General features: G+C 66.9%; 53 protein-coding genes and 2 tRNA genes (2 of these 55 cut by a window edge). 25 read left to right on the top strand and 30 right to left on the bottom strand.

Translation table 11 applies throughout. The features are described from left to right. The 5 genes from ACXPWS_RS09855 to ACXPWS_RS09835 all read left to right on the top strand — a co-directional run. A protein-coding gene (locus ACXPWS_RS09855) for a phytanoyl-CoA dioxygenase family protein (protein ID WP_458712262.1) crosses the window boundary here: on the top strand, positions 1-1,128 show its 3' portion. The gene continues 36 nt to the left of window position 1, outside the view; the window shows 1,128 of its 1,164 coding nt (coding positions 37-1,164); the start codon falls outside the window, past its left edge; its stop codon occupies positions 1,126-1,128. Continuing rightward, entirely contained in the window at positions 1,125-2,132 is a 1,008-nt protein-coding gene (locus tag ACXPWS_RS09850) for a Gfo/Idh/MocA family protein (RefSeq protein WP_458712261.1), read from the top strand. The genes ACXPWS_RS09855 and ACXPWS_RS09850 overlap by 4 nt, the downstream gene beginning before the upstream one ends. Then, entirely contained in the window at positions 2,129-2,995 is an 867-nt protein-coding gene (locus ACXPWS_RS09845) for a sugar phosphate isomerase/epimerase family protein (protein WP_458712260.1), read from the top strand. Before ACXPWS_RS09850 ends, ACXPWS_RS09845 begins: the two co-directional genes overlap by 4 nt. Continuing rightward, the gene (locus ACXPWS_RS09840) at positions 2,992-3,981 is read left to right on the top strand and encodes a Gfo/Idh/MocA family protein (protein WP_458712259.1); all 990 of its coding nucleotides are present in this window, start codon (positions 2,992-2,994) and stop codon (positions 3,979-3,981) included. The genes ACXPWS_RS09845 and ACXPWS_RS09840 overlap by 4 nt, the downstream gene beginning before the upstream one ends. Before the next feature lie 178 nt (positions 3,982-4,159). Beyond that, positions 4,160-5,191, top strand: coding sequence for an alpha/beta fold hydrolase (locus tag ACXPWS_RS09835; RefSeq protein ID WP_458712258.1), 1,032 nt, complete (start codon positions 4,160-4,162; stop codon positions 5,189-5,191). Between the two features lie 57 nt (positions 5,192-5,248). Here ACXPWS_RS09835 and ACXPWS_RS09830 read toward each other — a convergent pair whose 3' ends face one another. The 4 genes from ACXPWS_RS09830 to ACXPWS_RS09815 all read right to left on the bottom strand — a co-directional run bounded on the left by ACXPWS_RS09830 (position 5,249) and on the right by ACXPWS_RS09815 (position 9,074). Further along, positions 5,249-6,067, bottom strand: a complete 819-nt coding sequence (locus tag ACXPWS_RS09830; protein ID WP_458712257.1) for an ATP-binding cassette domain-containing protein — start codon at positions 6,065-6,067, stop codon at positions 5,249-5,251. Positions 6,068-6,071: 4 nt separating this feature from the next. After that, positions 6,072-7,130 (bottom strand): ABC transporter permease, encoded by a 1,059-nt coding sequence (locus tag ACXPWS_RS09825; protein ID WP_458712256.1) that lies wholly within the window; start codon positions 7,128-7,130, stop codon positions 6,072-6,074. Further along, the gene (locus tag ACXPWS_RS09820; RefSeq protein ID WP_458712255.1) at positions 7,130-8,116 is read right to left on the bottom strand and encodes a sugar ABC transporter substrate-binding protein; all 987 of its coding nucleotides are present in this window, start codon (positions 8,114-8,116) and stop codon (positions 7,130-7,132) included. The genes ACXPWS_RS09825 and ACXPWS_RS09820 overlap by 1 nt, the downstream gene beginning before the upstream one ends. Positions 8,117-8,336: 220 nt before the next feature. Beyond that, positions 8,337-9,074, bottom strand: coding sequence for a GntR family transcriptional regulator (locus tag ACXPWS_RS09815; protein ID WP_458712254.1), 738 nt, complete (start codon positions 9,072-9,074; stop codon positions 8,337-8,339). 195 nt (positions 9,075-9,269) lie between these two features. Here ACXPWS_RS09815 and iolC point away from each other — a divergent pair, with 195 nt between their 5' ends. Genes iolC through iolD form a run of 4 tightly spaced genes read left to right on the top strand, consistent with a single transcriptional unit; the run spans position 9,270 to position 13,949 of the window. Beyond that, complete coding sequence (gene iolC, locus ACXPWS_RS09810; RefSeq protein ID WP_458712253.1) at positions 9,270-10,247, top strand: 5-dehydro-2-deoxygluconokinase; 978 nt, start codon at positions 9,270-9,272, stop codon at positions 10,245-10,247. Further along, positions 10,240-11,127, top strand: a complete 888-nt coding sequence (locus ACXPWS_RS09805) for a Cgl0159 family (beta/alpha)8-fold protein (protein ID WP_458712252.1) — start codon at positions 10,240-10,242, stop codon at positions 11,125-11,127. The genes iolC and ACXPWS_RS09805 overlap by 8 nt, the downstream gene beginning before the upstream one ends. Beyond that, positions 11,124-11,996, top strand: a complete 873-nt coding sequence (iolB, locus tag ACXPWS_RS09800; protein WP_458712251.1) for a 5-deoxy-glucuronate isomerase — start codon at positions 11,124-11,126, stop codon at positions 11,994-11,996. The genes ACXPWS_RS09805 and iolB overlap by 4 nt, the downstream gene beginning before the upstream one ends. Positions 11,997-11,999: 3 nt before the next feature. Beyond that, the gene (gene iolD, locus ACXPWS_RS09795; protein WP_458712250.1) at positions 12,000-13,949 is read left to right on the top strand and encodes a 3D-(3,5/4)-trihydroxycyclohexane-1,2-dione acylhydrolase (decyclizing); all 1,950 of its coding nucleotides are present in this window, start codon (positions 12,000-12,002) and stop codon (positions 13,947-13,949) included. A 25-nt stretch (positions 13,950-13,974) separates the two neighbouring features. On the opposite strand, the gene ACXPWS_RS09790 is transcribed toward iolD, so the two are convergent. The 6 genes from ACXPWS_RS09790 to ACXPWS_RS09765 form a co-directional block, all read right to left on the bottom strand. Further along, positions 13,975-14,757 carry a sulfite exporter TauE/SafE family protein gene (locus ACXPWS_RS09790; RefSeq protein WP_458712249.1) on the bottom strand — a complete coding sequence of 261 codons (783 nt, stop codon included), beginning with the start codon at positions 14,755-14,757 and terminating at the stop codon, positions 13,975-13,977. 117 nt (positions 14,758-14,874) lie between these two features. Further along, positions 14,875-16,077 carry an NAD(P)/FAD-dependent oxidoreductase gene (locus ACXPWS_RS09785; protein WP_458712248.1) on the bottom strand — a complete coding sequence of 401 codons (1,203 nt, stop codon included), beginning with the start codon at positions 16,075-16,077 and terminating at the stop codon, positions 14,875-14,877. Positions 16,078-16,101: 24 nt separating this feature from the next. Further along, positions 16,102-17,481 (bottom strand): MBL fold metallo-hydrolase, encoded by a 1,380-nt coding sequence (locus ACXPWS_RS09780; RefSeq protein ID WP_458712247.1) that lies wholly within the window; start codon positions 17,479-17,481, stop codon positions 16,102-16,104. Between the two features lie 401 nt (positions 17,482-17,882). Next, positions 17,883-18,167 (bottom strand): metal-sensitive transcriptional regulator, encoded by a 285-nt coding sequence (locus tag ACXPWS_RS09775; RefSeq protein ID WP_458712246.1) that lies wholly within the window; start codon positions 18,165-18,167, stop codon positions 17,883-17,885. Positions 18,168-18,372: 205 nt separating this feature from the next. After that, positions 18,373-19,362 carry a Gfo/Idh/MocA family oxidoreductase gene (locus ACXPWS_RS09770; protein WP_458712245.1) on the bottom strand — a complete coding sequence of 330 codons (990 nt, stop codon included), beginning with the start codon at positions 19,360-19,362 and terminating at the stop codon, positions 18,373-18,375. A 129-nt stretch (positions 19,363-19,491) separates the two neighbouring features. Next, positions 19,492-21,666 (bottom strand): glutamine synthetase III family protein, encoded by a 2,175-nt coding sequence (locus ACXPWS_RS09765; RefSeq protein WP_458712244.1) that lies wholly within the window; start codon positions 21,664-21,666, stop codon positions 19,492-19,494. 211 nt (positions 21,667-21,877) lie between these two features. Here ACXPWS_RS09765 and ACXPWS_RS09760 point away from each other — a divergent pair, with 211 nt between their 5' ends. Then, positions 21,878-23,311 (top strand): HNH endonuclease signature motif containing protein, encoded by a 1,434-nt coding sequence (locus tag ACXPWS_RS09760; RefSeq protein ID WP_458712243.1) that lies wholly within the window; start codon positions 21,878-21,880, stop codon positions 23,309-23,311. Here the strand turns inward: ACXPWS_RS09760 and ACXPWS_RS09755 are convergent. Further along, complete coding sequence (locus ACXPWS_RS09755; RefSeq protein ID WP_458712242.1) at positions 23,308-24,225, bottom strand: LysR family transcriptional regulator; 918 nt, start codon at positions 24,223-24,225, stop codon at positions 23,308-23,310. The two genes, ACXPWS_RS09760 and ACXPWS_RS09755, sit on opposite strands and share 4 nt — an antisense overlap. 101 nt (positions 24,226-24,326) lie before the next feature. On the opposite strand from ACXPWS_RS09755, the gene ACXPWS_RS09750 reads away from it, so the two are divergent. Further along, entirely contained in the window at positions 24,327-26,660 is a 2,334-nt protein-coding gene (locus tag ACXPWS_RS09750) for an FdhF/YdeP family oxidoreductase (RefSeq protein ID WP_458712241.1), read from the top strand. Then, positions 26,648-27,469 carry a formate dehydrogenase accessory sulfurtransferase FdhD gene (gene fdhD, locus ACXPWS_RS09745; RefSeq protein WP_458712240.1) on the top strand — a complete coding sequence of 274 codons (822 nt, stop codon included), beginning with the start codon at positions 26,648-26,650 and terminating at the stop codon, positions 27,467-27,469. Before ACXPWS_RS09750 ends, fdhD begins: the two co-directional genes overlap by 13 nt. 70 nt (positions 27,470-27,539) lie before the next feature. Here the strand turns inward: fdhD and clpX are convergent, their stop codons facing one another. After that, positions 27,540-28,820, bottom strand: coding sequence for an ATP-dependent Clp protease ATP-binding subunit ClpX (gene clpX, locus ACXPWS_RS09740; protein ID WP_458712239.1), 1,281 nt, complete (start codon positions 28,818-28,820; stop codon positions 27,540-27,542). Between the two features lie 367 nt (positions 28,821-29,187). On the opposite strand from clpX, the gene ACXPWS_RS09735 reads away from it, so the two are divergent. The 3 genes from ACXPWS_RS09735 to ACXPWS_RS09725 all read left to right on the top strand — a co-directional run bounded on the left by ACXPWS_RS09735 (position 29,188) and on the right by ACXPWS_RS09725 (position 31,923). Beyond that, a complete protein-coding gene (locus ACXPWS_RS09735; protein WP_458712238.1) occupies positions 29,188-29,928 on the top strand; it encodes a hypothetical protein in 741 nt (246 codons plus the stop codon). A gap of 7 nt (positions 29,929-29,935) precedes the next feature. Continuing rightward, entirely contained in the window at positions 29,936-31,489 is a 1,554-nt protein-coding gene (locus ACXPWS_RS09730) for an HD domain-containing phosphohydrolase (protein WP_458712237.1), read from the top strand. A gap of 62 nt (positions 31,490-31,551) precedes the next feature. Continuing rightward, complete coding sequence (locus ACXPWS_RS09725; RefSeq protein ID WP_458712236.1) at positions 31,552-31,923, top strand: DsrE family protein; 372 nt, start codon at positions 31,552-31,554, stop codon at positions 31,921-31,923. An 86-nt stretch (positions 31,924-32,009) separates the two neighbouring features. Here ACXPWS_RS09725 and ACXPWS_RS09720 read toward each other — a convergent pair whose 3' ends face one another. From ACXPWS_RS09720 to tig, 3 genes are all read right to left on the bottom strand, one after another. Continuing rightward, a complete protein-coding gene (locus ACXPWS_RS09720) occupies positions 32,010-32,660 on the bottom strand; it encodes an ATP-dependent Clp protease proteolytic subunit (RefSeq protein ID WP_458712235.1) in 651 nt (216 codons plus the stop codon). A gap of 8 nt (positions 32,661-32,668) precedes the next feature. Next, a complete protein-coding gene (locus tag ACXPWS_RS09715; protein WP_458713477.1) occupies positions 32,669-33,268 on the bottom strand; it encodes an ATP-dependent Clp protease proteolytic subunit in 600 nt (199 codons plus the stop codon). A gap of 109 nt (positions 33,269-33,377) precedes the next feature. Beyond that, positions 33,378-34,880, bottom strand: a complete 1,503-nt coding sequence (gene tig / locus ACXPWS_RS09710; RefSeq protein WP_458712234.1) for a trigger factor — start codon at positions 34,878-34,880, stop codon at positions 33,378-33,380. A 269-nt stretch (positions 34,881-35,149) separates the two neighbouring features. On the opposite strand from tig, the gene ACXPWS_RS09705 reads away from it, so the two are divergent. Both ACXPWS_RS09705 and ACXPWS_RS09700 read left to right on the top strand, forming a co-directional pair. Beyond that, on the top strand, positions 35,150-36,064 hold the full coding sequence (locus ACXPWS_RS09705) for a metal-dependent hydrolase (RefSeq protein WP_458712233.1): 915 nt from the start codon (positions 35,150-35,152) through the stop codon (positions 36,062-36,064). Continuing rightward, entirely contained in the window at positions 36,061-37,197 is a 1,137-nt protein-coding gene (locus ACXPWS_RS09700) for a PDR/VanB family oxidoreductase (RefSeq protein ID WP_458712232.1), read from the top strand. The genes ACXPWS_RS09705 and ACXPWS_RS09700 overlap by 4 nt, the downstream gene beginning before the upstream one ends. A gap of 10 nt (positions 37,198-37,207) precedes the next feature. On the opposite strand, the gene ACXPWS_RS09695 is transcribed toward ACXPWS_RS09700, so the two are convergent. Beyond that, positions 37,208-37,281 (bottom strand) — tRNA-Pro (locus tag ACXPWS_RS09695). A gap of 98 nt (positions 37,282-37,379) precedes the next feature. Here ACXPWS_RS09695 and ACXPWS_RS09690 point away from each other — a divergent pair. Then, positions 37,380-37,453: transfer RNA gene (locus ACXPWS_RS09690), tRNA-Gly, on the top strand. Between the two features lie 91 nt (positions 37,454-37,544). Here the strand turns inward: ACXPWS_RS09690 and ACXPWS_RS09685 are convergent. After that, positions 37,545-37,931, bottom strand: coding sequence for an excalibur calcium-binding domain-containing protein (locus tag ACXPWS_RS09685; protein ID WP_458712231.1), 387 nt, complete (start codon positions 37,929-37,931; stop codon positions 37,545-37,547). A gap of 174 nt (positions 37,932-38,105) precedes the next feature. Between ACXPWS_RS09685 and ACXPWS_RS09680 the strand changes: the two genes are divergently transcribed. After that, the gene (locus ACXPWS_RS09680) at positions 38,106-39,353 is read left to right on the top strand and encodes an alkane 1-monooxygenase (protein WP_458712230.1); all 1,248 of its coding nucleotides are present in this window, start codon (positions 38,106-38,108) and stop codon (positions 39,351-39,353) included. Here the strand turns inward: ACXPWS_RS09680 and ACXPWS_RS09675 are convergent. Both ACXPWS_RS09675 and ACXPWS_RS09670 read right to left on the bottom strand, forming a co-directional pair. Next, positions 39,341-41,005 carry a cellulase family glycosylhydrolase gene (locus ACXPWS_RS09675; RefSeq protein ID WP_458712229.1) on the bottom strand — a complete coding sequence of 555 codons (1,665 nt, stop codon included), beginning with the start codon at positions 41,003-41,005 and terminating at the stop codon, positions 39,341-39,343. The genes ACXPWS_RS09680 and ACXPWS_RS09675 overlap by 13 nt on opposite strands. Before the next feature lie 247 nt (positions 41,006-41,252). After that, a complete protein-coding gene (locus ACXPWS_RS09670) occupies positions 41,253-41,567 on the bottom strand; it encodes a hypothetical protein (protein WP_458712228.1) in 315 nt (104 codons plus the stop codon). 85 nt (positions 41,568-41,652) lie between these two features. Here ACXPWS_RS09670 and ACXPWS_RS09665 point away from each other — a divergent pair, with 85 nt between their 5' ends. From ACXPWS_RS09665 to ACXPWS_RS09655, 3 genes are all read left to right on the top strand, one after another. Continuing rightward, complete coding sequence (locus tag ACXPWS_RS09665; RefSeq protein ID WP_458712227.1) at positions 41,653-42,474, top strand: DUF1542 domain-containing protein; 822 nt, start codon at positions 41,653-41,655, stop codon at positions 42,472-42,474. Positions 42,475-42,567: 93 nt separating this feature from the next. Beyond that, positions 42,568-43,113, top strand: a complete 546-nt coding sequence (locus ACXPWS_RS09660) for a hypothetical protein (protein WP_458712226.1) — start codon at positions 42,568-42,570, stop codon at positions 43,111-43,113. Between the two features lie 41 nt (positions 43,114-43,154). Next, positions 43,155-43,961: a DUF1542 domain-containing protein gene (locus tag ACXPWS_RS09655; RefSeq protein ID WP_458712225.1), complete on the top strand. Its 807-nt coding sequence runs from the start codon at positions 43,155-43,157 to the stop codon at positions 43,959-43,961. A gap of 5 nt (positions 43,962-43,966) precedes the next feature. On the opposite strand, the gene ACXPWS_RS09650 is transcribed toward ACXPWS_RS09655, so the two are convergent. The 4 genes from ACXPWS_RS09650 to ACXPWS_RS09635 are packed head-to-tail and all read right to left on the bottom strand — an operon-like array spanning position 43,967 to position 47,533. Beyond that, entirely contained in the window at positions 43,967-45,649 is a 1,683-nt protein-coding gene (locus tag ACXPWS_RS09650; RefSeq protein WP_458712224.1) for a cation:proton antiporter, read from the bottom strand. 45 nt (positions 45,650-45,694) lie between these two features. Further along, the gene (locus ACXPWS_RS09645; protein WP_458712223.1) at positions 45,695-46,486 is read right to left on the bottom strand and encodes an Fpg/Nei family DNA glycosylase; all 792 of its coding nucleotides are present in this window, start codon (positions 46,484-46,486) and stop codon (positions 45,695-45,697) included. A gap of 3 nt (positions 46,487-46,489) precedes the next feature. Beyond that, complete coding sequence (locus ACXPWS_RS09640) at positions 46,490-46,969, bottom strand: ribose-5-phosphate isomerase (protein WP_458712222.1); 480 nt, start codon at positions 46,967-46,969, stop codon at positions 46,490-46,492. Between the two features lie 18 nt (positions 46,970-46,987). Then, complete coding sequence (locus ACXPWS_RS09635) at positions 46,988-47,533, bottom strand: TetR/AcrR family transcriptional regulator (RefSeq protein WP_458712221.1); 546 nt, start codon at positions 47,531-47,533, stop codon at positions 46,988-46,990. Between the two features lie 83 nt (positions 47,534-47,616). On the opposite strand from ACXPWS_RS09635, the gene ACXPWS_RS09630 reads away from it, so the two are divergent. Then, the gene (locus ACXPWS_RS09630; RefSeq protein ID WP_458712220.1) at positions 47,617-48,543 is read left to right on the top strand and encodes an aldo/keto reductase; all 927 of its coding nucleotides are present in this window, start codon (positions 47,617-47,619) and stop codon (positions 48,541-48,543) included. Here ACXPWS_RS09630 and ACXPWS_RS09625 read toward each other — a convergent pair. From ACXPWS_RS09625 to ACXPWS_RS09610, 4 genes are all read right to left on the bottom strand, one after another. After that, complete coding sequence (locus ACXPWS_RS09625) at positions 48,496-49,455, bottom strand: isopenicillin N synthase family dioxygenase (protein ID WP_458712219.1); 960 nt, start codon at positions 49,453-49,455, stop codon at positions 48,496-48,498. The genes ACXPWS_RS09630 and ACXPWS_RS09625 overlap by 48 nt on opposite strands. Further along, a complete protein-coding gene (locus ACXPWS_RS09620) occupies positions 49,452-49,892 on the bottom strand; it encodes a nucleoside deaminase (RefSeq protein WP_458712218.1) in 441 nt (146 codons plus the stop codon). Before ACXPWS_RS09620 ends, ACXPWS_RS09625 begins: the two co-directional genes overlap by 4 nt. Beyond that, positions 49,889-51,283 (bottom strand): purine-cytosine permease family protein, encoded by a 1,395-nt coding sequence (locus tag ACXPWS_RS09615; protein WP_458712217.1) that lies wholly within the window; start codon positions 51,281-51,283, stop codon positions 49,889-49,891. The genes ACXPWS_RS09620 and ACXPWS_RS09615 overlap by 4 nt, the downstream gene beginning before the upstream one ends. 121 nt (positions 51,284-51,404) lie before the next feature. Then, positions 51,405-52,013, bottom strand: a complete 609-nt coding sequence (locus tag ACXPWS_RS09610; RefSeq protein WP_458712216.1) for a mycothiol-dependent nitroreductase Rv2466c family protein — start codon at positions 52,011-52,013, stop codon at positions 51,405-51,407. Between the two features lie 121 nt (positions 52,014-52,134). Here ACXPWS_RS09610 and pepN point away from each other — a divergent pair, with 121 nt between their 5' ends. Next, entirely contained in the window at positions 52,135-54,708 is a 2,574-nt protein-coding gene (gene pepN, locus ACXPWS_RS09605; protein WP_458712215.1) for an aminopeptidase N, read from the top strand. An 86-nt stretch (positions 54,709-54,794) separates the two neighbouring features. Beyond that, entirely contained in the window at positions 54,795-55,136 is a 342-nt protein-coding gene (locus ACXPWS_RS09600) for an HNH endonuclease (protein WP_458712214.1), read from the top strand. Positions 55,137-55,151: 15 nt separating this feature from the next. Here ACXPWS_RS09600 and ACXPWS_RS09595 read toward each other — a convergent pair whose 3' ends face one another. The 3 genes in view from ACXPWS_RS09595 to ACXPWS_RS09585 are tightly spaced (at most 25 nt apart) and all read right to left on the bottom strand, a layout consistent with a single transcriptional unit that may run on beyond the window. After that, entirely contained in the window at positions 55,152-55,625 is a 474-nt protein-coding gene (locus ACXPWS_RS09595; protein WP_458712213.1) for a DUF5130 domain-containing protein, read from the bottom strand. Further along, the gene (gene ctaJ, locus ACXPWS_RS09590) at positions 55,612-55,842 is read right to left on the bottom strand and encodes an aa3-type cytochrome oxidase subunit CtaJ (RefSeq protein WP_458712212.1); all 231 of its coding nucleotides are present in this window, start codon (positions 55,840-55,842) and stop codon (positions 55,612-55,614) included. Before ctaJ ends, ACXPWS_RS09595 begins: the two co-directional genes overlap by 14 nt. A gap of 25 nt (positions 55,843-55,867) precedes the next feature. Next, positions 55,868-55,878 carry the 3' end of an HNH endonuclease gene (locus ACXPWS_RS09585; RefSeq protein WP_458712211.1) on the bottom strand. 634 nt of this gene lie beyond the right edge of the window, so only the last 11 of its 645 coding nucleotides appear in the window; its start codon lies off the right edge, out of view; the stop codon is at positions 55,868-55,870.

Genomic DNA, 55,878 nt, shown 5'->3' with positions numbered 1-55,878 from the left:
ATCACCGAATCCGACTGCGCACTGCACGATTTCCAGGCTCAGGTGTTGCGCGAAACCGACCCCGGCGACTATCCACACGCGATCGACGTCCGGCGCAACGTACTCATCTACGCCGCGGACGCCATCGCCGGCGCGGACCGCCGGGCGCTGCAGACCGAACTGATCGACGCATTGACCGACGGGCCCGGCGTGGTGGTGTTCGAGGGTGCCTTCGACCATGACGTGCTGGACCGCGCGAGCGCCGCTTTCGCGGATATCATCGCCGCACAGCGCGCGGCGGGAGGTGCGGCCGGTGACCACTTCGGCACGGCCGGGTCCAACGACCGCATCTGGAATGCCGCCCAGAAGCTGGCGCTGTACGCACCCGATGTCTTCGCGCAGTACTACAGCGCAGACGCGCTGGCGCTGGTATCGCAGGCCTGGCTGGGACCCCGCTACCAGGTCACCTCGCAGGTCAACGTCGTCAATCCCGGTGGCGCGGCGCAGGTTCCGCATCGGGACTATCACCTCGGGTTCGTCGACACCGAGCAGCTGACCGACTACCCGGCACATCTGCACCGGCTGTCACCGGCCCTGACGCTGCAGGGCGCCGTGGCTCACTGCGATATGCCGGTACCCAGCGGCCCGACCATGTTGCTGCCGTATTCGCAGCGATTCGAGGCCGGCTATATCGCCTTCTACCGGCCGGAGTTCATCGATTTCTTCGCCGCCCATCAGGTGCAGTTGCCGCTGCGCAAGGGCGACGCGGTGTTCTTCAACCCGGCGCTGTATCACGGTGCGGGCAGCAACGTCTCGGCCGATATCAGCCGGATGGCCAATCTGCTGCAGATCTCGTCACCGTTCGGCCGGGCGATGGAATCCCTGGATCGCACCGCCATGGTGAGGGCGGTGTATCCGGCGCTGCTGGCGATGAAGCGGGCCGGCCACCCCGACCGTGAACTGGCCAACGCGGTCAACGCCACCGCGGAGGGCTACGCCTTCCCCACCAACCTGGACAGCGATCAACCCCTCGGCAGCCTCGCGCCGCCCAGTCAGGTCGACGCCGTGCTGGCCGCGCTGGCCGGCAACCTGAGCCCACAGGACCTCGACATCATCCTCGATCAGCAGCAAGAACGGAGAATTCCATGACCACCCTCGGCGTGATCGGACTGGGCCGAATCGGCGCATTCCATACCGAAACACTTTCTGCCCTAGACGGTTTGGACGGATTAGTAATCACTGACGAACGCACCGACGTGGCCGCCGCGGTGGCCGCCAAGCACGGGGCCAGGGCCGTCGACACCGTCGAGGAGCTGTTGTCCTCGGGCGTGGACGGCGTGGTGGTCGCCGCCGCCACGCCGGCGCACGCCGAGCTGACGCTGGCCGCCGTCGAGCGCGGCATTCCGACCTTCTGCGAAAAGCCGATCGCCTCCACCGCGGTGGAGAGCGCCCGGGTCGCCGAGATCATCGCGCGTTCCGGGGTGCCGGTCCAGGTCGGTTATCAGCGCCGGTTCGACGCCGCCTTCGCCGCCGCCAAGCGGGCCGTCGACGACGGGTCACTGGGCCTGCTGCACACCGTGCGCAGCACCACGATGGATCCCGCTCCCCCGCCGCTGGACTACATCAAAGGATCGGGCGGCATCTTCCGCGACTGCGCCGTCCACGATTTCGACATCATCCGCTGGATCACCGGCCAGAACGCCGTCGAGGTGTATGCAACCGGATCGGTCCAGGGTGACCCACTGTTCGCCGACTACGGCGATGTGGACACCGCTGCGGTGGTGGTTCGTTTCGACGGGGGCGCGCTCGGCGTGATCTCCAACGCCCGGTACAACGCGCGTGGCTACGACTGCCGTCTGGAGGTGCACGGGTTCGACGACAGCGTGGCCGCCGGCTGGGATCAGGGTGCGCCGTTGCGGAATGTCGACCCCGACAACAGTTTCCCGACGGGGCCGGCCCACAACTTCTTCATGGACCGATTCACCGAAGCGTTCCGCACCGAGCTGGCCGGCTTCCTCCAGGTGGCCAAGGGCGGACCGGTGGTGGGCGCCACGGTCGAGGACGCCGTCGAGGTGGCCTGGCTGGCTGAGGCCGCCACCGAATCCCTGCGCCGGGGTGCCCCGGTGCGCATCGAGGAGGTCCGCAACGCATGACCATCAAAATTGCGGGTGCCCCGATCTCCTGGGGTGTGTGTGAGGTACCGGGCTGGGGCTACCAACTCGACCGCGAGCGCGTGCTCACCGAGATGCGCGACACCGGACTGACCGCCACCGAACTCGGGCCGGACGGTTTCCTGCCCACCGACACCGCCGCACTGCAGTCGGTGCTGGCCGGGCACGGGTTGGCCTGCGTGGGCGGATTCGTACCGGTGGTCCTGCACGAGGCCGGTCACGATCCCGCCGACGACCTTGCCGGACCCCTGGACTCACTGGTGGCCGCAGGCGCCGGAGTGGTGGTGCTGGCCGCGGCCACCGGTGCGCAGGGGTATGACTCCCGGCCGGTGCTCGACGAAAACCAATGGGCGGCACTGCTGTCCAACCTGGACCGACTGGCCGCGATCGTCGCTGCGCGCGGCCTGCTCGCGGTGCTGCACCCACACGTCGGCACCATGGTCGAGACACGCGACGATGTGGACCGGGTGCTGGCCGGGTCGTCCATCGCGCTGTGCCTTGACACCGGCCACCTGCTGATCGGCGGCACGGATCCGCTCGAGCTGGCCAAGGCCGTGCCGGACCGCATTGCGCACACTCATCTCAAGGATGTCGACGCCGCGCTGGCCGCCAAGGTGCAGTCCGGTGAACTGAGCTACACCGATGCCGTCAAGGCCGGCATGTACACACCCCTGGGAACCGGTGACATAGATATCGAAGCCATCGTCCGCTTATTGTGCGACAACGGTTTCGACGGCTGGTTCGTGATGGAACAGGACACCATCCTGGACGGCGCACCGGCCGGCGACGGTCCCGTCGCCGATGTGCGGGCCAGCGTCGCGTACCTACGCAGCCTCACGGCGTGACGCTGCGCATCGGGGTACTCGGTGCGTCGCGGATCGCCGAGTCGGCGATCGTCGGGCCGGCGGCCGAACTCGGCCACCGGCTCGTCGCGGTCGCCGCCCGGGACCGCGCCCGCGCCGAGACTTTCGCGGACAAGTACGGGGTGGAGCGCGTCGTCGGGTCCTACCAGGATGTCATCGACGACGCCGAGGTCGACGTCATCTACAACCCACTGGCCAACTCGCTTCATGCCCCGTGGAATATGGCTGCCATCGCCGCGGGCAAGCCGGTGCTCAGCGAGAAACCTTTCGCCCGTGACCGGATCGAGGCGGTCCGGGTCGCGCAGGCGGCCCAAGCGGCCGGGGTCACCGTGCTCGAAGGTTTCCACTACGCGTTCCACCCGGTGACGCGGTGCGCTGTCGGGCTGGCCGCCGATGGCACCCTCGGGGAAATCACCGGCGTCGAGGTACGGATGGCCATGCCCGCACCCGGTCCGGACGACCCGCGCTGGTCGCTGGAACTGGCCGGTGGCGCCCTGATGGACCTGGGCTGCTACGGCCTGCACATCATGCGTGCGCTGGGCGCCCTGGACGTACCGGGTCTGCAGGGCCAACCGTCGGTGCTGCGGGCGCGTGCCGCCGAACGCTCCCCTGGCGTCGACTCCTGGTGCGATGTGGAGCTGGGGTTCCCCGGCGGTGCCACCGGACTGTCGACGAATTCCATGGTGGCCGAAGACTATTCGTTCACGCTGCGGATCGACGGCACCGACGGCTCGGCGCTGGTGCACGACTTCATCCGGCCCGGCAAGGACGACCGGTTGACACTGACCACACCCACCGGCACCACCGTCGAGCATTTCGGCACCACGGCGTCCTACACCTACCAGCTGGAGGCATTCGCCGCGCACGTCGAGCACGGGGCGCCGCTGCCATTCGGCGTCGACGATGCGGTGGCCAATATGGCACTGGTGGACTCGGCCTACCGGGCCGCAGGATTGCCCACCCGCTGAACGCCGGCCCGACCGATCCGACCGTCTGCGGTTGACGCAACCCGGTTTGCGTGTATGTTCCATTTGGAAACATTCATCCGGTCTGGACCACCGACGGTGCAGCATGATGCGCCGCTTGACATTGCGCCGCAATGATACTCGGCCCTGTGCCAGCCCGGGAGACGTGGAAGGATCTGTTTTGCCCGCACCCACGGATGCCGAGTACTACGCACTCGGCGACTTCACCCTGCAGAGTGGCCTCACGTTGCGCAACGCAACGCTTGCCTACCGGACCTACGGCACGCTCAACGCCGAGAAGTCCAATGTGATCGTCTACCCCACTTGGTATTCCGGATGGCACACCGACAACGAATGGCTGATCGGCACCGACAAGACGCTCAACCCCGACGAGTGGTTCATCATTGTGCCCAACATGCTGGGCAACGGGCTGTCGTCATCGCCGTCGAACACCCCGGCGCCATATGACCGGGCCCGCTTTCCCGACGTGACCTTCTACGACCAGGTGCAGGCCCAGCACAAACTCGTCACCGAGAAGTTCGGGATATCGACCATCGCGCTGGTCACCGGATGGTCGATGGGCGCGGGGCAGACCTATCAGTGGGCGGTCAGCCATCCCGAGATGGTGCAGCGGGCGGCACCGTTCTGCGGGTCGAGCATCACCGCGCCGCACAACAAGGTGTTTCTGGAATCGTTGATCGCCGCCCTCACCGCCGATGCCGCATGGGCCGACGGTGACTACGCTGCCGACCGGCTGCCGGTCAAGGGACTTCGGGCATTCGCCCGGGTCTACTCGGGGTGGGGTTACTCGCAGGCGTTCTATTGGCAGGAGACGTGGCGCGAGCTCGGCTTCACATCCTTCGACGACTTTCTCTACGGCTTCTGGGAGAACTTCTTCCGTGACGGCCGCGACCCCAACAACCTCATCGCCATGCTGCGCACCTGGCACAGCGGAAATGTCGGCAACACACCGGGTTTCGACGGTGACGTGCAGAAGGCGCTGGCGTCGATCCGGTGCCCGCTGCTGGCGATGCCCGCCGAGAAGGACCTCTACTTCCCGCCCGAGGACGAGCAGTGGGCCAGCCAGTTCATCCCGCACGGCGAGGTGCGGGTGATCCCCGGCGTCTGGGGCCACTTCGCCGGCGGCGGAGTGAACCCGGTGGACACCGCCTTCATCGACGCCGGCCTCCGGGAACTGCTGTCCACGTCGTGAATGGCAAGACCCCGCCGACCTGTACGGCCGACGGGGTCTTGGGTTCTCGGTGCCGTCCTAGCGACGGCTCAATTCATGGCTGAGTGCCTCGAGCTCATTGCCGCCGGCCATCTCCTGGGTGAGGTGTTCCAGCGTGATCTCGTCGTACGTGCAGTCCAGCTTCTGCCTGCCCCGGTTGAGCAGCACGAAGTGATCGCCCACCATGTGCGCGTGGTGCGGGTTGTGGGTGATGAAGATGACCCCGAAACCCTGCTCCTTGGCCGCGGTGATGTAACGCAGCACCATGCCGGACTGTTTGACACCCAGTGCCGCAGTGGGCTCGTCGAGAATCAACACCCGCGCGCCGAAGAAGATGGCGCGGGCAATCGCCACACATTGGCGCTGACCACCCGACAGTGATCCGATCGGCGCGTCCACGTCGGGCAGGTCGATGCCCATCTTGTGCAACTCGGCGATGGTCGTCGCCCGCATCGCGGAGATGTCGAGTGACTTGAGGATGCCCTTCTTGCGCAACTCGTTGCCCAGGAAGAAGTTGCGCCATACCGGCATCAACGCGACCACGGCCAGATCCTGGTACACCGTCGCGATCCCGGCCTTCAGCGAATCCTTCGGCGAGTCGAACGTCGTCGGCTTGCCGTCGATCAGCAGTTCACCTTCGGTGGGCTTGTGCAGCCCGGCGATGATCTTGATCAGCGTGGACTTGCCCGCGCCGTTGTCACCGAGCACCCCGGTCACCTCGCCGGCGCCCACCCGCAGGTTGATGTCCTTGAGCGCGATGATGTTTCCGTAGCTCTTGCCGACGTGCTTGAGCTCGACCAGTGGCGTCTCGCCGCCCGACGGAACCTCGGCAATCGGAGTTTGCGCTGCTGTGGTCATGTGCCTACCTCTTCGCTGCGTAGTTGCGGACGACGTTGTTGGCGATCACCGCGAACAGCAGCATGGCGCCCAGGAAAAACTTGAACCAGTCCGGGTTCCAGCCCGCGTAGACGATGCCCTGGTTCGTCATGCCGAAGATGAACGCACCGATCAGGGTGCCGATCGCCGTGCCGTAACCACCGGTGAGCAGGCAGCCACCGACCACCGCGGCGATGATGTAGAAGAACTCGTTGCCGATACCCTGGCCGGACTGCACGGTGTTGAACGCGAACAACAGGTGCATGCCGACGAACCAGGCGCAGAAGCTGACGACCATGAACAGGCCGATCTTGACCTTGGTCACCGGCACGCCGACCGCTCGGGCGCTGTCCTGGTTACCGCCGACCGCGAAGATCCAGTTACCCACCCGGGTCTTGAACAGCACGTAAGTGGCGATGGCCGCGAACAGAATCCACCACAGCACGGTGACGCGCACCGACACCCCGAGGATGTTGAAAGTCGAGGCGAAGACGGCCTTGCCGGAATCGAAACCCTGCATATCCGACACGCTGGCGGTGGCGACCTGGCCGGAGAGCAGTTTCGTCACGGCGAGGTTGATACCGGTGAGCATGAAGAAGGAGCTCAACGTGATGAGGAAGGACGGGATCTTCGTCTTCATCACCATGTAGCCGTTGAAGAATCCGACCGCCAGCGCGATGGCCAGCGCCAGAACCGCTCCCACCCAGAGGTTCAGGTGCAGGTTGTAGGACAGCATCGACGCGGCCAGCGACGAGGTGGTGACCGCCACGCCCGAGGACAGGTCGAATTCGCCACCGATCATCAGCACGCCCACGCCGACGGCCATGATGCCGATCGTCGAGCTGGCGTACAGGATGGTGGCCATCGCCTCCGGGGTGCGGAACGGCGGAGCCACCACGAAGAACAGCACGAAGATGCCGACCGCCCCGACGAACGCGCCCACTTCGGGACGGATCAGCAAGCGCTGCAACCGGTTCTGCTCTTTGACCCGTTCATCGCGGACGACGGTGTGGGTCTCCAGGTCGAGATCTGCCTGAGTGCTCACTAGCGAGTCCCCGCTTTCGCATACTCGGCCACCGCGTCGATGTTCGTCTTGTCGATGAACGACGGTCCGGTCAGCGTCGGCTGGCCGCCGCCGAGCACGTTGCCGTTGTTGATGTAGAGCCACAGCGAGTCGACCGCGAGGTAGCCCTGCAGGAAGGGCTGCTGATCGACTGCCCACTGGACATCACCGGACTTGATGGCGTCCACCAGTGCGGCATTGGTGTCGAAGGTGGCGACCTTGGCCTTGCTCGCGGCGTTCTTCACCGATTGCACGGCGGTCATCGCGAAGGGCGCACCGAGGGTCAGGATGTGGTCGACGCTGGGGTCCTGCTGCAGTTTGGCGGTGATGGTCGATTCGACCGAAGGCATGTCCTTGCCGTTGACATTGAGCACCTCGGTGGCCGGGAAGGTGTTCTTCACACCCGCACAGCGTGATTCGAGTCCGACGTGACCTTGTTCCTGGATGACGCAGATGGCCTTCTTGGCGCCGTCGGCCGCCAACCGCTTGCCCGCACCCTGGCCGGCGATGTACTCGTCCTGCCCGAAGAATTCCTTGACGCCCATGGACTGCCAGGCGTCGGCCCCGGCGTTGAAGGCCACCACGGGGATACCCTTGGCGGTCGCGGCCTCGATGGCGCCCTTCATCGCGTCGGGTTTGGCCAGCGTGACCGCGATCCCCTGCACGCCGCTGTCGACGGCGGTCTGCACGAGGTTGGCCTGGTTGGGCGCTTCCGGGTCATTGGAGTAGCGCAGCTCGATGTTGTCCTTCTTGGCGGCCGTCTCGGCGCCCTTGCGGACCAGGTCCCAGAACGAGTCGCCGGGCACCTCGTGGGTGATCATCGCGATCGTCGCGCGGGGGGTGTCGGCCGTTCCTGCACCCATACCGCCGCCGTTGCTGTCGGGCTTGCCACCGGTGCTGGAACAGGCACTGGCACCCAGGACGAGCACGCCCGCCCCGGCCACCGCCATCAGCCGACTGAACCTCATTGTTTCTCCTCGCTATCGACCTCACCGGGCGCTCGTCCAACCTGAGAGTCCAGTGGCGAGCGGCACGGCCTCGGTGTCGATGTAATACCGCTCACATCTGAAAGTCAAGACTTTGTTCTGACATTAGGACCGCATATCAAATCCTCCTCCACACGGCAGCAAACCCGCGGCGGCGTGCTGCCGAATCGCGGGTTTGCGGAATGCTCTGGGCAAGAATGATCTAGCGGTCGACCAAGGTGGTGTCGAAGTAGTACCGCGACGCTCGGTACGCGTGGCTGCCGTACTCGACGATGCGGCCGGAATCGTCAAAGGCGGTGCGCTCCATCACCAGCAAGGGCGCTTTCGGCTTCTCGTCGAGCAACCGTGCCTCGTCGCGGTCCGCGGCCTTGGCGCCGATGCGCTGGCGGGCCAGCCGGATATGCACCCCGCGGGAGCGCAGCGCCTGATACAGCCCGAAGCGCTCCAGCTCCTCGCGGTCCGGCGCAATCGGTGACGGCAGATGGTTGGTCATCAACGCCAGCGGCTGCCCACCCGAGCTGCGCAGCCGGCGCATCATCACCACCTCGGCACCGGGCTCGAGGTTGAGGTGGCCGGCGATGTCCGACGACGCCGGACCCGTCACATAGTCGAGCACCGTGGTAGCCGGCTCCTGGCCGGCCCGGGCCAGATCGTCGTACAGACTCGTCAGCTCGACGGGCCGGTGCACCGGGGTCTGCACCACCTGCGTGCCCACCCCCCGCTTGCGTACCAGCAGGCCCTTGTCGACCAGTTCCTGGATGGCGCGGCGCGTCGTCGGCCGGGACAGGCTCAGCCGGCTGGCCAGTGCCAGCTCGTTCTCGAAACGGTCCCCCGGCTTCAGATCGCCCTCCATGATGGCCTTTTCGAAGACCTGGGCAACCTGGAAATACAGTGGAATCGGACTCGACCGATCGAGTTCGACAGCCAACGTCAGGGTCACTCTCGCTCCGATCCAAAGCAGTTCCGTGCCGGGGTGGCCGGAAGAGATAGCCCAGATTACCCGCAAATGACCGGAAGTAAGAATGTCCGGACAAAGTCTTGACATGACGTGGCGCCAGAGCGCAAAGTCGATGTCAACACCGGGCGCACTCGCGCCACCGGGGGTCAGTACGCACATCGCATTCGGGAGTCAGCCGTGACCGCTACCGTCAACCCAGCTTTCGACGCCATCGCCATCGGGCGCAGCGGCGTCGACGTCTACCCACTGCAGGTCGGTGTCGGACTCGAGGACGTCACCTCATTCGGCAAATTCCTGGGTGGCAGTGCGGCCAACGTCGCGGTGGCCGCGGCGCGACTGGGTAACCGCACCGCGCTGATCTCCGGTGTCGGCAATGACCCCTTCGGCCGCTATGTCCGCAATGAACTCGACCGCCTGGGCGTCGACAACCGCTTCGTCACCACCCACGGCGAGTACCCCACCCCGGTGACCTTCTGCGAGATCTTCCCGCCCGACGATTTCCCGCTGTACTTCTATCGCAAGCCGTCCGCACCGGACCTGCAGATCCAACCCGGTGAGCTCGACCTGGACGCCATCGGTGCCGCCCGGCTGTACTGGTCGACGGTCACCGGGTTGTCCGAAGAGCCCAGCCGCAGTGCACATTTCGCCGCTTGGGAAGCGCGCGCACGTAAGCCGCTGACGGTGCTGGACCTGGACTATCGGCCGATGTTCTGGGCCGGCCCGGCCGCGGCCACCGAACAGGTGCAGCGCGCGCTGGCGCACGTCACCGTCGCGGTCGGTAACCGCGAGGAGTGTGAGATCGCCGTCGGCGAGACCAACCCGCACAAGGCCGCCGACGCGCTGCTGGACCTCGGGGTGGAACTGGCCATCGTGAAGCAGGGCCCGCGTGGCGTGCTGGGCAAGACCCGGCACAGCTCCGTCACCGTGGCACCCAACGACGTCGATGTGGTCAACGGCCTGGGCGCCGGGGATGCCTTCGGCGGCAGCCTGATCCATGGCCTGCTGCACAACTGGCAGCTGGAGAAGACGCTGCGCTACGCCAACGCCGCCGGTGCCATCGTCGCGTCCCGGCTGGAATGCTCGACGGCGATGCCCACCGCCGCCGAGGTGTCCGACCTCGCCGAGAAGACCGCTGTGGAGGCAGTCAATGTCTGATAACGCCGCCGTGTGCAAGGACTACACCGCCGTCACCGATGTGCGCGCGGGTGACCCCGGCGCCGTCGCCAGAGCCTGGCAGCAGCGCACCGCCCGGCCGACGGTCCGCGGTGACGGCCGCCTGATGATCGTTGCCGCGGACCACCCGGCCCGTGGCGCGCTCGCCGTCGGTGCGCGCGCCACCGCGATGAACAACCGCATCGATCTGCTGGACCGGCTGCGGACGGCACTGGCCGACCCGGGCGTGGACGGCGTGCTGGCCACCGCCGACATCCTCGACGACCTGCTGCTGCTGGGCGCCTTGGAGGACAAGGTGGTGTTCTCGTCGTTCAACCGCGGCGGACTGGCCGGTTCCTCCTTCGAACTCGACGACCGGATGACCGGTGCCACCGCCGCCTCGACCGCGGCGGCGAACATGAACGGCGGAAAGATGCTGTGCCGCATCGATCTCGACGACCCCGGCACCGTGGCCACCCTGGCGTCCTGCGCACAGGCCGTCGACGAACTCGCCGCCAACGGGCTGATCGCGATGGTCGAACCGTTCATGTCCACCCGGGTCGACGGCAAGGTCCGCAACGATCTGTCGCCGGACGCCGTGATCAAGTCGGTGCACATCAGCCAGGGCCTGGGATCCACCTCGGCCTACACCTGGATGAAGCTGCCGGTGGTCGACGAGATGGACCGGGTGATGGAATCCACCACCATGCCGACACTGCTGCTGGGCGGCGACCCGACCGATCCCGACGAGGCGTTCGCGTCCTGGGAGAAAGCCCTCGACCTGCCGGCGGTGCGCGGCCTGATCGTCGGGCGAACCCTGCTCTACCCCGGTGATGACGATGTCGCCGCCGCGGTGGCGACAGCAGTGAAGATGGTGCGATGAACTCGAAACTGTACATCCCGGCCAACAGCGCAGCCGCGCCGTTCACCGTCGCGATCACGCCCGAGGACGCCGGGTGGGCCGAATCCTCCCTGCACGTCCTCGATCTCGGGTCCGGCGGCTCGGTGTCGCTGAACACCGGTGACACCGAGGTGATGATCCTGCCGTTGGCCGGCGGCGGCTCCGTCGAGGCCGGCGGCCAGACGTTCCCGTTGTCGCCCCGCGGTTCGGTGTTCGACGGACCGGCCGACATGGTGTACCTCGGCATCGACCAGGCGTACACGGTGGCCGGCCGGGGACGCATCGCGATCTGCGGGGCGCGCGCCACCCGGTCATTCCCGAACCGCAGGGTGGCCGCCGCCGACGTCTCCGTCGAGCTGCGCGGTGCAGGCAATTGCAGCCGTCAGGTGCACAACTTCGGCACCGCCACGGCTTTCGAGGCCGACTCACTGATCGCCTGCGAGGTGATCACCCCCGGCGGCAACTGGTCGAGCTACCCCGCGCACAAGCACGACGAGAACTCCGAGGTGGAGACCCAGCTGGAGGAGATCTACTACTTCGAGATCGATGACAGTGTCGCGGGCACACCGGGTTTCGGCTACCACCGGGTCTACGGCACCCCGGCACGCCCCATCGAGGTGCTCGAGGAGGTTCGCACCGGTGATGTCGTGCTCGTGCCGCACGGATACCACGGACCGTCCATCGCCGCGCCGGGCCACCACATGTACTACCTGAACGTGATGGCCGGATCGGGACCGGACCGGGCTTGGCTCATCTGCGACGACCCCGATCACACCTGGTTGCGCGGCACATGGGACAACCAGGCCGTCGATCCGCGGCTGCCCTTCACCACTGCCTCCCGAGGAGCCTGAACCATGGTTTCCACCGCACCGAAATCCACCGCGAAGTTCGCCGACACCGAGGCGTCCGTGCGACTCACGGTGGCGCAGGCCACGGTTCGATTCCTGGCGAACCAGTTCGTCGAACACGATGGCGTCCGCACCAAGTTCTTCGCCGGGTGTTTCGGCATCTTCGGCCACGGCAACGTCGCGGGTCTGGGCCAGGCCCTGCTGCAGGATGAACTGGAAGCAGCGCAGTCCTCTCGGAAGCCCGGCCTTCAGTACGTGCTCGGCCGCAACGAGCAGGCCATGGTGCACACCGCCGTCGCCTATGCCCGGCAGAAGGACCGGCTGCAGGCGTGGGCGGTCACCGCCAGCGTCGGACCCGGCTCCACCAACATGCTCACCGGCGCGGCACTGGCCACCATCAACCGGCTTCCGGTGCTGCTGCTGCCCGCCGACACGTTCGCCACCCGGGTCAGTTCGCCGGTGCTGCAGGAGCTCGAGCTGCCCGGTTCCGGCGACGTGACCGTCAACGACGCGTTCAAGCCGCTGTCCCGCTACTTCGACCGGGTCTGGCGGCCCGAGCAGCTGCCCGCCGCCCTGCTCGGTGCCATGCGGGTGCTGACCGATCCCGTCGAGACCGGCGCCGCGACCGTTGCCATCCCGCAGGACGTCCAGGCCGAGGCCCATGACTGGCCGGAATCCCTGTTCGCCGAACGCACCTGGCATGTGGCCCGCCCGCTGCCGGAACGCTCGGTGCTGGCCAGGGCCGCCCAGATCATCCGGTCGGCTCGCAAGCCGCTCATCGTGGCCGGCGGCGGAGTCATCTACTCCGGTGCCAGCGAGGCGCTGGCCGCTTTCAGTGCCCAGACCGGGATCCCGGTTGGCGAGAGCCAGGCCGGTAAGGGCTCACTGCTGCATGATCATCCGCAGTCCGTCGGCGCCATCGGCTCCACCGGCACCACCGCTGCCAACGCGCTCGCCGCCGAGGCCGACGTGGTGATCGGCATCGGAACCCGGTACAGCGATTTCACCTCCGCGTCGCGCACTGCGTTCAACAACCCGGACGTGCGGTTCGTCAATATCAATGTGGCGTCGCTGGATTCGGTCAAACAGGGTGGTCTGAGCGTGGTGTCCGACGCTCGCGAGGCCATCGAGGGGCTCACCGGGGCGCTGGACGGCTATTCGGTCAGTGCCGAATACCGGGCGCGTACCGCCGAGCTGATCGCCGAGTGGAATGACACCGTATCCGCGGCATACGCATGCGAAGACGGTGCGGCACTGAACCAGAACCAGGTGATCGGCCTGGTGAACACCCTCTCGGATGCCCACGACGTGGTGGTGTGCGCCGCCGGCTCGATGCCTGGGGATCTGCACAAGCTGTGGCGGATGCGGGACCACAAGGGTTACCACGTCGAATACGGGTTCTCCTGCATGGGCTACGAGATCGCCGGCGGTATCGGCGTGCGGATGGCTGCCCCGGACCGCGATGTGTTCATCATGGTCGGCGACGGGTCCTACCTGATGATGGCGACCGAGATCGTCACCGCGGTGCAAGAGGGTGTCAAGGTCATCCCGGTGCTGGTGCAGAACCACGGATTCGCCTCCATCGGTGGACTTTCCGAGTCGGTGGGATCCCAGCGTTTCGGCACCGACTACCGGTACCGCAGCCAGGACGGCCGGTTGGACGGCGCCAAGCTGCCCGTCGACCTGGCCGCCAATGCCGCCAGCCTGGGTGCCGACGTCATCAAGGTCGGTACACCCGCCGAATTCGCCGACGCAGTCAAGGTGGCCAAGGCCGCCGAGCACATCACCGTGATCTACGTCGAAACCGACCCACGGATCTACGCCCCCGACAGTCAGTCATGGTGGGATGTGCCCGTCAGCCAAGAGTCAAGCCTGGCGTCGACGCAGGACGCGTACCGGCGGTACGCCGAGTGGAAGCGGGTTCAGCGCCCGCTCATCAAACCGACCGATCGCTGACGGCGGCGCCCGGTGCCGTGAACGGTCACCAGCCGACGACGATCGTGTCGATGAGAACATAGGCGGCGACGGCGAACACCAGATATGCGAACCAGTGCTGCAGTCTGCGGGTGTCGAATCGGGTGCCGAAGTGACCGGCGATCAGGGAGCCGACGATCGCGGTGCCGACGAACGCCGCGGTGATGGCCCAGTCGATGTGGGTGCCCGTGATGTGGGAGAGGATCCCGGCCAACGAGTTCGCTACGATGATCACCAGTGATGTGCCGATGGCGATGGGCATCTCGACGCCGAGCATCAACACCAGCGCCGGGATGATCAGGAATCCACCACCGACACCGAACAGACCGGTGAGCAGGCCGACGAGGAAGCCCGCCGGAATGGATCTCGGAGCGCACCGGCGCCAGTTGATTCCCGTATCACCGACGGTGCAGGCGGTACCGGTGCTGCCGTTGTCTTGCAGCATCCGAATGCCCGCCAGCATCATCACGACGGCGAAGCCGACGAGAAGTACCGGCTGCGGCAGATGTCTGCCGATGGCACTGCCGACGAAGGTGGCCGGGATGCCGGCCGCCGCAAAGACGGCCGCCAGTCGCCATTGAACGTGCCCGACGCGGATCTTCGGCAGCGCGCCCACCGCCGAGGCCGTGCCGACCACCAACAGCGACATCGGAATTGCTTGTTCGATCCCCAGCCCCAGCACGTAGACCAATGCCGGCACCGCCAGGATCGATCCGCCTCCCCCGAGCAGCCCCAACAGCACACCGATGATGGCGCCGAGAGCGAGGGCGAGGGCGAGGGCGATGTTCATCGGGTCTCACACCGCCGCGACTGGGCGCGCGGACATTTCGGTCACGGTCTCGCCGCCGCGGCCTTGGCACGGACTTCGGTCATGTCCATGTCCTTTCGTGGTGTCGCAATCGAATTCCTAGGCCAGACCCTTGAGCATGAGGTTCCAGTACATGAACGGAAGTCCGTACTTCTTCAGATACCAATACGCCCGGTGCGGTGTCGTCGGGTTGAGCAGCGGGAACGACGGTTCCAGCTTCAGGTCGTAGTCGAACTCGGCGAGCAGCATCGCGTGCGACGAGGTGACGATCGGGCAGGACGAGTAACCGTCGTAGGAGGCATCCAGTGGTGTGTTCTTCAGGTAGGAGTCGATGTTGTCGACCACCACCGGCGCCTGCTTGCGGATGGCCGCGCCGGTCTTCGAGTTCGGCGACGAGCCGGCATCACCCAGGCTGAACACGTTCGGATACCGAACGTGCTGCATGGAGTGCTTGTCGATGTCGACGTAGCCCGTGGCGTCACCGGTGGACAGCGGGCTGGACTTGATCCAGTCCGGCGCCGACTGCCGCGGCACGGCGTGTAACACGTCGTAGGGCAGCATGGTGTCGGTGCCGCCCGCGGCGACACTGGTGATGGCGACCTTGTGTGATGCCGTATCGACGGATGCCACTTCGGAGTTGGTGTGCACAGTGATCCCGTAGTCGGCGATCACCTTGTCGAGGCTGTCGGCGATGGCCGGGATCCCGAACGGTCGCGCCCCCGGCATGACCAGGTGCACATCGATGTCCTTGAGCACACCTTGGGACCGCCAGTAGTCCGACGCCAGGTAGGCGATCTTCTGCGGCGCGCCCGCACACTTGATGGCGCCAGAGGGCACGGTGAACACCGCGGTACCCGACCGCAGGTTGCGGATGAAATCCCAGGTCTTCGGCGCCAGGTCGAACCGGTAGTTCGACGAGACCCCGTCCCGCCCCAAGGTGTCCTCAAGACCTTCCGTGCGGTTCCAGTCCAGTTGGATGCCCGGGCAGACGACGAGCACGTCGTATTCATAACTCGCGCCGTCGGTACAGGTCACGGTGTTGTTGTCGGGATCAAAGGCGCTGGCGGCGTTCTTGATCCACGTTGCGCCCCTGGGTATCACCGAGGACTCCGCCCGTTCGGTCGTGGCGGCCTTCGCCTGCCCACCGCCGACGAGTGTCCACAACGGCTGGTAGTAGTGCGTGCTCGACGGCTCGATGACCGCGACGTCGGTGTAGCCCTTGCGCAGCATCCGGGCCGCGACGGTGATGCCGGCGGTTCCGCCACCGACGATCAGGATCTGGTGTTTGGCCATGTTGGTCATGGTGATTCGTCTCCTGGTGCGTCGTCAGACGTTCTGGTGTGCTGCGTTCCAGGCGCCGTAGCCGCCCAGGATGTCGCTGACGTCGGCGAAGCCGTTGTGCCGTAACAGACTTGCTGCAACAGAGGACCGGTAACCGCCGGCGCAGTACACGACCGTCGGTTTGGTGGCATCGAGCTCACCGAGCCGGGCGGGCAGCTGGCCGACCGGGATCGGGATCGCGTGCGGGATGGAACCGGCTTCGATCTCACCCGGGTTGCGGACGTCGACGATCTGCAGGTCCGTCATTCGCTCGGCCCGCTCGTCGAACGCCTTCGCCGTCAACCGCGACGCCATCTGGACGTGGTCCCGGTGGTCGAGCATCGCTTGATAGGGGTCTGCCAGGTAGCCGATCACCCGGTCGAACCCGATGCGGGCCAGCCGGTTCTTACCTTCGAGTTCCTGTCCGGGCTCGGTGAACAGCACGATATCGACGTCGGACTTCAGCACCGATCCGGCGAACTCGGCGTAGCGACCTTCCAGGCCGATGTTGATCGCGTCACGCGGGTGGCCCAGGGCGAACTCCTCGGGGTTGCGCCCGTCAACCAGGACGGCACCCCCGTCGATCGCGGCACGGACCTGGCCATAGGTCATCGCGGCCGGCATCTTGGTCTCGTCCAGCAATCCGCGGTCCTTACGGTTGAGGATCGCGTCGTAGGCGAAGTAGCCGGGAGCGGGCGGCTGCCCCTCGGTGACGAGTTTCATGAAGGTGGCCTTGTCGGCGGCCCGCAGCGCGTAGTTCGTCGCCTTCTGATCGCCGATCGTCGACCACAGATCGGTCGAGAGGTTCTTACCGCATGCCGAGCCCGCGCCGTGAGCGGGATAGACCCGCGTCGCGTCGGGCAGCGTCATCAGCTTGTCGTGCAGCGAGTCGTAGAGCTTGTCGGCCAACTCCTCGCGCGTGAAGCCGATGGAGGCCAACAGGTCTGGGCGGCCGACGTCGCCGATGAACAAGGTGTCGCCGGTCATCACCCCGTAGGGGATCTCGTCGGCGGCATGCTCGTAGACCACCACGCTCATCGATTCCGGGGTGTGCCCGGGGGTGTGGCGGAACTCGATCGTCACCTCGCCGAGGGAGTACCGCTGGCCGTCGTCGACGCCCATGGACTCGAATTCGGTCTCCGCGACCGAGGAGTAGACGATCTTCGCGCCGGTGGCCTTCGCCAATTCCAGGTGACCGGACAGGAAGTCGGCGTGGAAGTGCGTTTCGATGACCAATTCGATGGTCAGGCCCTGTTCCAACGCGTCGGCGACATACTCGGCCACATCGCGCTGTGGGTCGACAACGACTGCGCGGCCGGTGGTTTCGTCACCGATCAGATAGGACGCGTGGGAAAGGCAATCCAGGTAGTACTGCTGCAGGATCATCGCCGTCTTCTTTCTCTTCGATTGGGGGATGCCATTCGGGCTGGGCCTCCATAGCTGGGAACTATACCCCCTGGGGTATTTATTCCCTTCGGAGAAAATACCGAAGGGGGTATTGCTCATGTACTGAACAATACCCCCTCCGGTATATGTCAACGAGAGGCTTTGGTCACCTCAACCGCGGCAACCTCACTTGCCCTGCCGAGCCTTGCGTCCGCCGAACCAGCTGCGACGGGTCGGCGTGGCGGCGTCGCCGGAAGCATGACCGGAGCACCATTGCGCCGCGGGCACACCACTGCGCACGGAATCGACGTGCATCCCACACCCCGCCCAGGTGGTTTTCCCGCATACGCGACATTTGACGGCGCGACACATCACAGACGCCTTTCTTCGACGGTCCGGACTCAGGCCAGGCTCAAGAAGAGCTTCTCCAGCTCCTCGATGGTGAGTGCATCCGCATCCGCCTCTGCACCAGGCTCATTGGCGGAATCGATGCAATTGCGCAGACCGGACGCGATGATCGTGAAACCGGCCCGGTCCAACGCGCGTGACGCGGCAGCAAGTTGAGTGACGACATCCTTGCAGCTTCGCCCCTGCTCGATCATGGAGATAACCCCGCCGAGTTGCCCCTGCACCCGGCGCAGACGGTTGAGTACGGCGGTCATATCCGCCTCGTTCTTTGTGCTCATGCCGCCACCATACCATACCCCCTATGGTATTTATCGAGGTTCTGAGATAGGCTCTCGGACGTCGCCCATACCCCATGGGGTATCGCCGAGTGGGGCCACCTCCTCGCAGGCACAGCGCCTCAACACATCTGAGATAGGGATACGAGGAATGAAGCTGCCGTCGAAAGACAGCTCCACTGGCCGCCTCCGCCACCAGCACGGTGTATCAGTCCGGCACCGTCACCCAGCCGGCACCGGAATTCATCGACTCGATGAGGGCGTCGGCGACGACCGACGCGCGCAGACCGTCCTCGGCGGTGGCCAAGGTCGACGGGCGGGCGGCCGCGATGGAGTCGACCCACTCCTGCAGCTCGATCCGGTAGGCGTCGCTGTATCGCGGGATCCAGTCAGCGGGATAGTCCACACCCCTTCGACTCTCGGCGTCGACGACGACGTGGGCCGGCAGCGCCAGGGCGGCGGTGCCGGTTTCCATCACGACCTCGCAGCGAGTCTCATAACCATAGGCGGCGTTCAGGAACAGCTCGACGGTCACCAACACGTCGGACGCCGTGCGCAGCAGGTAGAACTGCGGATCCTGCCGGGCGCCGGCGTGCACCGACGATCGGCCGTGCTGGTAGCTCACCTCGACGATCGGCGAGTCCAGCAGCCACGGCATGATGTCGAGTTCGTGGATCGCGGAGTTGGTGATCGACGAGGCCGAGTCGCCGCCGGGATAACTGGTCACATTCCGGCTCACGCCGTGCACCACCAGCGGCGCACCGAGTGCACCGTCGCGCACCCGCGCGCGCAGCGCCACATAGGGCGGATCGAACCGGCGCATGAACCCGACCGCCACCAGGTCGGCCGGGCGCCCCAGCTCCCGCTGCGCCGCGACCAGCTCCCGGCACTCCGCCGCCGTTGGCGCCAAGGGCTTTTCGCACATCACCGGTTTGCCTGCCCGCAGGGCGGCGCGCACCAGATCCGCGTGGGTGTCATCGCGGGTGGCGATCACCACGGCATCCACACCCGTGTCCGCGATCAGCGCGTAGCCGTCGGTGTGCACCAGGGCGCCGAGTTCGGCCGCCACCCTGCCGGCCACCGCAGCGTCGAAATCGGTCACCGCGACCAGATCGGATCCGGAGACCACCTGGGCGAGCTTGCGGGCATGGTCGGCACCCATGACGCCGACCCCGATGACACCTACGCGCACAGTCATGGTCCGAGTATTACATCTTAATGTCTTAACAAAAAGCACATTGATTGCATGCCGCGCAACCACGAACGTCGAGTTGCCGTCGGCGATCGGCTGCGATCCCGACGACAACTCGACGTTCGAAGAAGAAACTCAGAGGATGTACAGCATCTCCTGATAGGTCGGCAGCGGCCACAGATCGTCGGCCACCAAACCTTCGAGCGTGTCGGCCGCGGTACGCACCGCGTCCATCAACGGCAGCAGGCTCTGCGCGTGGGCGGCATGCTCGGCCGCCGATTCGCCGCCGTGCTCCCCCATCGCCGTCTTGAGTGCCGACAAGGCGGCAGTCAGCGCCGAGATCGGGGCCGAAACCGTCTGCAGCAGCGTCAGATCCGGCTCCAGCCCGGCGGCCTTCAGCGTCGCCACATTCGAGGCCAGCTCGGTCTGGTAGCGGACCGCCGCGGGCAGCACCACGGTCGAGCCCATCTCCAGCGTCAGCTTGGCTTCCACACCGACCGTCAGGGTGTACATCTCGTAGCGGACCTCTTCACGACTGCGCAGTTCACGCTCGTTGAAGACGCCGTACTTCTCGAACACCGCGATCGCCTCGGGCTTGACCAGCTCGGGGATAGCGTCGATGGTGGTCTTGAGGTTCGGCAGCCCACGCTCGGCCGCTTCGATCTGCCAGTTCTCCGAGTACCCGTCGCCGTTGAACACCACCGCGCCGTGCTCGGTGATGATCTCGGTGAGCAGCTTCTGCACCGACGTGTCGAAGTCCTCGCCCTCACCGACAGCCTTCTCCAGCCACGTCGCCATGTAGTCCAGCGAGTCCGCCATGATGGTGTTGAGGATGATCATCGGCACGTTGATCGTCTGACCGGAGCCCGGCGCACGGAACTCGAACCGGTTGCCGGTGAAGGCGAACGGGCTGGTGCGGTTACGGTCGCCGGGATCGGTCGGCAGCACCGGCAAGGTGTCGACGCCCATGATCATCGAACCCTTGCCCTTGGACGAGGTGGCCGCGCCCTTGGCGATCTGCTCGAACACATCGGCCAGCTGATCGCCGAGGAAGATCGAGATGATCGCCGGCGGCGCCTCGTTGGCGCCCAGGCGGTGATCGTTGGTGGCCGAGGCAACCGACACCCGCAACAGGCCGGCGAACTTGTGCACGGCGCGGATGACGGCGGCGCAGAACACCAGGAACTGCGCGTTCTCGTGCGGGGTGTCGCCGGGCACCAGCAGGCTGCCGAACTGCGCGTTGCCCAGCGAGAAGTTGACGTGCTTGCCGGAGCCGTTGACGCCGGCGAACGGCTTCTCGTGGAACAGGCACTCCATGCCGTGCTTCTTGGCGATGGTCTTGAACGTCGTCATCAGCAGCTGCTGGTGGTCGGCGGCGATATTGGCCCGTTCGAACATCGGCGCGATCTCGAACTGGCCGGGCGCGACCTCGTTGTGCCGGGTCTTGGCCGGGATACCGAGCTTGAACAGCTCGCGCTCGGTGTCCATCATGAAACCGAGCACCCGGTCGGGGATGGCGCCGAAGTAGTGGTCGTCGAATTCCTGCCCCTTGGGCGGCTTGGCTCCGAAGAGCGTGCGGCCGGCGTTGATCAGGTCCGGACGAGCCAGGAAGAAGTGCCGGTCGACCAGGAAGTACTCCTGCTCCGGGCCGCAGAACGACACGATGTGGTCGAAGTCCTTGTGCCCGAACAACTTCAGAATGCGTTCGGCCTGCGCGCCCATGGCCTGCTGGCTGCGCAGCAGCGGCGTCTTGTAGTCCAGCGCCTCGCCGGTCATCGAGACGAACACCGTCGGGATGCACAGCGTGTTGCCGTTCGGGTTCTCCAGGATGTAGGCCGGGCTCGTGACATCCCAGCCGGTGTAACCACGCGCCTCGAACGTGCTGCGCAGGCCGCCGGAGGGGAAGCTGGAGCCGTCGGGCTCCCCCTGGATCAGGGTCTTGCCGGCGAACTCGGCCAGCGTCTGGCCGTCGGAGACCGGCTCCAGGAAGCTGTCGTGCTTCTCCGCGGTCAGGCCGGTCATCGGGTAGAACACGTGCGCGTAGTGGGTGGCGCCGCGCGACAGCGCCCAGTCCTTCATCACCGAGGCGACGGAGTCGGCGACGGACGGGTCGAGCTTGGCGCCCTTCTCGATGCTCGCGGCGACGGACTTGTAGACCGACTTGGGCAGCCGCAGTCGCATCTCGGCCAGCGTGAAGACGTTCGCGCCGAAGATCTCGCCGGGCGCCTCGGCAGGGTCGAAGCTGAAGGCCGGAGGGACGTAGCCCTCGACGTTGGTGATTGCCTGCAGACGGGCCGCATTTCCGCTCAATGGACTTCCTATCGCTACATGTGCGTGACCGACCCACGGTAGGAAGACTCGATGGCGGAATTGTTACGTGCACGTCAAGGACGCGAGTCATATCGCTGCGCCACGCACATCCCCGTCCGACCGGCGGGCGCAGTGTGCTCATCGGCAACGATATTCCATTGCACCACTTGCGTTTCAGCATCACGGCCACGTGTATCTTGTCGGTGCTCGAATGTATGTTCGATACATGATGTCGGATGCGGTCGCAGCGGTGGCGGCGTTGCGCTCCGCCTTCGACGCCTTCGCCGCCAGCGACTTCGAGTCGCTCACTCACGCCGAACTGATGGCGGTCATGGATGAGTACGAGGCACTGACGTGCCAATTGCCCGCCACGTCGCATCGACTGCTGGCGCGGCTACAGGCCGACACCACGGCCAGCGAGATGGGCGCGAAGTCATGGAACGCCGTGCTGCGAATCCGCTGGCGCCTCTCCACGGCCGAAGCCGGCCGCCGATTGGGCGAAGCCGCCGAATTGGGACCGCGCCGCACCGTGACCGGCGAACCACTGCAGCCCGTGTTGGCCGCGGTGGCGGTGGCTCAGGCCGCCGGGCTGATCAACGCCGACCATGTCAAGGTGCTGCGCGACGCGGTCGATCGCCTGCCGGGATTCGTCGACACCACCACCCGCGAACAATTCGAGGTCGATCTCGTGCGGGTGGCGGTCGGAGTAGGACCGAAGGAGCTCAGGGAGACCGCCGAGTTGCGGTTGTTCCTGCTCGATCAGGACGGACCCGACCCCGGCGACGCCGAACGCGAGCGAAAGCGCGGATTCTCGATCGCAAAGCAAGGGCGCGGCGGGACGGCGTCGGTGACCGGGACGCTGAGCCCCGAAGCGATGGCCGTGTGGGAAGTGCTGTTCGCCAGGTTCGCCGCACCCGGCATGTGCAATCCCGACGACGAGGAGCCGTGCACCTTCGGTACTCCGACACAGGCCCAGATCGACAACGATCACCGCACCCTCGCCCAGCGTCAGCATGATGCGATGATCGCCGTGGGGCGCATCGCCTTGATGAGCGGAGACTTGGGTCAGCTCAACGGGTTACCGGTCTCGGTGATCATCCGCACCACCCTGCAGGATCTGGAGTCCCGCGCCGGAATCGGCGTCACCGGCGGCGGTACCAAGATTCCTGTCAAGGACGTCATCCGGATGGCTTCGCACGCCAATCATCATCTGGCGGTCTTCGACAAGGCCACCGGATCGGCGCTCAACCACTTCCGGGCCCGCCGCGTCGCCACCCCCGCGCAGCGCGTCATGCTCATCGCCCGCGACGGAGGCTGCACAAAACCGTGCTGCACCGTGGGCGCGTACGGGTGCCAGGCGCATCATGCCGTTGCCGATTGGGCGCACGGCGGCAACACCAACGTCGATGAGATGGCACTGGCATGCCCACCCGATAACCGAATGGTCGACAGGAACGGCGGCTACACCACCACGATCAACCGACGCGGTGAGGTCGAATGGCACCCGCCGCCAGCATTGGAGAACGGCCAGCAACGCATCAACTACCACCACCGCCCCGAACTACTGCTGCGCACGCCCGCGGTCGGGCCGGCACCCAGCACCGACGATGCCCCCGATGGCGGCAAAGGCGTTCGCGGACCCTAGCCCCCGGCGATCCGCGCCCCGAGGTCGATCGCCGCGGCCACGGCAACCAGCGCGGCGGCCACGATGGACGGCGGGTCCCGATCGAGCACCACCAACCCGATCGCGGGGCTCGGGCCGTGTTTGACCATCGGCCGCGCCGCGAAGCCTTCGGGCACACCCAACTGGGGCAGCCACGCGGTGGAGGCGATGGTCGCCCGCCGCGAATGCGCCAGGTGCGCGTAGAGCGCGTCGACCGAGTCGGCCTCGACCGCGGGGCGGTAGTGCACGCCCTCGGCGGCCATGTTGGCATCGAGGATCCGGCGATTGCGCATGGTGGTCGTCAGCGCGCACAGCTCCAGGATGGCGGCCCCGGCCCAGGTCACCTCCGGTGCGCTCATCAGCGCGTCATCCGCCGGCGCCACCAACACGTAGTGCTCCCGATACATCTCGACCGAACGGGTGCCCGGCGGCGCCTCGTCATCGAGATACGTCAACCCGGCGTCGATCTCGAAATCGGCCAGCCGCCTGGCGATCTCCCGTGACGACAGCGCCTCGATGCGCACGGACGCCGCCGGGTTACGGCTCAAGAACTCCGCAGTGATGAACGGGCTCGCCGGGACGGCGGTCGGAATCGCACCCAGTCGGGCAGTCACGGTCAGCCGACCCTGCATGCGGTCCAGATCGGCGAGCATCTCGTCGCGTTCGGCGATGATGCGCTGGGCCCACGCGACCACCCGCTGACCTTCGACGGTGAAACCTTCGAAGCGCCGACCCCGCTGCACGATGACGATGCCCAGGTCGCGCTCGAGGCGGCGGATCGCCACGGACAGCGTCGGCTGGCTGACGTGGCAGCGCGCGGCGGCCCTACCGAAGTGACGCTCGGCGGCGAGCGCCAGCAGGTAGTCGAGATGCTGCAACTGCACATCACCAGCCATCGACCCGACGATAGTCGTCATCTATCACCGCATGTCAAATACCGAATAACAACGCTCGATATCGAGAGTGGCGCGTCGTTTCCGAGGATTAGATTGGAACCATGACCAGAGTCAAAGACGGCCGCGACGTCGATGCGAGCTACGACGAACGGGATGTCGTCGTCGGCGCCGCCAAAGATGAGGCCGCCGGGGTCAAGGCCGTCATGGTCAGCATGCAACGTGGGTTGGAACAGATGGGCCCGCTGCGCACGATGGCCGCACTGACCCGGCTGAATCAGCGGCACGGTTTCGACTGCCCGGGCTGCGCCTGGCCCGAGGAGCACGGCGGCCGCAAGGTGGCCGAATTCTGCGAGAACGGCGCTAAGGCCGTCGCCGAAGAGGCCACCAAACGCCGCGTCACCGCCGATTTCTTCGCCCGGCATTCGGTGGCCGAACTGTCCGAGAAGCCCGAATACTGGCTCTCCCAGCAGGGCCGCCTCACCGAGCCGATGGTGCTGCGGCCGGGGGCAACCCATTACCAACCGATCGACTGGGATGCCGCCTACCGGCTGATCGCCGACGAACTCAACGCGCTCGACTCCCCCGACGAGGCGCTGTTCTACACCTCGGGGCGCACCAGCAATGAGGCCGCGTTCCTCTATCAGTTGCTGGTGCGCAGTTTCGGCACCAACAACCTGCCGGACTGCTCGAACATGTGTCACGAATCCTCGGGCACCGCGCTGGTCGATTCGATCGGCATCGGCAAGGGCTCGGTGACCGTCGACGATGTGGAACATGCGGACCTGATCGTCATCGCCGGGCAGAACCCCGGTACCAACCACCCGCGTATGCTCTCGGTGCTGGAGAAGGCGAAAGCCAACGGCGCCAACATCATCGCGATCAACCCGCTGCCCGAGGCCGGCCTGATGCGGTTCAAGGACCCGCAGAAGGTGCGCGGTGTTGTGGGTCACGGCATCCCGATCGCCGACGAGTTCGTCCAGATCCGGATCGGCGGGGACATGGCGTTGTTCGCCGGGCTGGGCCGGCTGCTGCTGGAGGCCGAGGACCGGGCGCCCGGCAGCGTGCTGGATCGCGCGTTCATCGACCGGCACTGCGCCGGGTTCGACGACTACGAACGCCAGACCCGCGCGGTGGACCTGCAGACGGTGCTGGCGGCCACCGGAATCGGTGCGGACCAGTTGCGCCGCGTCGCAGACAGTTTCATCCGCTCACGACGCACCGTGATCTGCTGGGCGATGGGTCTGACCCAGCAGCGGCACGCGGTGGCGACCATCGGTGAGGCCACCAATCTGTTGCTGATGCGCGGCATGATCGGCAAGCCCGGCGCCGGGGTGTGCCCGGTGCGCGGGCACTCCAACGTGCAGGGCGACCGCACCATGGGTATCTGGGAGAAGATGCCCGAGGAATTCCTGGCCGCCCTCGACGCCCGGTTCGGTATCAGCAGCCCGCGCAAGCACGGTCACGACACCGTGGATGCCATCCGGGCCATGCGCGACGGGCAGGCCAAGACGTTCATCGGGATGGGCGGCAACTTCGTCTCTGCCACGCCCGATACCGAGGTTACCGAGGCCGCTCTGCGCAATTGTGCTCTGACGGTGCAGATTTCGACGAAACTCAACCGAAGCCATCTCGTGCACGGCCGCACCGCGCTGATCCTGCCGACACTGGGCCGGACCGACAAGGATTTCCAGCGGGCCGGCAAACAGCTCGTGTCGGTGGAGGATTCGATGTCGATGGTGCATCTGTCGCGCGGCAACCTGCATCCACCCAGTGATCAGCTCCGCAGCGAGGTCGCCATCGTGTGCCAGCTGGCCCGCACCCTGCTGGGCCCCGGTCACCCCGTCGAGTGGGAGGCATTCAACGCCGACTACGACCTGATCCGTGACGCCATCGCCGACGTGGTGCCCGGCTGCGCCGACTACAACCGCCGGGTCCGGCAACCCGACGGCTTCCAGCTGCCCCACCCGCCGCGTGACTCGCGCGAATTCCCCACCCATACAGGCAAAGCCAACTTCTCGCTGAATCCGATGGAATGGGTGCCGGTGCCGCCGGGCCGACTGGTGCTACAAACGCTGCGCAGCCACGACCAGTACAACACCACCATCTACGGCCTGGACGACCGCTACCGTGGCGTGCGGGGCGGGCGGCGCGTGGTGTTCGTCAACCCGACCGACATCACCGCGCTGGGCCTGCAGGACGGGGCCCGGGTGAACCTGATCTCGGAATTCACCGACGGCGAAGGACGCCTCCAAGAGCGAAAGGCCGAGGATTTCCGCGTGGTCAGCTACTCGACCCCGGCCGGTAACGCTGCCGCCTACTACCCCGAGACCAACCCGCTGGTGCCGCTGGACCACACCGCGGTGCGATCCAATACCCCGGTGTCCAAGGCCGTCGTGATCAGGCTGGAACTCAGGCCGGAGCCATGGGCAGAGTAACCACCCGGCGCCGCATCAGCCACCGCAACGCCGACGGCATCGTGGCCAGACCGGAGACCCTCGTCGTCGAGGAGCCGTTGGAGATCCGCGTCAACGGTGCCCCGCTGACCGTCACCATGCGCACGCCGGGCTCCGACGTCGAACTGGCCCAAGGATTTCTGCTCACCGAGGGCATCGTCTCCGGCCGCGACGACGTGGCCACCGTGCGGTACTGCCAGGGCGCCACCGAGGACGGCGTCAACACCTACAACGTGCTCGACGTGACCCTGGCCCCGGGTGTGCCCGCCCCCGACGTCGACCTCACCCGCAATTTCTACGCCACGTCCTCGTGCGGGGTGTGCGGGAAGGCCTCACTGGAGGCGGTGCGGCTGGTCAGCAGGCACTCCCCCGGCGACGATCCCACCACCATCGCGCCGAACCTGCTCAGCGCGCTGCCCGCCGCACTCCGCAAGGCGCAGAAGGTGTTCGCCAGCACCGGCGGACTGCACGGTGCCGGGCTGTTCGGCTCCGATGGCACCGAACTGGTCGTCCGCGAAGACATCGGCCGGCACAATGCCGTCGACAAGGTCATCGGCTGGGCGCTGGAGAACCGCCGTGTTCCGTTGTCGGGCACCGTCCTTCTGGTCAGCGGGCGGGCCTCGTTCGAACTCACCCAGAAGGCGGTGATGGCCGGCATCCCCATCCTGGCCGCCGTCTCGGCCCCGTCGTCACTGGCGGTCGATCTGGCCGCGCAGGCCGGGCTGACCCTGGTGGCCTTCCTGCGCGGCGAATCGATGAACGTGTACACCCGCCCGGACCGGGTGCAGTAGCCGGCCACCTCCCACAACGACGAATGGCTGTGTTCCGGTGTGAAACACAGCCATTCGTCGATTCGAGGTACTAGGCGCTCTTGTCGCGCCGCTCGGCGCGCGGTGGCTTGCGCGGCACGATGGTCGGAAGCACGTTGTCCTGCACGGTCTCCCGGGTGACGACCACCTTGGCGACGTCGTCGCGGCTGGGGATGTCGTACATGGCCGGCTGCAGCACCTCTTCCATGATGGCGCGCAGCCCACGGGCTCCGGTGCCGCGATGGATGGCCTGGTCGGCGATGGCGTCGAGGGCCTCCGGCGTCATCTCCAGCTCCACCCCGTCCATCTCGAACAACCTGGTGTACTGCTTGACCAGGGCATTCTTGGGGGTGGACAGGATCTGCACCAGCGATTCCTTGTCCAGGTTGGTCACCGAGGCGACGACCGGCAGGCGGCCGATGAACTCGGGGATCAGACCGAACTTGATCAGGTCCTCGGGCATGACCTCGGCGAAGTGGTCCTGGGTGTCGATTTCGGCCTTGGAGTGCACCTCGGCACCGAAGCCCAGGCCGCGCTTGCCGACGCGATCGGAGACGATCTTCTCCAGCCCGGCGAACGCACCCGCGACGATGAACAGCACGTTGGTGGTGTCGATCTGGATGAACTCCTGGTGCGGGTGCTTACGGCCACCCTGCGGGGGCACCGAGGCCTGCGTGCCTTCCAGGATCTTCAGCAGCGCCTGCTGCACGCCCTCACCCGAGACGTCGCGGGTGATCGAGGGGTTCTCGCTCTTGCGGGCGATCTTGTCGACCTCGTCGATGTAGATGATGCCGGTCTCGGCGCGCTTCACGTCGTAGTCGGCGGCCTGGATCAGCTTCAGCAGGATGTTCTCGACATCCTCACCCACATAGCCGGCCTCGGTCAGCGCGGTGGCGTCGGCGATGGCGAAGGGCACGTTGAGCATCTTGGCCAGGGTCTGCGCCAGGTAGGTCTTACCGCAGCCGGTGGGTCCGAGCATCAGGATGTTGGACTTGGCGAGTTCGACCGGCTCGACCCGGGAATCCCGGGACTTTTCCTGCGCCTGGATGCGCTTGTAATGGTTGTAGACGGCCACCGCCAGCGTCTTCTTGGCGGTGTCCTGGCCGATGACATAACCCTCGAGGAAGTCGCGGATCTCCGCGGGCTTGGGCAGCTCGTCGAGTTTGACGTCGTCAGCGTCGGCCAGCTCCTCCTCGATGATCTCGTTGCACAGATCGATGCACTCGTCGCAGATGTACACGCCGGGTCCCGCGATGAGCTTTTTGACTTGCTTCTGGCTCTTTCCACAGAACGAGCACTTCAGCAGGTCACCGCCGTCTCCAATGCGCGCCATCTGGGTGCGTCCTACTTCCTGTTTCCGTCGGTTTTCACACCGCGTGGTGGGCAACTCCGGGTGTTCTCCCGACGCTACCCGTTCGCTCCGCCCCGTAGCGACCGATAACACCAATCGCATAGGTGGTATTTGTTCGCGTGGAGGAGAACATATCCCTCCGCGCGGCTCCACACCCGTCGGCGCGCGGACCGTGTCCCGGACGTGTCGCCGGTGTGACGGAAATGCAGTCGTCGAAGGAGTCTTCGCCGCGTTCCACGATACCGTGCGCGGCAGTGGGCAAAAGCGGAGATCCAGCCAGCCCACCGGCGCTGGATCGTGGGGCCGATGCCCCATGCGCAGCATCTTTCCCACCGTGCACGGTGGTCCCATGAGCCCGTCGCGTACTCCCCTGGACGCCGCTACCGCGGTGCTGGCCCAGCCCATCCTGCCGCCCGGCGACGACGAGCGGTTCACCGGTTTCGGGGTGATGGGCTTCCCCTTCACCTCGGGCCACTACCTGGCCCTACGACAATTCCCCGCGACGACGTTCGCGCCGCCCTACCGGTCGGTCTGGCATCGCGACCCCACCGGGGAGTGGACCTTCTACGCCACCACACCGGCCCAGCAGAGTTGTGCGAGGTACTTCAGCTCGGCCACGCCGCGGGACGCCGTGCAGTGCGATATCGACGTCGCCTGGACCGACCCGTGGACCCTGTACGTCGGGATCGACGGGCTTCTGGAATGGACCGTCGACATCAGCACCAGCGCGTCGACGCGGCTGATGAGTGTGATCGGGCGGGCGCTGCCGGAGGCGGCCTGGACCCATCGAGGTGCACTGGCGTTGATCGGCGCTGCGGCCGGTCCGTTGTTGGGCGCCGGTTCGGTGCGGCTGCGCGGCACGGCGCCCAACGGTCAGCGGTTCACGCTGGCCCCGGCTCAGGTATGGCGCGCCCGCGGGCACGCCTGCTGGCGTGGCGTCGACCTGGGCCGGCCCGGCGCCCTGCACCCGCAGCCGCGGCTGGCCGGGTTCCGGCCCCCGCAACGCGGCCTGTTCGTCGTCGGATCGGGGCATTTCGAGAACTTCGATCCTGCCCGTCATCACCGTGCCGGCACCGACCGCACTGCATAATCGGCGGATGGCTGCGCCGGCCGAGACCCCGAGCCGAGCCGAGTTGCTCGCCGCGCTGTCGGTCGCGGTCGACCTCGGGCTGGGACAGCCGGGCGAGCACATGTTGCGGTCCGCGCTGATCGCGACCCGGCTGGCCGACCGGCTGGGGCTCGGTCGCGGTGACCGCGACTGTATCTACTACACGACGCTGATCATGTGGATCGGTTGTCACGCCGACTCACACGAGTACGCGCGCTGGTTCGGCGACGACATCGCGGTGCGCCACGACACCTACCTGGTGGACAACGCCGGGCTCCCGCTGATGCGCTTCCTGATCGCCAACATCGCCCGTGGCGAACCCCTGGTGCGCCGGCTGAACGTGATGGCAACGCTGTTCGTCAACGCCCGCGGGCAGCTGTCTCAGATGATCCACTCGCACTGCACCTCGGCCGCGCTGCTGGCCGACCGGCTGGGCCTGGGACCCGATGTGCAGGCCGCACTGGCATTCGCCTTCGAACGCTATGACGGCGCCGGCATGCCGGCCGGCGCACACGGGGACGCGATCCCGATTCAGATGCGGGTGGCCCAGCTCGCCGATCTGGTCGAGGTGCATCACCGCACCGGCGGGGTGGCCGCCGCGGTCGCAATGGCCACCGACCGCCGCGGCGGGCAGTTCGATCCCGACGTGGTCGACGCCTTCATCCGCGACGCCGACGCGATCCTGGCCGGGCCGGCCACCGGCGACGCGTGGCAGACCGCCCTGCGGGAGGCGCCCGACCGGCATCAGCCGCTGGACGACCACGGCCTGGACGCGCTGCTGATGGCGCTGGGCGATTTCGTGGACTTGAAGTGCCCTTTCACCCTCGGGCATTCCCGGGCGGTGGCCAAGCTGGCCGGTGATGCGGCCGCGGCAGCCGGTCTGGACGGGCCGGCGGTGGCCCTGCTCCGGCGCGCCGGGCACGTGCACGATCTGGGCCGCATCGGCGTCTCCAATCAGGTGTGGTCCAAGCCCGGCCCGCTGAGCGCAACCGAATTCGAACGGGTGCGGCTGCACCCCTATCTCACGGTGCGGATCCTCAGTCGGGTGCGCGGTCTGACTCAGGTGGCCCAATTGGCCGGTAATCACCATGAATGCCTCAACGGCTCCGGTTATCCCCGCGGCCTGCCCGAATCCGCACTCGGCCTGCCCGACCGGATACTGGCCGCAACGGTCGCCTACCGGTCCGGCTGCGAACCCCGGCCCTACCGCGAGGCGCTGACCCCGGCGTCGGCGGCGCGCCGGTTGCAGGAACGGGTTCGGGCCGGGGAACTGGACACGGTCGCCGTCGACGCCGTGCTGCACACCGCCGGGCAGCGCCCGGAACGGCCCAGCGGCCGCCCGGACGGCCTCACCCCGCGCGAGGTCGAGGTGCTGCGCCTGGTCGCCCGCGGCGTCTCGAACAGGGAAATCGCGACAGCCCTGGTGATCAGCGAGAAAACGGCACGCAACCACGTCGAGCGCACCTACGCCAAGATCGGCGTGTCCAACCGCATCGGCGCCAGCATGTACGCACTGCGGCACGGGTTGGCCGACCCCGGATAGCCGGCTGCCATTGGGGCAGAAGCCCCATGTACGTGGCGCCGGGTTGGGAGCACGATCGGACCATGGACAACACGATGAACAAAGCCGCCATCAGTCTGACCACGGGCCTGGAGGACGCCGAACGGGTGACGGTGGCCTTCCTGGTCGCCGTCGGCGCCGCCGAATCGGGCCGGCCCACCATGATGTTCCTGACCAAGGAGGCCGTCCGGCTGGCGGTGACCGGCGTGGCCGTCGGCACCGCCTGCGACGGCTGCCCGCCGCTGCCCCAGCTGATGGAGCGCTACGCGACGGCAGGCGGTCGCTACCTGGTATGTCCCATCTGCATCCAGTCCAAGCACTTGGACCCGGAGACCTTCATCGCCGGGGCCGACCCCGGGGGCACCGTGCAGCTGTGGGAATGGATCGGCGACGGGGCGACCACGTTCAGCTACTGATCGCCACGTGCCCGAAACGCGAGATTGCCGCTACGGCGCGTTCGACTCGAACTTTCGCGCCATAACGGCAATCTCGCGTGGTGCGGCTATGCGTTCTGTGCGGACAACTTCCGGTACGCCAGAACGGTGTCGATGATGCCGTAGTCCTTGGCCTCGGCGGCGGTCAGGATCTTGTCGCGGTCGGTGTCCTTACGGATGACGGCGGGATCCTTGCCGGTGTGCCGGGCCAGGGTGGTGTCCATCAGCGTGCGCATGCGCTCGATCTCGGCGGCCTGGATCTCCAAGTCGGAGACCTGGCCCTGGATCGCCCCGCCCACGGCCGGCTGGTGGATCAGCACACGGGCGTTGGGCAGCGCGAGACGCTTGCCCGGGGTGCCCGCGGCCAGCAACACCGCCGCGGCCGAGGCTGCCTGCCCCAGGCAGACGGTCTGGATGTCGGCCCGGACGTACTGCATGGTGTCGTAGATCGCCATCAGCGAGGTGAACGACCCACCCGGGGAGTTGATGTACATGGTGATGTCGCGGTCGGGATCCAGCGACTCAAGCACCAGCAGCTGGGCCATGATGTCGTTGGCCGAGGCGTCATCGACCTGCACGCCGAGGAAGATGATGCGTTCCTCGAACAGCTTGTTGTACGGGTTGGACTCCTTCACGCCGAAGCTGGAGTGCTCGACGAAGGACGGCAGGATGTACCGGGACTGAGCCGGATTCACGGCCTCGCCGTGCGGAAGCTTCATGTCAGGGTTCATTTGATTCCTGCTCCTGGTCCATCGCCGTTGACGCTGACGCTCGTGATGATGTGGTCGACGAAGCCGTAGTCCAGCGCCTCCTTGGCGGTGAACCAGCGGTCGCGGTCCGCGTCGGTCTCCACCCGCTCCAGCGTCTGGCCGGTGAACTCGGCGTTGAGACGGTTCATCTCCTTCTTCGTCAGGGCGAACTGCTCGGCCTGGATGGCGATGTCGGCCGCGCTACCGCCGATGCCCGCGGATGGCTGGTGCATCATGATCCGCGCGTGCGGCAGGGCGTAACGCTTGCCCTTGGTGCCGGCGGCGAGCAGGAACTCACCCATCGACGCGGCCAGACCCATGGCATAGGTGGCCACGTCACACGGGGCCAGCACCATGGTGTCGTAGATGGCCATACCCGCGGTCACCGATCCACCTGGCGAGTTGATGTACAGGTGGATGTCCTTGACGGGGTCCTCCGCGGCCAGCAGCAGAATCTGCGCGCACAGCCGGTTGGCGATGTCGTCATCGACCTGGGTGCCCAGGAAGATGATGCGCTCGGCGAGCAAACGCTCGTACACCGAGTCGATGAGGTTGAGCCCCGACGCGCCCGAACGCATGTCAGTCACGGCTGGATACCTGCTTTCTAGAGTTTTCGTACTCGTTCACCGACACTAACCAACGCGCACCGAACCGCACGCCCAACAGGGCGCGCGTTCGCTCACAGCGTCACTCAGCGGCGTCGGCGTCTTCCTTGTCGGCCTTCTTCTCGGCCTTCTTGGCGGCTTTCTTGGCCGCCTTCTTCTCGGCCTTCTCTGCCTTCTCGGCGTCAGCGGCGTCATCGGCGTCATCGGTCTCAGCGGCCGGGGCCTCGACCTCGGCGGTCTCGCCCTCGATTGCCTCGGCGCCGCCGGCCGGTCCGAAGAACTCGGCGGTGTCGATCACGTTGCCGTCGGTGTCGGTGACGGTGGCCCCGTGCACCACCGCGGCGATGGTCAGGCCGCGGCGCACGTCGGCGAACATCGCCGGCAGCTGATTGTTCTGCTGCAGGAAGCCCAGCAGCTGCTGCGGCTCCAGTCCGTACTGGCGCGACATCAGCACCAGCCGCTCGGTCAGGTCGGCCTGCCCGACCTGGATGTCGAGCTTGTCGGCGATGGCGTCCATCAGCAGCTGGGTCTTGACGGCCTTCTCGGCGTTGCCGCGGTTGTCCGCGTCGAACTCCTCGCGGCTGCTGCCCTGCTCGGTCAGCGATTCCTCGAACTTGGCCTCGTCGTGCTCCAGCCCGTGGATGGCGTTGTGCAGGGTGTCATCGACCTGGGCCTGCACGATCGCCTCGGGCAGCGGCACCTCGACATCGGTGAGCAGGGTCTCCAGCGCCTTGTCGCGGATCTGCTCGGCCTGCTGGATGCGCTTGGTCCGGCGCACCTGCTCGACCAGGCTCTCTTTGAGCTCGTCGATGGTGTCGAATTCGCTTGCCAGTTGGGCGAACTCATCGTCGGCCTCGGGCAGTTCGCGTTCCTTGACCGAGTTCACCTTGACGGTCACCTCGGCCTGCTGGCCGGCGTGCGGACCGGCGACCAGCGTGGTGGTGAACTCCTTGCTCTCGTCGGCCTTGAGCCCGATGATCGCCTCGTCCAGGCCCTCGATGAGCTGGCCGGAGCCGATCTCGTGGGACAGACCTTCGGTCTTGGCCTCGGGCACATCCTCGCCGTCGACGGTGGCCGACAGGTCGATCGAGACGAAGTCGCCCTCGGCGGCCGCGCGTTCGACACCGGTCAGGGTGCCGAACCGGGCCCGCAGGTTCTGCAGCTCGGTGTCGACCTCGTCGTCGCTGACCTCGATCGGGTCGACGCTGAACGCCAGCGCAGCCAGGTCGGGCAGCTCGATCTCCGGGCGGATGTCCACCTCGGCGGTGAACACCAGCTCCTCGTTGTCCTCGAGTTTGGTGACCTCGATATCGGGCTGCCCCAAAGGCTGCAGGTCCGCGGTGGTCACCGCTTCGCTGTACCGGCTGGGCAGCGCGTCGTTGACGACCTGCTCCAGTACCGCACCGCGGCCGATACGAGCCTCCAGGAGCTTGCGCGGCGCCTTGCCGGGCCGGAACCCGGGCAGCCGGATCTGCTGGGCCAGCTGCTTGAAGGCCCGGTCGAAGTCCGGCTCCAGCTCGGCGAAGGGAACCTCCACATTGATCCGAACCCGGGTGGGACTCAGCTTCTCGACCGTGCTTTTCACTGCGTTACTCCTGTATGCGTCTTTGGTGGCAGCGCGGTATGCGACGACGAAACAGGTCGTCGCCGGTGGCCCGCGCGCTTCGCGAACAGGGTAGTTGACCGGTTCGGCCTCCCGACACTTGGCGTCCCCGAGGAGCGGCTGAAGCGGCGCGGGGATCCAGATTGCGACCAATCCGAACTCCAGCACGCATCGAATACGTGAAGGGAATGGGTCAATCGCCCCCGTGGGCAGAACCCGTATGCCACAGTCACCCCCCAAGGAGGCCAGTCGTGACTCAGCAGCGGCTCGAAGATTCGAGCCCATCGGACACTTTCGCCCCGGAGGAAGTGGCCCTTCGCCCGCGGGATGCCAGGTTCACGTGGGAAAGGACCCCGCTGCACTGGATGCCCGGCGATCCCTACGGCGCCCACGCCACCACGGCGCTGAACCTTTTTCTGCCCGTCGCCGAACGCTGGTTCGCCAAGCTGCTCACCGATGCCCTCGACTATGTCCGCGACGAGCGGTTGCGTGAGCAGATCCTCGGCTTCATCGGCCAAGAGGCCATGCATGCCAGGACCCATGACGAGGTGCTCGTCGAGTTCGTGCGCCAGCACGGTATCGATCCCACCGCATTCCTGGACCAGCTGGAGTGGGTGGCCGGCCAGTACGAAACCCGGATGGCCCAGATCTCCGATCCGGACCGGCGGCGCAAGGCGCTGGCGTCGGGCACGCATGCACTGAGCGCGGCCGAACATTTCACCGGTGTCCTCGGCCACTGGGCCCTGAACAACGAGTGGGATCGGTTGGGCGTCGACCCGATGATGGCGGATCTGATGCGCTGGCACGGCGCCGAAGAGGTGGAGCACCGTCATGTGTCCTACAACGTGGCCAAATATTTCGGCATGGACTACTTCGCCCAGGCGGCCGCGGGGCTGATGGTCAGCGGGGTGTTCTTCGCCCTGGTCCTGCGGGGCCTCAAATTCTTGGTGCACGAGGACCCCGCGCTGCCGAACCTGGGGTACCTCCGACTGATGTGGAAGATGCGCGCCTCCGGTAAGCGCGGCTCGCTACCCACGATCGCCTACCTGATCCGCACCGGCTCGCGGCTGCTCCGGCCCGACTACAACCCGGTCGACGAGGGCAGCACCGCGCAAGCCGTTGCGTACCTGGCGGCCTCCCCCGCCGCCCGCGCGATGCACGGATGACGCGCCGCTCGTTGCGCGGCCTGCTCAAGCCCTACACCGGCGAACCACCGCGCGGCCTCTACCGCACCAAAGCGCCCGATCTGCTGATTCGGGTGGCCGGTGCCGCGGTGCCGCACTTCCTGTCGGTGGTGACAAGCCTGGGCGGCTCGGGTGTACTGCCTGCCTTGCCCGCCGCCGTCAACCGCACCACGATGCGGATCTGCGACCGGCAGACCGTCGCAGCCGACGGTCAGGTGGTGGCGCTCACCTTGGCCCCGCTGCACGACGCGCCGTTGCCGCGGTGGAACCCGGGCGCGCACATCGACGTGCACCTACCGTCGGGCCTGACCCGCCAGTACTCGCTGACCGGCGACCCGCAGCGCCGCCACGAATACCGAATTGCGGTGCGGCACAGCCCAGAAGGCGGCGGTGGATCGATCGAAGTGCACGGCCTGACCGTGGGTCATGTTGTCGAGGTGAGCGATCCGCGCAACGCGTTCATGATGCCGTTGCCGGGATCGGCGTCTCGAGCGGCGCGGCTGCATTTCATCGCGGGAGGAATCGGCATCACCCCGATCCTGCCGATGGTCCGGCTGGCCGAATGCCAGGGCACGCCGTGGACGCTGCGCTACACCGGCCGCCACCACGACGCACTGGCCTTCCTGGACGAGCTGGCGCCCTACGGCGACAAGGTGCGGATCCGTACCGATGACGAGCACGGACTGCCCGGCGCCGAGACGCTGCTCGACGGTGTCGATCCCGCCACCGCGGTGTACGTGTGCGGCCCGCCGGCACTGATCGATGCGGTGCTGCGTGCCATTCCGGTGGACTCCGGTATCGAGGTGCACAGCGAGCGTTTCAGCGCCGCCCCGGTGGTCGACGGTCAGCCGTTCGAACTGCAACTTGCGCGCAGCGGCACCGTGATGGACGTCGGCGCGGATCAGAGCACGCTGGCTGCCCTGCGCAACGCCGTTCCCGCCGTGGCTTATTCGTGCCAGCAGGGCTATTGCGGCACATGCGTGCAGCGGGTGCTGTCCGGCGAGGTGGATCATCGCGACAACCTGCTCACCGACGAGCAACGCGAACTCGGGCAGATGCTGGTGTGCGTGTCGCGGGCCAAGGCGGCACACGGGCGACTGGTACTGGACGTCTGAATTCGGTGGGTCGGGGTGACAGGATTTGAACCTGCGGCCTTCCGCTCCCAAAGCGGATGCGCTACCAAGCTGCGCTACACCCCGTGTCTCGCTGCGGTCGGAATACTACGGGTTCAACACGCGGGACCGTCAATTGGCTTTGTCCGCACCCGCGCCGGTACAGTCTTGCGTTGCACCACGATGCGGGCGTAGCTCAATGGTAGAGCCCTAGTCTTCCAAACTAGCTACGCGGGTTCGATTCCCGTCGCCCGCTCCAACTCCTACCGACGGTAACGCCGGTAGGACTGTGCCCATCAGAGCCCCGAGCCATGTGAGCTGGCACTTTCGGGTGCGCTCGGCTCGCCCGATCAGCATTCGCAGCCGAGGCCATCCCCATCGCGGTCCAGCTTCGGTTGGTACTTGTCGGAGCTGGACGGAATGTTGCAGGCGCCGTCCTGCTTGGCTGCCGTGCAGTTCGGATACGGGGCGGCAGCGGCGATCGGCGCGGACACCGAGCCGGCCATAGCGATGCCTGCGGCGACGAAAAAGGTACGGACGAACATGAGTGATCCTCCTCGGCTCAATATTGACGCTCCCGCAAGAGCTTCCAGAGCGTACCGATTTGTTAGCCCGTCAAACCTCGATTCAGCGAACGTCACCCCTTCGGTGGACACCACGCCGCACGGCGCTCCGCCGGGATTTGCCAGCCGATAAGTCATCGCCGCGGCCGCGGCCCCATCGGCAGTGCCGGCCATTCTGGGAGTCTGCTGTCAATTTACGGAGACGACAGCTGCCGCATCGGCGACGGAGCGAATTCGTCGGGTTCAGCACACTTGGCATTTATCCAGCCAAATCCCATCGGTCCGGCAGGCTACCAAGAACCGGCAGCAACGATTGCGCGAGCAATTCCCACGCGGTATAAGTATGCGATGACCGTGCCTCCGCCGCGCCTTACGGCAGACGAACGGCCGGCAATCGACGCTCGTACCGAGATTGCCAAAGCGATTGCTGAAACGACCTGGCGAGATCCCAAGCGATATCTCTGGCTGCTCGTCCCGGTGACCCCGGGCATGGTCGGCTTGTCCTGGCTGCTGGTGTGGACGACGGGATGGACCGCCTTCTGGTGGACGGGTCCGGTGCTCACCTTCGCCGTCATGCCCGTCGCCGATCATCTGCTGGGCCAGGAAAGTCGGCACCGCCGCGCCCCGGATGAGGCGCTGACCGCCCTGCAAGGCGACCGTTTCTATCGCGCCGCGACCCATCTGTACCTGCCGGCCCAGTACCTCTCGCTGATTTTCGCGTGCTGGCTGTGGAGCGGCGGTGGCTGGCTCGGCATCTCGCTGCTGGGCAAATTGGGGCTGATGATGGCCACCGGCGTGGTGGGCGGCATCGCCAACAACGCGGCGCACGAATTGGGGCACAAGCGCGACCGCACCGAGCGGTGGTTGAGCAAGCTGGCACTGGCACAGTCGTGCTACGGCCAGTTCTACGTCGAGCACAACCGCGGGCATCACGTCCGGGTGGCCACGGCGGAGGATCCGGCGAGTGCCCGATTCCGCGAGAACGTGTACGCCTTCGCGGCGCGGTCGGTGACCGGTAGCACCCGCTCGGCGTGGGCATTGGAAACCAGTCGACTTGCCCGCCAAGGTAATTCACGTTGGTCGTTGCGCAACGACGTGCTCAACGCCTGGCTGATCAGCGTGCTGGTGTTCGCGGGTTTGGTGGCTTGGTTCGGGGTCGTCGACCTTCCCTGGCTGATCGGCCAAGCGGTGGTCGGGATGTTCCTCCTCGAGGCGATGAACTACGTATCGCACTACGGGCTGCGCCGGCAAAAACTGGCCTCGGGGCGTTATGAGCGGCTGCGCCCTTCGCACTGCTGGAATGGCAATGCGGTCATGACCAACGTCTTCCTGCTGCACCTGCAGCGCCATTCCGATCACCACCTGAACCCGCTGCGCCGCTATCAGGCGGTGCGCGACACCGAACAAGCACCGCAATTGCCCGCCGGTTACGTGGCGATGCTCGTTCTCACCCTGTGCCCGCCGCTGTGGCGCCGGGTAATGGATCCGCGGGTGCTGGACGTCTACGGCGGCGATATCAGCCTGACCGCCTTGCGGCCCCGCGATGCGTTGAGCATTGCGAGGCCGCAGGGTCCCGAATCCGTTCAGGGGCGCTGAGACTGCACCCGAGTGCGGTGCTCTGCCCGGTCGCCCTTGTCCGATCCCGCCGAACGGTCGGACCCCGCCCGGTCCCGGCGTTCACCGCGGCGCTCCGACTGCGCAGTGGCGGGCTTCAAGGTGTCCGTACCCGTGGCGGCCGGTGTGGACGCGGTGTTCCTGGTTTCAGTGGCCGGCGTCGCCGGGGCAACCCGAGCGCGCTGAGCCGTCGGCGCGGTGGAGGTAGCCGGATCCTCCTGCACCGCAGCCGCTTCCGGTTCCGCCTGGGTGGCGGCGATCAGGGGAGCCCGCAGGGAGTCGGCGGTGTCCGGCGTGACGTCGGTTGCAGCGGCCGATGTTTCGGTGGTCGCCAGCCGCTGAACGGCCGTGTCTTCCGTGGCCGCGCGCAGCGTCGTCGCCGCTGCGGTGGTCGTGCTCGTCGCTGTCGCCGTGGAGCCTCCCGTGGCCTGCTGCACGCTGGCGGCCCAACTGGCCAGCGCGGCGGCCACCGAGTCCGCCCAACTCTGCAGGGGATCGGTGGTCGGCGCCGTCGGGGTTTCGGTCACCGGCGCCGGCGCCGGATCCGTGGGCAGCACGTCGGGAATCTGCCCGCCGTGCTCCTCGATCCAGGCCCGCACCACCGCCGCGGCCTGCTTGGGGGTCCAATCGTCGTGATACAGGCCCCAGGTGTCCTCCACCTCGGTCGAATTGGTGTTCTGGTCGACAAGCGAATAGATGAACATCGGCCCCACCCCGTCCAGCGTCGACCAGGTGTCCATGAAGTCGTCGATGAAATCGGCCTGCTGCGCTTCGGAGACGTAAGACGTGGGCAGACCGTACTCACTGGTCCAGATGAGCTTGTCGGCATCCCCGTTCGCGTTCATCAGTTCCCGCATCGACTCCAGCTGACCCTCCGCCGAAATCGGGTTGCCGGCACCGTCACCGAACTTCCAGTCGTAGTTGTACGGGTGGTAGGACAACGCGTCGAAGTAGCCGGCCGCACCCGCGGCGTACATGTCCTGCACGAATTCCACGGGGCTGATGTTGATGTCGCTCACCGTCCGCCCCGCCGTCACCACGCCGCCGACGACCGTCCCGCTCGGGTCGACCGCCTTGATCGCCGTGTACGCAGCCTTCAAGAGTTCGGTGTAGGCGGCGGGATCGGGCTTCGGATTCCAGAAGACGTAACTCTGTGGCTCGTTCCAGATTTCGTACGCCGAGATGCGTGCGCTCTCCGGATCACCGGTGCCCGCACCGTAGCGGGTGGCGAGCGCACCCATGAAGGCCCCGAAGTCCTCGGGATTTTCCGGGGCGCCGTAGGCCGAGGTCTGATTGTCCGACGCCCACGTCGGCGTGCTGGTGACCGCGGCCAGCACGGCCATCCCGCGATCCTCGGCCGCGTCGATGACCTTGTCCACGTTGGTCCAGTCATAGACGCCCGGCGCCGGCTCCACCGCCCGCCACGGTACGAACATCCGGAATTGGGTGACGCCCAGGGATTGCATGGTGTCCAGCGCGGTGTCGACCTCCTCCGGTGTCATGAAGTAGAGCTGGGACTCGGCGACACCGACCGCGCTGGACGAGGTGTCGATGGCGGCAGCCAGTGCGATGTCGTAGGACGCCTGCCGCAACGCCGTCGGCGCGGGCGGGGTGACCGGCGCTGCCGCACCCATCAGACCCACCGCCAACAGCGGCGCCGCCGCGAATGCAATGGGTTTTGCTGCACACTTCCACGAACCCCACATGGCCCTGACACCAACCCTTCTCGTAAGCGGACTAATCGTCGTGATCCACATCACAACGCCGTATTCAGTTCGTTACCCGGAGGGTGATCTGTTCAATCCAATTGTGCGTTTGCTGGTTGAAATCGAAATCGTTTGATCACCTTACTGTTCATAAAAGTGCAGTTCACGAAGATTTTTAATTGACCACCGCGTAATTGTCGATGGCGACGAAGCCTGCCTTGCGTTTTGCGGATGGCCGCATTGTCGCAGCCGTAAATTCCATCATTTGCGATCCAGACGTGCTGATCTTGATCGCACAATTCTCATACCAATTGTCGACCAATAGCGAGACGCGCTTTGAATGACAATTTGCTGTTTCGGGAAACTGGCGCGGATCTCCCTCGTTGGCGAATTGAGCCCATTTCAACGCCGAATAACGAGGACCCCCAGTCCCCGCAGGGCCAAACTCCGGATGCGAAACGACCGGTCCCGCATCCGGCGAGAGCCGCACGCCGCGCCGGCGCACCTTAGATTCGCTCTCAGCAAACCAGCTCGCAGGCCGGGGACCAGCCGATTCCTGTCGGTACGCTGAAATGATGAACGGCGTCCTCCTTGTCCTGATCGTCCTGGTCGTCGCCGCGATCGGCTTCGCGGTGTACGCCTCGCAGAAGGCATCCGGGCAGCGCAACGCCGCCTCGCTGGCCGATGCCAAAGCCGACGCCCGCCGGATCATCGAGCGCCTCGGCGGCCAAGTGGTCAACCTGACCGGCAGCGACGACGCCGCCAAACAAGCACTGGCCGACGCCTCCGAGCGCTACACCGCAGCCTCCTCACAGATCGACCAAGCCACCACCGCCAAACAAGCACTACTGGCCAAAGAAAGCGCCATCGAAGGGCTCTACTACGTACGCGCCGCCCGACTCGCCATGGGCATGGACCCAGGCCCCGAACTGGAAACACTGAACGGCCAACGCGCCGCCGGCGCAGTCACCGAAGACCGCCGGATCCAGTTCGAGGGCAAGGAAATCGAAGCCTCCCCCGCACCGTCGCCACGCACCCCCAACTACTACCCCGGCGGCCGCGTCGCCGGACGCCCCGTCCCCGCCGGCTGGTACTCCGAACCATGGTGGAAACCCGCACTCGTCGCCGGCGCCTGGGGTATCGGCTCAGTACTACTGTTCGACAGCCTGTTCTCCGGAATGCACGGAGTCGACTACGGCGCACAAGGATTCGAGAACGGCTACGGCGACGGCTTCCAACAAGGATTCGACCAGGGCGAGGCAGCCGGGCTGGACCAGGGTGGTCAGGACATGGGCTCCGACGGCGGCTGGGGCGGTGACAGTTGGGGTGGCTCCGACGGCGGCGGTGACTTCGGTGGGTTCGAAGGCGGCGGCGACTTCGGTGGGTTCGATTTCTGATCCGTCCCCGAAAAAGTGTGGTTTCGGCGGCCGCTGATCGCTCCTACCCGGTGAGAGCGTCCCACCCAGGGTCGCGTGGACCGTGGAGATCAGATGTATACCCGCCCAACCGTCGCACCGGACGCCCCTACCCTGGCCCGCCCACAACTGGCGGCCGTCGCCCCGCCCGTCCGGCCGGCGCCTGCGCCGCCCGCACCCAAGTCCGGCTGGGTCATCGGCGGGATCGCTTTCACCCTCGCCGCCGCGGCACTGAGCGTGATCGGCACCCATGCCGTACACACCATCTCCTGGTCACCGGACTCTGCCGCGGTCAGCGTTGCAGTCTCAACGGTGCCGGCGACTCCGGTTGCACCCGTTCCGGTGGCGGCTGCGGTGCCGCTGCCCGCCGCCCCCGTCATCCCGGTCGCGCCGCGGGTGGTGGTGGTCCGTTCATCGGCTCCGACGGCCGCGCAGCCAGCGGCGGCCGAACCCGAAACCCGACCCGCTCCGCCGATCGACGTCCCGGCACCCCTGCCCGCACACATCGACCCGCCCAAGCACTGCGGTGACTTCGCGGCGTGCGTGCCGCTGCCCCCGTTCACCCTCCCGCCGAAACCCCCGCAGAACTGCGGCATCGTGGTGTGCCACCCGCGGCGCTGAGTGAAGCAGCGGAGCGCCGGGAAATGGATACGCTGAGCGCCATGAACGGCATTCTGCTGATCCTCATCCTGTTCGTCGTGGCGGGTATCGGACTGCTCGTGTACGCCTCGCAGAAGGCATCCGGGCAGCGCAACGCCGCCTCGCTGGCCGATGCCAAAGCCGACGCCCGCCGGATCATCGAGCGCCTCGGCGGCCAAGTGGTCAACCTGACCGGCAGCGACGACGCCGCCAAACAAGCACTGGCCGACGCCTCCGAGCGCTACACCGCAGCCTCCTCACAGATCGACCAAGCCACCACCGCCAAACAAGCACTACTGGCCAAAGAAAGCGCCATCGAAGGGCTCTACTACGTACGCGCCGCCCGACTCGCCATGGGCATGGACCCAGGCCCCGAACTGGAAACACTGAACGGCCAACGCGCCGCCGGCGCAGTCACCGAAGACCGCCGGATCCAGTTCGAGGGCAAGGAAATCGAAGCCTCCCCCGCACCGTCGCCACGCACCCCCAACTACTACCCCGGCGGCCGCGTCGCCGGACGCCCCGTCCCCGCCGGCTGGTACTCCGAACCATGGTGGAAACCCGCACTCGTCGCCGGCGCCTGGGGTATCGGCTCAGTACTACTGTTCGACAGCCTGTTCTCCGGAATGCACGGAGTCGACTACGGCGCACAAGGATTCGAGAACGGCTACGGCGACGGCTTCCAACAAGGATTCGACCAGGGCTCGGGGTCCGACAGCGGCTGGGACACCGGCAGCGGCAGCTGGGACGGCGGGAGCGGCTCCAGCTGCAGTGGTTCCAGCTGCGGCGGCGGTGGATGTGGAGGAGGCGGCTGCGGCGGCGGCAGCTGACCTGACTAGAGCCGGCTCTCCAGCCGCGACGACACCCCGGCCTCCTGCAGATCCAGCCGTTCCAGCATGGCCCGCACCGCTTCGTCCTCGATGCGCCCCTCGTCGCGCTCGGCGATCAGCGCGGCCCGTTGCGCGGACAGCACATCGCGGTAGAGCGCGGAGAACACCTTGGCGCGCTTGGTGGGCGCCTCTGGGTCGGGCATGGCGTCGACGTCTTCGGAATGCCGGGCGATGGCGGTACGGATCTCGGCAAGCATCCGCGGGTCCATATCGGCGGGCGGGTTGGCCCGGAACTCGGCCAGCACCGCGTCGGCCGCGGCGTGCACCAGCCGTTCGGCTTTGAGTTCTTCCTCGCGGTCGGCGGTGTGGTCATCGTTGAAGCGAGACAACTGCAGGCGCCGGATCAGCCAGGGCAGCGACCAACCCTGGATCAGCAGGGTGCCGACGCTCACCACGAACGCGATGGCCTGAATGGTGGCGCGCTCCGGGAACGGTTCGCCGTCCAGTGTCGTCGCGGGAATCGCGGCCGCCGCGGCCAGGGTGACCACACCGCGCATCCCGGTCCACGAGACCACCACGTTCTCCTGCCAGCTCAAGGTGCGCCGGTCGATGCGTGAACGCCACTTCCCGCGGGGCTTGCGGCGCGTCCCGAGGGCGCCGCGGCCCCCCTCGGGCACGGGCACGCTGAGCCGGGTCTCCACGTGCCGGAACAACTTGTTGCGGCCGAACATCACGAATACCGACAACGGCCGGATGGCCAGCACGATCACCAGCACGATGGCCGACGCGACCGCGACCTCCACCAGCGACTCGTGGGCCTCGTTCAGATCCTCCAGGACGAATCGCAGGTGCAGGCCGATGTAGGCGAAGACGAACGCCTCCAGCAGCACGTCGACCGAATTCCACACGTACCGCTCCTGCAGCCGGGTCTGGTAGCCCTCGCCGAGGGTTCCGTTTCCGACCACGAATCCGGCGACGACCACGGCCAGCACACCCGAAGCGTGCAATTCCTCGGCAACGATGAACGCCGCGAACGGCACCAGCAGACCTTGCACCGTCTCCAGCCCCGGGTTGGCCAGGCGCCGGCGGATCCAGAGCGTCGCATAGCCCAGCGCCACACCCACCAGCGGTCCCACCACCGCGCTGTAACCGAAGAGCAGAAACGGGTTCTCGATGAATGTGTGGCCGCCGGCAACCTGGGTGACCGCGACCGAGAACAGCGCCAGCGCGGCGGCATCGTTGATCAGGCTTTCACCGGTGAGGATCGCCATCACCCGTTTGGGCAGGCCGAGTTTGCGGCCGACCGCCACCGCGGTGACGGCGTCCGGTGGCGCCACGATCGCGCCGAGCACCAGCGCGGTGCCGAAGGTCAGCGGCACCAGCGCCAGCCAGGAGGACACCGCGGCGACCGCGAACGCGCTGACCACCACCAGTCCGACACCCAGACCGAGGATCGGGCGGATGTTGCGCAGGAAGGTGGGGAACGAGAAGTCCAGCGCGGCCGAGTACAGCAGCGGCGGCAGCACCACCGTGAGCAGGATGTGCGAATCGAGTTCGGGCGCTTCGAAGCCGGGCAGGAATGACACGACGATGCCGACGACGACGATCATCAGCGCGGGTTCGAACCCACGACGGTGGGCGATGGCGGTGACCAGGATGGCGCCGACGACGACGAGGATCAATTCCACGGAGTCAATTGTCCCGTCAAAGTCGCGAACGTGCCCGACAGCCCCTCAGGACTGACAGCTGGGGCACCAGAACACATTGCGTGCCTCCAGTTCCGCGGTGCGCACGGCTGTGCCGCACACCCGGCACGGATCACCTGCACGGCGGTACACGTAGGTGCGTGGCCTGCCCTCGCGGTAGGACGGTGCGCCGTGGTCGTGCTCGGGCCGGACCACGACGATCTTGCCGCGGCGTACACCGACCTTCATCAGGGCCACCAGATCGGTCCACATCGCGCCGAACTCGTCGGCATCGATCCGCACGCCGGGCCGGTATGGGTCGATCCGGTGCCGGAACAGCAGCTCGCTGCGATACACGTTGCCCACCCCGGCCATCACCGTCTGATCCATCAGCAGCCCGCCGATGGTTCTGCGCGACTTGGTGATTCGTTTCCACGCCAGGTCCGGGTCGGCGTCGGCACGCAATGGGTCGGGGCCCAGCCGGGCGACCACGTCGTCGACGGCGGGTTCGTCGATCAACTCGCACACCGTGGGCCCGCGCAGATCGGTGCCGTACTCGGCGCCCACCATCCGCATCCGCACCTGTCCCACCGGCAACGGTGGCGGCGCCGGCCACTCGGTGAAGGTGCCGTACAGGCCGAGGTGCACGTGCACCACCGCACCACCGGCGTAATGGTGGAACAAGTGCTTGCCCCAGGCATCGGCACGGCGCAGCACCTGACCGTTCACCGCCGTCGAGTCGGCGAATCGGCCCTGCGGGCTGGACACCGTCACCGGTGCGCGCCCGAAGCGCTTCTGGTGCAGCCGGGCCAGCCGGTGCAGGGTGTGCCCTTCAGGCATGGATCAGGCGGGCGCGCCGGGGACCGGCGGGGCGATGTGGTCCTTCTCGTACTGGGCCAGGATGTCGATCCGGCGCTGGTGGCGCTCGGCTTCCGACCAAGGGGTGGACAGGAAGGCGTCGACGATGGCCAGCGCCTCCTCGGTGGTGTGCATGCGGCCACCGATGCCGATCAGTTGCGCGTTGTTGTGCTGACGGGCCAGCTGAGCGGTCTCCACGCTCCAGGCCAGGGCGCAGCGGGCGCCGGGCACCTTGTTCGCCGCGATCTGCTCGCCGTTGCCGGAACCACCGAGCACGATGCCCAGGCTGTCCGGATCGGCGACGGTCTTGAGCGCCGCGGCGATGCAGAACGCCGGGTAGTCGTCATCGGCATCGTAGGCGTAGGCACCGCAGTCGATCGGCTCATGGCCGTTCTTCAGCAGATGCTCGATGATGGTCTTCTTGAATTCGAGTCCGGCGTGGTCGGCACCCAGGTAGACGCGCATGGGGGTAACCCTAACGTGTCAGCGGGCGGCCACCAGACCGTCTACCAGGAGGTCGAGCAGGCGCGCGGCCTGCTCGGTCGATCGGCTGGCCACGAAGATGCCGAGCAGGCTGGAGACGACGTCGTCCGGGTCGATATCCGCACGCAGCGTGCCGTCGGCGGCGCCCGCGCCGAGCAGAACGGTCACCGCGCCCAGCACGCTGCTCCTGGTCTGGCTGGGCTGGACCACCCCGGACGTGAACATCGCGTGCAGCGATTCGGCCATGCCGCGCTTGGCCGCGACGAACCCCGCATAGCGGTCCATCCAGCGTCGCAGCGCCACCACCGGCGGATGCCGGGTCAGCAGTTCGTCTGCCGACGCCGCCACCTCGCCCAGCTCGGCGCGGTAGACGGCCTCGACGAGCGCTTCGCGATTCGGGAAGTGCCGGTACAACGTGCCGATGCCGACACCGGCCTCGCGCGCGATGCCTTCCAGGGACACCGGCCCGTCGGCCGAGGCGAACGCCGACGCTGCGGCCACCAGCAACCGTTCCCGGTTACGCCGGGCGTCGGCCCGTTCGACCATAGCGGAGGCTCCTCCGTTTTGCTATCGTATGAAACGGAGGTTCCTCCGCATCACTCTCGATTATGACATCGCAGGAGTTGGACATGGGCACATTGCTTCCCGGCGGCACCGGCACCCTCGCCGGACACCTCGTCGCGCGCATCGGCTACGGCGCCATGGGACTCGGGCGTGAACTCCCCAGCGAGGACGCCGCCGCGGTGCTGCGGCGCGCCGTCGCGCTCGGGGTCAACCACATCGACACCGCCTCGTTCTACGACGACGGCGTGGTGAACCGGCGCATCCGCGACGCGCTGTCCCCCTACCCCGACGAGCTGGTACTCGTCAGCAAGGTGGGGGCCCGGCCCGCCAGCGGGCCCGTCCCGCTGGCGCTGGCACAGAAACCCGCCGACCTGCGCGCCGCCGTCGAACTGGACCTGGCCGGACTCGGCCTGGAGCAGATCCCGGTGGTCAATCTGCGCCGCGCCGATATCGGCCCCGGCCTGATCGCCGAGGGCGACCAGATCGTCGACCTGGACGACCAACTGGCCGAGATGATCGCCTTGCGCGACGAGGGCAAGATCGGCGCGATCGGCATCAGCAATGTCGACGCGGCCACCCTGCGCCGGGCGCTGCCCGCCGGCATCGTCTGCGTACAGAACGCCTACAACCTGCTCAACCGCACGCACGAGGACGAACTCGCGCTGTGCGCCGAGCACGGAATCGCCTGGGTGCCGTTCTTCCCGCTCGGCTCATCGTTTCCCGGCTTCCCGAAGGTCGCCGAAAACGCTGTGGCGCAACGGGTCGCCGCCGAGGTCGGGGCCACCGGCGCGCAGGTGGGGCTGGCCTGGCTGCTGGCCCATGCACCCAATATCCTGCTGATCGCCGGGACGACATCGATGCATCACCTGCAGCAGAACCTGGCCGCTGGCGAGATCCATTTCAGCGCAGCGCAACTCGCCGCACTGGACGCGGTGCCGGCCGCCCTACCCGACGGTGATGGCGTCGAGGCGTTCCTTGATGAAAGTCGATGACGTCACCGGATCCAGCCCGGACACCCGCCCGATCGGCGGCTGCAGCGGTGTGACGAGCGCGTCGTGGTTGGCTTCGTAGAAATAGATCAGCGACACCAGATCCTCTTCCGGCGCATGCGGTTGCGGGGGCAGCACCCGATGCCGTCCCGACGGCCAGCGCCGGCCGCTCCAATACTCCAGTAGGTCACCGATGTTGACCGTGAGGGCACCGGGTTCCCACGGTGCGTCTTCCCAGCCCTGCGCCTCGGAGTAGACCTGCAGCCCCCCGGCGCCCGGTTCACGGTCGAGCACGGTGACGGTGCCGAAATCGGTGTGCGGACCGATCCGGAACTGACCAGGCTCGGGCTCGCCCACCACGCTCACCGGCGGGTAGTGGTTGATGTTCATCGTCCAAGTCGGCCGATCAGCAAGGACGGCAAAGGGATTGGCCGGCAAGCCCAGAGCATGGGCGAACAGCGCCAGCAGATCGTCGGAGACCTTGCGCATCTGCTCGGTGTATTCGTCGACCAGCGTCTGCAGGGCGGGCACCTCGGCCGGCCACACGTTGGGGGCGAACCAGATCCGGTCCACCTCGGGATCACCGACGGCCGTCTCGGCCCCCAGGCTGTAGCTCTCCTTCAGATCCGGCGGCGTCTCGGTGCCTTCGGCGTAACCGTTGGCCTCGGCCCCCGGACCGATCCAGCCGTGCCCGCCCACCGGCACCGAATAGCGCGCCTTGACCTCGTCGGGCAGCGCGAAGAACTCCCGGCTGGCCGCGCGCACCCGGGCCGCCAGGCCGGTGTCCACCCGGTGGCCGGTCACCACGATGAAACCGGCCCGCTGCAACCCCTCGTCGACCTCGGCGGCCAGTGCATCCGCCTCGGCACCGCCGGCATACCAACGGGAAATATCCACCGTCGCAATGGCACTCATTCGCCGATGTCCTCCGCCCATAATTCCGGCCGCGCGGCGATGAACTTCTGCATCATCGTCACGCAGCGCTCGTCGTCCAGCAGCGTCACCGCCACCCCGTGCTCGGCCAGCCAGTCGTGACCGCCGTGGAAGGTGCGGGCCTCGCCGATCACCACCGCACCGATATTGAACTGGCGCACCAGGCCGCTGCAATACCAGCACGGCGACAGCGTGGTGACCATCACGGTGGACCGGTACCCACGCTGGCGGCCGGCCGCCCGGAAGGCGTCGGTTTCGGCATGTACCGACGGGTCGTCGTTCTGCACCCGGCGGTTGTGACCGGCACCGAGCAGCACCCCGTCGGCATCGAACAGGGCGGCACCGATGGGAATACCCCCCTCGGCCAACCCTTTCCGGGCCTCCTCGACGGCGACGTCGAGCATCTGTTCCGGTGTCATGCCAGGGCGCGCTCCGAGCTGATCTTGCTGCGACACAGCACCAGATAACTCGCGCCGGCGATCAGGAATCCGACGAAGAAGGTGATGTCCCCGAGTTGCGGCACGCCGCCGGCGATGAGGCCGACGAACTTCTCCTGGTTGGAGAACAGCAGCACCGACACCACCAGTCCGAGCAGGAACGACGACAGTCCCGGCCAGTTCGCGTAGGAACGGTCGTAGAGGAAACCGGCCACTGGCTGGCCGCGACGCAGGTACTGATCGGCGAACACCACTCCCAGCCACGGGCCGATCCAGTACGCGATGATCAACAGGAAGGCCTCATAGCTGGCCGCTGCGTCGGCCAGGGCCCACCAGGCGATCAGGAAGCCGGCCACCCCGAAGAACACGGTGACCAGTGCGCGCGCCACATGGTGCGGCAGCTTGATCCCGATGGTGACGAAAGCCATTGCGCCCGAATACACATTGATCGCGTTCGCGGCGACCGCACCGATGGCGATGGCCAGCAGTGTCAGGCTGGCCAGCCATGAGGTCAACTCGGAGGTGAACGCCTCGGTGGGGTTCTCCGACAGCGCCGGCCCAATGGTGACCGACGCCGCGCCGACGGCCTCCAGTGCGACGCAGGACACGAAAAGACCTGCCGCCGCGAAGGTGCCGGTCAGTTTGGTGTTGACGCGCGACGGCAGGTACCGGGTGTAGTCGGCGGCATACGGCGTCCAGCCCGCGGCGTAACCGAACGCGGTGCCGACAGTCAGCAGGAACCCGCCCAGCCCGCCCACGCCACCTTCGACTGCCGGCGCCCCCGGGTGCGATTTGGCCAAGATCGCCACCGAGGTGATCACGAAGATCACCGCCAGCACGGGGAACGCCCACCGCTCGAACGCCTGCACCAGGTTGTGCCCGAAGAAGGCCAGCGCGGTCTGCAGCACCACGATGATGACCAGCGCCAGCACCGGCCCGATGTGGAACAGGGTGGACAAGGCGAACGCGCCGCTGACGCTGTTGGTGGCGAACCAGCCGACCCCCGCGGTGATCGACATCAGCGCCGCGGGCACCACATTGCCCTTGAACCCGAACGGCAACCGGCCCAGCACCATCTGCGGCACCCCGTGCAGCGGTCCGCGCGCGGACAGGAAATAGTGCGCGATGGCGCCGAGTCCGGTGCCGAGCACGATCCCGCCGAGGGCCTGCCAGAACGTCATGCCGTAATACGCGACCGCCAGCACACCGACGAAGATGGTGGCGAACTCGAGGTTCGGGGAGGTCCAGGTCCAGAACAGCTGGCTGGGCTTGCCGTGCCGGTCCGACTCCGCGATGAACTCATTCCCGCCGGGTTCGACCGCTGCGATCTTGTCTCGATAGGACCCGTCGGTGGTGGGTTCGGCCGCTGTCATGACAGGTACCTTCTCATCCCGCACGACGGCTCGCAGTGCGGATCGGCGAGTTACCTGCCGGGCGGGACGGTGAAATCACCGATCAACATCCGGAATCGCGACCGATTCCGCACGTCAACTCCTAATCGAACTCGGGCGACTCGGTCCGGGTCCGCTTCAGCTCCCAAAAATGCGGGTAGCCGGCGAAGATCACCGATGCGTCCCACACCTTGCCCGCCTCTTCACCGCGCGGGATACGCGAGAGCACGGGGCCGAAGAACGCTGTCTTGTTCACGTGGATGGTCGGGGTGCCGACATCGGGGCCGACCGGGTCCATGCCCTCGTGGTGGCTCGTGCGCAGCGCCTCGTCGAACTTGTCGCTGGCCGCGGCCTCGGCCAGTTCCGCGGGCAGGCCCAGCTCCTCCAGTGACTCCCGGATGACGACGTCGAAGTCCTTGTTGCCCTCGTTGTGGATGCGGGTTCCCAACGCGGTGTAGAGCGGGCTCAGGATCTCGGGCCCCTTGGCCTGCTCGGCGGCGATCGCGACACGCACCGGGCCCCACGCCTTCTTCATCATCTCGACGTACTCCTCGGGCAGGTCGCGCCCTTCGTTGAGCACCGCCAGGCTCATCACGTGGAAGTTGACGTCGATATCCCGGACCTTCTCGACTTCCAGGATCCAGCGCGAGGTGATCCAGGCCCATGGGCACAGCGGGTCGAACCAGAAGTCGGCTACATCTTTTTGCGCCATTGCGAAGAGTCCTCTCGAAGGTGGGCAGACCGGTCCACTGAACACAACTTCGCCACCGCGGCCGAATGTTCCCACGCGGGCTCCCGCGCCGGGTTGTCGCAGTTCCGACTAAGTTGGTCGAGTGGCACTTCCCAATCTGACACGCGACCAAGCCGTCGAGCGCGCCGCCCTGGTCACCGTTGACAACTACCGGATCGACATCGACCTCACCGATGGTGACGGCGGGCCCGGCGAGCGGACATTCCGCTGCGTCACCACGGTGACGTTCGACGCGCTGGCCGGCGCCGACACCTTCATCGACATCGCCGCCGACACCGTGCGCAGCGCCACCCTCAACGGTGTCGAACTCGACGTGTCCGGCTACGACGAATCCATCGGTATCGCGTTGACCGGCCTGCAGGCGCGCAACGTGCTCGTCGTCGATGCGGACAAGCTGTACTCGAACACCGGTGAGGGGCTGCACCGCTTCGTCGACCCGGTGGACAACGAGGTGTACCTGTACTCGCAGTTCGAAACCGCCGACGCCAAGCGGATGTTCGCCAGTTTCGACCAGCCCGACCTGAAGGCCACCTTCGATGTCACCGTCAAGGCGCCGGCGCACTGGCAGGTGATCTCCAACGGCGCGACGGTGTCGGTGCAAGACGGTGTGCACACCTTCGCCACCACCCCGAAGATGAGCACCTACCTGGTGGCACTGATCGCCGGGCCGTATGCCCGCTGGGACGACGTCTACACCGACGAGCACGGCGAGATCCCGCTGGGCATCTTCTGCCGCGCCTCGCTGGCCGAGTTCATGGACGCAGACCGGCTGTTCACCGAGACCAAGCAGGGATTCGACTTCTATCACCGCAACTTCGGCACGCCGTACGCCTTCGGCAAGTACGACCAGTTGTTCGTGCCGGAGTTCAACGCGGGCGCCATGGAGAACGCCGGCGCGGTCACCTTCCTGGAGGATTACGTCTTCCGGTCCAAGGTGACCCGCTACAGCTACGAGCGCCGCGCCGAGACCGTGCTGCACGAGATGGCGCACATGTGGTTCGGCGATCTGGTCACCATGGCTTGGTGGGATGACCTGTGGCTCAACGAGTCCTTCGCGACGTTCGCGTCGGTGCTGTGCCAGGCCGAGGCCACCGAGTACAAGCAGGCCTGGACCACCTTCGCCAACGTGGAGAAGTCCTGGGCGTACCGGCAGGACCAGCTGCCGTCCACCCACCCGGTCGCCGCCGACATCCCGGATCTGGCCGCGGTCGAGGTGAACTTCGACGGCATCACCTACGCCAAGGGCGCCAGCGTGCTCAAGCAGTTGGTGGCCTACGTCGGTCTGGACGCATTCCTGGCCGGGCTGCGCGACTACTTCCGCGACCACGCCTTCGGCAATGCCACCTTCGGCGATCTGCTCGGCGCCCTGGAGAAGTCCTCGGGCCGCGATCTGTCGCAGTGGGGCCGGCAGTGGCTCAAGACCACCGGCCTGAACACGTTGCGCCCGGACTTCGACGTCGACGCCGACGGCAGGTTCACCCGGTTCGCCGTCAGCCAGTCCGGTGCGGCGCCGGGTGCCGGCGAGACCCGGGTGCACCGGCTGGCCATCGGCATCTACGACGACGACGCGTCCGGCAAGCTGGTGCGGGTCAACCGCGTCGAGCTGGACGTCGAAGGCGCCGCCACCGAAGTACCCGAACTGGTCGGCGTTGCGCGCGGCAAGTTCATCCTGGTCAACGACGAGGATCTGACCTACTGCGCGGTGCGCCTGGATCCGGAATCGCTGCAGACGGCGCTGAGCCGGATCGCCGATTTCGCCGACCCGCTGCCCCGCACGCTGGCCTGGTCGGCGGCGTGGGAGATGACCCGCGAGGCCGAGCTGAGGGCCCGTGATTTCGTCGCACTGGTCATCAGCGGCATCCACGCCGAGAGCGAAGTGGGTGTCGCACAACGGATTCTGCTGCAGGCGCAGACCGCGCTGAGTGCCTACGCCGACCCGGTCTGGGCCAAGGAGAACGGCTGGCCTGCGTTCGGCGACGCCCTGCTGGACCTGGCCCGCGAATCCGCACCCGGGTCGGACCACCAACTGGCGTTCGTCAACGCGCTGTGCACGTCGGTGCTGTCGCCCAACCATGTGGCGGTGCTGTCCACCTTGCTGGACAACGAGCCGGCCGCGGTGAACCTGGCCGGACTGGTCATCGACACCGATCTGCGGTGGCGCATCGTCACGGCGCTGGCCGCCGCCGGAGCGATCGACGCCGACAGCGCCGCGTCACCATTCATCGATGCCGAGGCGACCAACGACCCGACCGCGGCCGGTAGGCGCAACGCCGCGGCCGCATCCGCCGCACGACCGCAGGAAGCGGTCAAAGAGGCTGCCTGGCAACAGGTCATCGAGGACGACACGCTGCCCAACATCACCACCCGGGCCATTGTCGGGGGTTTCGCCCAGCCCGGCCAGACCGGACTGCTGACCCCGTTCCGCGATCTCTACTTCGCAGCGATCGGCGGCGTGTGGGAGCGCCGGTCCAGCGAGGTGGCCCAGACCGTGGTGATCGGCCTGTACCCGTCGTGGGATGTCAGCCAGGGCGGACTGGACGCCGCGGACGCGTTCCTGGCCGACGCGGAGTTGCCGCCCGCGTTGCGCCGCCTGGTGCTGGAGGGCCGGGCCGGCGTCGAACGCGCGCTCAAGGCCCGCAGCTTCGACATCACCTGATCCCCCGCCGCGAGCGTGCGCGTCTGCCCACCGACACGCCGTGCAGGCTGTGCATTCGCGCACGCTCGCGCTGGGAGGATCTAGCCATGGCGGCCACCAACAGTCGGAGAGCCCGCGCCGCACGCAGGCGCACCCGTCGGGTCAAGGCGGTGCTCAACGACCTCACCGACGAACAGTGGGCCGCGCTGAAGGCCGCCTGGAACGGCTGCGCCTACTGCGGCGCCACGGGTAAGCCGCTACAACGCGACTGCGTCATGGCGATCTCCCGCGGCGGCCGGTACACCGTCGAGAACGTGGTACCGGCCTGTGGGGCGTGCAACGCCAGCAAGTGCAACGACGAAGTCACCGGCTGGATGCGGCGCAAGCGCCTCGACGAGCGCGCCTTCCTGGAGCGCTACGTCGCCATCCGGGCGTCGTTCATGACCTGATCGAGCGCGACGCGCTCAGGCCGGAGCAACGCCGGCGGACACCACGCGCACGGCACTGATCAGACCGTCGATCAGGTTGCCCTGCTTGAACGATGCGATCGCTGCGGACACGCCGAGCGGCGCGGCGGTCTCGATACCGCGGCCCTTCAGGTCGGCGCCGTAGACCACCTCGACGACGCGCTGATCCGGCGAGACGGCCAGCAGCACGGCGTTGTCCGGGGTCGGGACCCGGCCCAGGATCTCGCGCGCGGTGGCGGCGGTGTCCTCGCCCAGCGGGCCGAGGTACACCGCGAACCGGGCCTTGGCCGCCCGCGCGCCGTACTTCAGGGCGTCATCGAGGATGACCAGGTCCTTGGTGGGAAACGGGTAGTGCACCGACAGCTCGCCCGGCTCGGTGACGCCCGAGATCCGGCCGCTGTAGGTCAGCGCGTACCCGTAGGGCAGCTCGACGTCCTTGGAGGCGGTCGCCACCTCACTACCACTTGCCACTTGCGGAACCTCCAACGTTCACGTGCGTTCCGTGGCCACCGTGGCCGTGGTCGGCGGGCTCGTCCGACGCCCACAGGATGGGGTCGTGCGTCCACTTCTCGGACAGGGTGTAGGTGGCCGGGTGCGGGCCCTTGCGGGCCAGGGTCGCCACCGCCAGCAGCAGGAACACCAGCAGCGGGACCCCGCCGAGCAGGGAATGGGTCAGTGCAATGCTCACGACGCAAACCGTATCGCAGGGCGTTTCACGCCGCGC

The organism is Mycobacterium sp. BMJ-28, from assembly GCF_054404835.1.
This window is presented reverse-complemented; position numbering and strand designations above follow the sequence as displayed.

What these genes read in the sequence shown, in the direction of transcription:
- ACXPWS_RS09850 (WP_458712261.1), top strand. Translation starts at nt 1,125, where the DNA reads ATGACCACCCTCGGCGTGATCGGACTGGGCCGAATCGGCGCATTCCAT.
- ACXPWS_RS09845 (WP_458712260.1), top strand. Translation starts at nt 2,129, where the DNA reads ATGACCATCAAAATTGCGGGTGCCCCGATCTCCTGGGGTGTGTGTGAG.
- ACXPWS_RS09830 (WP_458712257.1), bottom strand. Translation starts at nt 6,067, where the DNA reads ATGACCACAGCAGCGCAAACTCCGATTGCCGAGGTTCCGTCGGGCGGC.
- ACXPWS_RS09820 (WP_458712255.1), bottom strand. Translation starts at nt 8,116, where the DNA reads ATGAGGTTCAGTCGGCTGATGGCGGTGGCCGGGGCGGGCGTGCTCGTC.
- ACXPWS_RS09805 (WP_458712252.1), top strand. Translation starts at nt 10,240, where the DNA reads ATGTCTGATAACGCCGCCGTGTGCAAGGACTACACCGCCGTCACCGAT.
- iolB (WP_458712251.1), top strand. Translation starts at nt 11,124, where the DNA reads ATGAACTCGAAACTGTACATCCCGGCCAACAGCGCAGCCGCGCCGTTC.
- iolD (WP_458712250.1), top strand. Translation starts at nt 12,000, where the DNA reads ATGGTTTCCACCGCACCGAAATCCACCGCGAAGTTCGCCGACACCGAG.
- ACXPWS_RS09790 (WP_458712249.1), bottom strand. Translation starts at nt 14,757, where the DNA reads ATGAACATCGCCCTCGCCCTCGCCCTCGCTCTCGGCGCCATCATCGGT.
- ACXPWS_RS09785 (WP_458712248.1), bottom strand. Translation starts at nt 16,077, where the DNA reads ATGACCAACATGGCCAAACACCAGATCCTGATCGTCGGTGGCGGAACC.
- ACXPWS_RS09780 (WP_458712247.1), bottom strand. Translation starts at nt 17,481, where the DNA reads ATGATCCTGCAGCAGTACTACCTGGATTGCCTTTCCCACGCGTCCTAT.
- ACXPWS_RS09775 (WP_458712246.1), bottom strand. Translation starts at nt 18,167, where the DNA reads ATGAGCACAAAGAACGAGGCGGATATGACCGCCGTACTCAACCGTCTG.
- ACXPWS_RS09770 (WP_458712245.1), bottom strand. Translation starts at nt 19,362, where the DNA reads ATGACTGTGCGCGTAGGTGTCATCGGGGTCGGCGTCATGGGTGCCGAC.
- ACXPWS_RS09760 (WP_458712243.1), top strand. Translation starts at nt 21,878, where the DNA reads ATGTATGTTCGATACATGATGTCGGATGCGGTCGCAGCGGTGGCGGCG.
- ACXPWS_RS09755 (WP_458712242.1), bottom strand. Translation starts at nt 24,225, where the DNA reads ATGGCTGGTGATGTGCAGTTGCAGCATCTCGACTACCTGCTGGCGCTC.
- ACXPWS_RS09750 (WP_458712241.1), top strand. Translation starts at nt 24,327, where the DNA reads ATGACCAGAGTCAAAGACGGCCGCGACGTCGATGCGAGCTACGACGAA.
- fdhD (WP_458712240.1), top strand. Translation starts at nt 26,648, where the DNA reads ATGGGCAGAGTAACCACCCGGCGCCGCATCAGCCACCGCAACGCCGAC.
- clpX (WP_458712239.1), bottom strand. Translation starts at nt 28,820, where the DNA reads ATGGCGCGCATTGGAGACGGCGGTGACCTGCTGAAGTGCTCGTTCTGT.
- ACXPWS_RS09735 (WP_458712238.1), top strand. Translation starts at nt 29,188, where the DNA reads ATGAGCCCGTCGCGTACTCCCCTGGACGCCGCTACCGCGGTGCTGGCC.
- ACXPWS_RS09730 (WP_458712237.1), top strand. Translation starts at nt 29,936, where the DNA reads ATGGCTGCGCCGGCCGAGACCCCGAGCCGAGCCGAGTTGCTCGCCGCG.
- ACXPWS_RS09725 (WP_458712236.1), top strand. Translation starts at nt 31,552, where the DNA reads ATGGACAACACGATGAACAAAGCCGCCATCAGTCTGACCACGGGCCTG.
- ACXPWS_RS09720 (WP_458712235.1), bottom strand. Translation starts at nt 32,660, where the DNA reads ATGAAGCTTCCGCACGGCGAGGCCGTGAATCCGGCTCAGTCCCGGTAC.
- ACXPWS_RS09715 (WP_458713477.1), bottom strand. Translation starts at nt 33,268, where the DNA reads ATGCGTTCGGGCGCGTCGGGGCTCAACCTCATCGACTCGGTGTACGAG.
- ACXPWS_RS09700 (WP_458712232.1), top strand. Translation starts at nt 36,061, where the DNA reads ATGACGCGCCGCTCGTTGCGCGGCCTGCTCAAGCCCTACACCGGCGAA.
- ACXPWS_RS09685 (WP_458712231.1), bottom strand. Translation starts at nt 37,931, where the DNA reads ATGGCCGGCACTGCCGATGGGGCCGCGGCCGCGGCGATGACTTATCGG.
- ACXPWS_RS09680 (WP_458712230.1), top strand. Translation starts at nt 38,106, where the DNA reads ATGACCGTGCCTCCGCCGCGCCTTACGGCAGACGAACGGCCGGCAATC.
- ACXPWS_RS09675 (WP_458712229.1), bottom strand. Translation starts at nt 41,005, where the DNA reads ATGGGTGCGGCAGCGCCGGTCACCCCGCCCGCGCCGACGGCGTTGCGG.
- ACXPWS_RS09665 (WP_458712227.1), top strand. Translation starts at nt 41,653, where the DNA reads ATGAACGGCGTCCTCCTTGTCCTGATCGTCCTGGTCGTCGCCGCGATC.
- ACXPWS_RS09660 (WP_458712226.1), top strand. Translation starts at nt 42,568, where the DNA reads ATGTATACCCGCCCAACCGTCGCACCGGACGCCCCTACCCTGGCCCGC.
- ACXPWS_RS09655 (WP_458712225.1), top strand. Translation starts at nt 43,155, where the DNA reads ATGAACGGCATTCTGCTGATCCTCATCCTGTTCGTCGTGGCGGGTATC.
- ACXPWS_RS09645 (WP_458712223.1), bottom strand. Translation starts at nt 46,486, where the DNA reads ATGCCTGAAGGGCACACCCTGCACCGGCTGGCCCGGCTGCACCAGAAG.
- ACXPWS_RS09640 (WP_458712222.1), bottom strand. Translation starts at nt 46,969, where the DNA reads ATGCGCGTCTACCTGGGTGCCGACCACGCCGGACTCGAATTCAAGAAG.
- ACXPWS_RS09635 (WP_458712221.1), bottom strand. Translation starts at nt 47,533, where the DNA reads ATGGTCGAACGGGCCGACGCCCGGCGTAACCGGGAACGGTTGCTGGTG.
- ACXPWS_RS09630 (WP_458712220.1), top strand. Translation starts at nt 47,617, where the DNA reads ATGGGCACATTGCTTCCCGGCGGCACCGGCACCCTCGCCGGACACCTC.
- ACXPWS_RS09625 (WP_458712219.1), bottom strand. Translation starts at nt 49,455, where the DNA reads ATGAGTGCCATTGCGACGGTGGATATTTCCCGTTGGTATGCCGGCGGT.
- ACXPWS_RS09620 (WP_458712218.1), bottom strand. Translation starts at nt 49,892, where the DNA reads ATGACACCGGAACAGATGCTCGACGTCGCCGTCGAGGAGGCCCGGAAA.
- ACXPWS_RS09615 (WP_458712217.1), bottom strand. Translation starts at nt 51,283, where the DNA reads ATGACAGCGGCCGAACCCACCACCGACGGGTCCTATCGAGACAAGATC.
- ACXPWS_RS09610 (WP_458712216.1), bottom strand. Translation starts at nt 52,013, where the DNA reads ATGGCGCAAAAAGATGTAGCCGACTTCTGGTTCGACCCGCTGTGCCCA.
- ACXPWS_RS09600 (WP_458712214.1), top strand. Translation starts at nt 54,795, where the DNA reads ATGGCGGCCACCAACAGTCGGAGAGCCCGCGCCGCACGCAGGCGCACC.